The organism is Bacillus sp. RB3 (assembly GCF_030164735.1).
Classification (GTDB): Bacteria; Bacillota; Bacilli; order Bacillales; family Bacillaceae_G; genus Bacillus_A; species Bacillus_A cereus.
Map to the genome: position 1 here is coordinate 57672 of NZ_JASNGE010000012.1, position 57671 is coordinate 115342.

The following is a 57671-nucleotide window of genomic DNA, read 5'->3' on the forward strand; positions in this document are numbered from 1 at the left end:
ATGTATATGAATGAGCCGAATTTATTATATGAGGCGTTAAAAAACGGTGCTGAGAAGGCACGCGCTATTGCAAAGGTAAATTTAGCGGAAATTAAAAAACGGATTGGATTTGAGAGGGAACGTTAAGCGTTCCCTTATTTTTTTTGATAATCTGTAATAATCCTCTCAATAACAGGGGGAAGATTATTAGGTAATTCATTAAGTGAAAAGAAGCGTAGTTCTTTTGATTCACTTTGATCGCATACAAGTTCACCATGAAATTCTCGGCAAATATAAACAACGAGTACACCGTGTACTTGATCGCCGTTTGGATAGATTTGAAAGAAGTCTGGCCCTGAGTATGTACGGAATAGTTCTGGATTTTTAATAATAAGTCCAGTTTCTTCAAACACTTCTCGTTTTAAAGCATCTTCTAACGTTTCGTTATATTCTAAGGCACCGCCAATAATGCCCCAGCGGTTAAAATCTGTACGGAGTTGCAGCAATACTTCATCTTTTTCATTTAATATAATGGCGTGTGATCCTATTAGAATAAGTGGATGATTTCCTACTAGATTTCTCATATCTTCAATATAACCCATGTCATTGCTCCTTGTATTTAATAATAGTTAGGAAGTTCTTTTAACATTCTTTCTGTTTTACGTGCTGTAAAGGCTAAGTTATGGTCATCTTTCGTTCTGAAAAATAATGTGCGTAAAAAGGTTTTAATATTGGCACATAAAATACAATACTCATTAAGCGAAAGGCGTTTTCTAATTTGAGGAAGCCTTTTTATTTTTTTATGAATAATAGAAATTAAATCGTTCTGAGGAAAATCATGATACAGCATTGCTAGTAATGGAGTAACAATGCGTTCATCTTCGTTATTATGAAAAAGGTCAGATGGAATAAAGATTTTATTTAATAAACAATGAATTAATTCTTCGTACCATTCAAAAGTTGTATACGTATTATGAACAATTTCAGTAAAGGCATCAGATACATGAGCAAGACAATGAGCCCATCCTTTATTTTCGATATAGCCCCGAAAATCCGTTTCTAAGTTTGTGTATGTAATGAGTTTATTTTTTATTTCTTCGATATCCTCCTCTGTACAAAAGTAGTGCGAATTAGCGAATTGGAGTATTAACGCAATTAACGAAACAGTGTAAGAACGTGTGAAAACCCCATCTGTATGTGGGGAGTAAATGTCACAATATAAATACTCATCACTTAAACAAGTTTGCAGAAGTAATTTCAGCTGATCGTCCATAAGGAATTCATGATGAATGAAATGCGCAAAACATTTATATATAAGTTGGTAACGAACGTAGCTATCAGTCGTTCCGATATACTGAAGCATGTTCAAAGTTAACTCATTTACGTCTATATGCTGTAGTTGCGTATAGTCATTTTGTTGTATAAGCTCTAACTGTTGTTGCAATGCTGTAATATCCACTGGAGAACCTCCTCCGCACTTTAAAGATGCGATCTTTTCTAGTATTCTATATATTCAAGGACAATCCTGCTCATGCAAGGAGAACGATTAGAAATTCGAGTATGATATAGATGAGGGAAGAATATGACGACGATAGAACAGTTAGAAAAACATTTTAAAATAAGAAGAAGTGCTTCTTCTATTATGATAAAAGAAAATAATGCAGAGATTTTTACAGAAGAGCAATTAGAGGAAATGATGCAATATTGCGTTGCTGAAGCTAAAAAAGGTGAATTAGAAAAACTACATTTTGAAATCTCTTCAAAAAGTCCAAATTATGATGTGTATAAAAAATGTTTTGAAACGTATTCATTTGAATATGTTACGGAAAACATGATTGTATTTAAAGATATATATGAAGTAGAAGATGTAGAAAGTGAAATGGATTTTAAGCTTATTGAAGAAGTTGGAGAAGAGGCTTTTTATTCACTGTGGAATGAAGCGACGGGAGAACCAGTCGCTCATGATCAATTTGTGCATATGATGCTACAAGAAATTGGTGAGCAATGGAAAGAACATTGCTTAACAGCGAGTGTCGATGAAGAGCCGATAGGAATTGTAATCCCGCATATTGAAAGAGGTACGTTAGAAGAAGGGAAACTTATGTACTTCGCAGTTACTCCAAATATGCGTAATAAGGGATATGAAGCGGCATTATTTGCAGGTGCGATGTTTGTCTTAAAGGAAATAGGTGCATCTTATTATATTGGTGAGACAAATATACAAAATGAATGGATGAAGGATGTTTTTGAAAAGAATGGATGTCAGTTGCTAAGTTGTACTGAGCGGTATGTAAGGAAGTTTTAGGATATAATCTGGGACACATTTAGTGAGAACCCTTGTACAAATTTTGAACAAGTAAAAGAACTTTTCGCCTGTTTGTAAGATAAAAAGAAAAATGAGAACGACAAAGTAGATATTTGTATAATACAATAGAGTGAGATTCGATTATATGAGAAAGCGTTGGTGAAAGAATGGGACAGCAAAGAAATTGGTTACAAGCAACTGTAGAAAGAAATAAAGATAATACGTTACAAATAAAGTGGGAAAATAATATAGAAGAAGTTCGTATTTATTGGAGTACTTCACCAGATCATATTGAAGAAAATGGAGAATTACTTGCAACAGTAAATGGGGAATTATCATATACAATTGAAAACCCCAGTGAAAATGAACGGCCATATTTTAGATTAGTAGGAAGTAATGGACAAGCAGTAACAGTAGCCGAGCGTAGATTGCCATTACAAGGTGCGTTTAACTTCCGTGATATGGGAGGATATGAAACGACTGAAGGCCGTAAAGTAAAATGGGGCAAATTATACCGCTCTGAAGAATTAGCAGGGCTAACTGAATGGGATATTGCCTATTTACAAAAGTCTGGTTTAAAGTTAATTTGCGATTACCGTACAGACTTTGAAGTGAAGCATAAGCCGAATCCAGAAATTACGGGTGCTCGTCAAGTGTGCTTACCAGTTATGCAAGACTTAGCGAAAGACTTAAATATAAATGAGTTTTTCCAAGTTGGTGACCTTTCTATGTTAGGAAAACCAGGTGAGTATCTTGTGAAAATGAATCAAGATTTCGTAAGTGGTAACGAGGCATTCGTGAGCTTCTTAAACTTAGCGCAAAACCCGGAAAACTTACCGTTAGTAAACCACTGTACAGCTGGAAAAGATCGTACTGGATTTGGTTCAGCATTATTACTACTTTTACTAGGTGTACCAGAAAAAACAGTAATGGAAGACTACTTACTAAGTAACGGATTCCGTGAAAAGCTAAATGAAAAAATGATGGCCTTTTTAGGTGCGAAATTACAAAACGATGAGAGCAGAGCGATATTAGGTGCAATGTTTGAAGCACGTGCTGAATACTTGCAAGCTGCGATTGGTGAAATTCAAAAGCAATACGGATCAGTTGAAGCATACGCTGAAAAAGCTCTTGGCTTTACGAAAGAGTCGTTAGAGGAAATGAAAGAGTTATTGCTAGAAGATTAATAATGAGAAGGAGGCTGAGCGGATTAGCCTCCTTTTACTATTGTTGCTATAATTTTGTTAATGAGGATGTTGTGCACAGAGGAGAAAATGGATGAAAAGAACTTAAGAATCGGGGGATAAAATGATTCATACACGTGTAAAAGCAGAGGGGTTAAGAGAGAAGCTGGCAACAATACTAAGTCAAGAGTATAAGGAACTAGCTATTCAAGATTTAAAGGTGATTGGAACGGGAGTGCAAAATATTGTTTTTCAAGGAGATTCAGAAAAGGGGTCTTTGGCATTTCGAGTACCGTGGGAAAGAGAAGTGGAAAATATAAATGAAGACTTATTTAACAGTCGGATTTCGTTGCAAAAGGAAGCGGAGCTGTCTAAGTATTGTCATTCAAAAGGTATTCCAGTACCAAGGATACACGGATTGCATCTTTCAACCGAACTTGATTTTTTAATTTCGGATTGTGTGTATGCTGATCATATGCCAATTTCCGCATGCAAAATAGGGGAGTTAGTGAGCAATCTTCATAGTATGCCAATTGATGGTTTGTATTACAAACAAAATATTAGAGAGCCCATTAGTAAGTATATAGCAGAACGAATTGTGAAACGGATAGAAGGGTTTAATACAATCACGAACTGCAAAATTAATCTTCCGGATACAAAAACAATTGAATATATTCTTAGTACAGCAGATCATGTAAAATGTTTATTACATATGGACATTCGACCAGCCAATTTAATCGGGTATAATGGAGAAGTTAAAGCAATAGTTGATTGGGATAATGCTTTAATTGGTCATCCATTGCTGGAGCTTATGAGAATAGCTGAAACAAATGAGGTTAGTTGGGATGAATTTAAAGATGGATATAAGAATGATAGTATCTTTAATGTTACTCCTCATATTGTTAGTTTATTTTATAGACTAGATACAGCAGTCATGCTAGCAAATTTATTTATAGCACATTTGAAAATAAAAGATAAAGGTGTATTCTATAAAGAGCGGGTTAAAGCGCTTCATCACGACATATATAAAAACTTATAAGCAATGAGAACGAAGCTTTTAAAATAGGAATTGAGGAGAACATCATGAAATACAAATTTATATTATTCGACGTAGACGATACATTATTAGATTTCCCTGAAACGGAAAGACACGCATTACATAATGCGTTTGTACAGTTTGGCATGCCTACAGGGTATAATGATCATCTTGCAAGTTATAAAGAGATTAGTAATGGATTATGGAGAGATTTAGAAAATAAAATGATTACGCTAAGTGAATTAGCCGTGGAGCGATTTAGACAATTATTTGCACTTCATAATATAGCCGTAGATGCGCAGCAATTTAGTGATGTATACCTTGAAAATTTAGGGAAGGAAGTACATCTTATAGAAGGCGTAGTACAATTATGTGAAAATCTTCAAGATTGCAAGTTAGGTATTATTACGAATGGATATACGAAGGTGCAACAATCAAGAATCGGAAATTCGCCTTTATGTAATTTCTTTGATCACATTATTATTTCTGAAGAAGTTGGTCATCAAAAACCAGCGCGTGAGATTTTTGATTATGCATTTGAGAAATTTGGAATTACGGATAAATCAAGTGTACTAATGGTCGGAGATTCGCTAACTTCTGATATGAAAGGCGGAGAAGACTTCGGCATTGATACGTGTTGGTATAATCCGAGTTTGAAAGAGAATAAGACGAGTGTTAATCCGACTTATGAAGTGGAGAGTCTGCTACAAATTTTAGAAATTGTAGAAGTGGCTGAAGAAAAGGTAGCTTCATTTTAATTGTGCTGATATTTGTCGAAAAATCGCTCATATAAATTCAAATACTAAGATATAGAACAAAAAATAGCGCTACTATACAAGATCATTCACGTGTTATAATGCGTGAATTAAATATGCGTATATAAATAGTCTCTCAGAGTGATGCGATGTCATGTATGATTAGTGTAACAACTAGAGGTGAATAAAGGATGTTAACGTTTTTATTTGAGTTAGATAAGAGTATCCCGCAGAAGGATGAGCCACGGTATGATGCTTATTCAAAGGGCTTTATCGAAGGAGATGTAACGATTTGCGCGAGTGACAGCGTATTTTTTCAAAAATCATGTATGAAGGTTGCAGAGCTGGGCATTTATTTAGGTCAGTGGATGGAACAAGTTCAACATGGGCAGAACGTGCCTATGAAATATGAAACGGCTGACCGTGAAGAGGTAATTCTTGGTTTCTTCTATGAAGAGGATCATAATCAATGGAATGTTTTTTCCAGCTGGCAAGAATTTGAACTTCAAGAGCGTATAGCTACTACAACATTAATAGAGAGTGTTCAACGCTATTTGTATGAGCTAAATAAAGAACTGCGCATGATAGAATATCCTGTGACGTTTGATCAGTACTTAAGAGGAGAGCGAATGATGCAGCTCTCTTACAAACGACCGTGTGATAGCAAAGCAGATACGACACCGATAGAAGTTTATAATGGAAGTGAGCAAGTAGGCGTAGTAAGGGGCTATTATAAAAATACGCTGATGAGAGTGCTGGATTTTATTCCGAAAATTGGTAGTAATATTATTTATGAAATAAAGGATAGTAAGGACAATATTCGCGTCATTGCAAAGGATATAAGTAGGCAGCGCCAAAGAAGGATTTTAGTAACGTACAAAGATAATAATGATGTAGAGCATGAAATACTTGTATGTGATGGAAAGTTATTGGATGCAAATTTCTTATTTACCTTTACATATAGGGCAGAAGAATATGTTGTTCATAAAACTTCATTTGGAATGGGAAAGTTATTACGAAAGGGCTATGTAATTGCAGATTGGAATATTCGTCTTGAGGAAGATATGTATTACATTGAGATGAATGTATATGATGAAGATTACATGCAGGATCAATACTTACTATTAGGCGTATTTCATGCGGTTTTATATGGATAATCAATGAGAAATACCGTCATTCTTCTTGGAAAGAATGACGGTATTCTTTTATTCTCGTTACGAACGCCATGGTGCATCTTCCATTTCATCAATTGGTTTATCGAAAAAGAACATAGAAAAGCCGAATGTAAGAATGAGTGTGCCGAAAATAAGAGCGATATCAATCTCTTGTAGCGTAGGGTTTGGAAATAACATTTCAATAAACATAATGATTGTGGTAGTTAGTAACGTAACGATAAATGCATTGCGACACGATTTATTGACAATTTGTTCAAACAGTTCATCGTGTTGAACTGTTCTATACGATGTGAAAAAGGAGAAGAAACAGAACATAGTAAACAATCCTTTTTCATAAAAAAATCCGAAGAAACCGAGAAATCCTAAATATTTTATCCAAGTTGTTTTCATGATAGGTCCTCCTTATGTTGTTAGAAATAAGTCACGTTATGTTATAAATATATCGCAATTGGATAGGAATGGTAATAATAGTTTTCCAGTTTGCTTCATAATAATAGTAAAAAGAGGAAATATGCTGCGAAATAAAGAGGATAATATTGTAAAATGGTTGTAAGGAGGGGGAGGAAGAAATGCTAACTTGGATCATGATCGTTGTATTACTTGTAGTGATTACTGTCATTGCGACGGTGTTAATTGGGCGGAATGGTGATGCAAATTATAGCAAAGCGACAAAGGGGAATATTAAACGATTAACAATGATTTATATTATACTAGCTGTCGTTTTAGTTGTTGGATTAGGGGTGTATATTTATTTTAAAGGTTAAATAAACTGAAAAATGTAAAAATCTTAAAATAGAAGTATGCTATAATATCAATATAGTTATTTGGTAATTAAGGAAAGGATTGGATGGAATGATTGAAATTACGAATGTGTCAAAAAGTTATAATGGGTCTACTTATGCAGTAAAAGATTTAAGTTTATCTGTACCTAGCGGCGAAATCTTTGGATTTTTAGGACCAAATGGTGCGGGTAAATCCACGACAATTAAGATGATTACTGGCATTCACGGGGTGGACAAAGGGACTATTACGATTAATGGAAAAAATATTATGGAAGAGCCGATGGAAGCAAAGAAGACGTTTGGTTATGTGCCGGATAGCCCAGATATGTTTTTACGTTTAAAAGGAATTGAATATTTAAACTTTATGGCTGATATGTATGAAGTGCCGAAAGAAGTAAGACAAGAACGAATAGAGTCTTTAGCGAAGAAGTTTGATCTTTATAATGCATTATCTGATCAAATTCAAAGTTATTCGCACGGTATGAGACAAAAAATCGTTATTATTGGTGTGCTCGTGCATGAACCAGATGTATGGATTTTAGATGAACCGTTAACAGGGCTTGATCCGAAATCTGCATATATTTTAAAACAAATGATGAGAGAACATGCGGATAAAGGAAAGATTGTATTTTTCTCTACACACGTATTAGAAGTAGCGGAAAAAATATGTGACCGGGTTGCTATTATTAATAAGGGGAATTTGCAGTTTAAAGGAAATTTAGATGAAATGAGAGATCATTTTAAATCCAATGAATCACTTGAAAAAATGTTCTTGGAGATGACGGGCAATGAGTAAAATTTGGACGTTAACGAAGGTACTATTAAAGTTAAATTACGCAGATTTTATAGCAGATAAGAAGAAGCGATGGGCGTATTTATTTTCATTTGCAGCTATTTTATTTGTTGGATTTTTAATATTTGGTTCGATGACGCACGGAATGTATGAAGGTCTGAAACAATTAGGGCAAGGGCCGGGAATGATTATTGCAATGGGACTTGCGATTGCGAGTATATGGGTATTTTTAATGAGTATAACGAACATTTTAACTGTATTTTACTACAGCAATGATATTGAAATGTTTCTGCCGTTACCATTAAAACCAGCGCAAATTATTTCGGCAAAATTTTTAACGGTATTAATTACACAATACGTAATGAGTTCATTCATTTTATTACCAATCTTCATTACGTACGGTTTAAAAAGTGGCGCATTTATTACATATTACATATATATGATTTTTATTTACTTACTCTTCCCAATCGTGCCGTTAGTATTAGCTTCGTTACTGATGACAATTATTATGAGGTATACAAATATAGCGAAAAATAAAGATCGAGGAAATATATTTATTGGAATCGTAAGTATATTATTTATTGTAGGAATTAACGTATTTATGCAGTGGAGAAATAAAAGTGCGTTTTCTGGAGATGGGGCTGCGGAATACCTTGTAAATAATCAATCTTCTCTTTTAGTACAAATGACAAATTATTTTCCAACTACATATTTTGGAGCAGTGGCATTAGTAGAAAATGCAAATTGGAAGGGACCTTTATATGTAATAATCTTTGCAGTTATTTCATTTGTCTTCTTTGTGTTGTTTTATTACATAGCAGAGCGTACATATTTAAAAGGGGTTATTGGACTTTCAACGAGTACAGCAAAGAAACAAGTTATTTCGGCGAAAGGTTTACAGAAATCAACAGTACAAAGTTCGCATTTAAAAGCGTATGTGAAAAAAGAATTTAAAACGTTATTCCGTACACCACAATTTTTCTTAAATTGCATTGTACAAACTTTCGTTATGCCAATTATGTTGTTCTTTATTTTATTTGTGCAAGATGGAAATTTAAAGTTTATTACAGAGTATATTAACAATCCAGAGACAACAGGATTTGCAATTGGTGTTGGCCTTTGTGCATCGTTATTTTTAATGGGTAGTAACGTCATTGCAACAACGTCATTTTCGCGAGATGGAAGCTCTTGGTTTGTAAATCGTTATTTACCAGTAAAGGCTTCGGATATCTTTTTTGCGAAAGCAATCACTGCTTGGTTAATTAATGTGATCATTTTAGCAGTATTCGGTATTACGATGGCAGTTGTAGCTGGGATTTCTCCAGTCTTTATGATACTGTGGTTTTTACTAAGTGCGAACGGGTTGTTATTAATTAATTTAATCGGAACACGCTGGGACGCACAAACTGCAGATATTCATTGGGATACAGAGCAGAAATTATTTAAAAGTCGATATACAACTTTGTGGAATTTTTTAGCTAATATTTTAATAGCTTTAATTATTGTGGGGGGAGTAAGTGTATTATACTTCTTCCTTCATGTCGGACTGTGGGTAATGTTTATCGTTTTATTTGTAATGTTTACGATTGTAAATTATATCTTTATTAAAATGTTAAAATTAGGTGCTGAACGTATACTGTCAAATATTCAATAAGAAGATAGATCCTCTGTATTCATGCAGGGGATCTGTGTATAGATGGAGGAGAAAAAGGTGAAGAAAATAGCAATTGTAACAGGGGCAACTCGTCTGAATGGAATTGGTGCAGCTGTATGCAAGGTGCTTGCTCAAAAGGGGATAGACATTTTTTTCACGTACTGGCCAAAGTATGATAAAGCGATGCCATGGGGAATGAGTGATCAAGAACCCTTTTTGCTGAAAAAGGAAATTGAAAGTTACGATGTTCGATGTGAAATGGCAGAAATCAATTTATCGCAGTCTTATTCGCCAAATCGTTTGTTTTATATGGTATCAGAACGGTTAGGTGATCCATCTATTCTAGTTAATAATGCAGTGTATTCTACTCATACGAGAATTGAGGAATTAGATGTAGAGCAGTTGGATAAACATTATACAGTTAATGTTCGGGCTACTATGTTATTAAGTTCATTGTTTATAAAACATTATTCACTTAAAACGAGCGGGAGTATTATTAATCTTACTTCAGGACAGTCAGTAGGTCCAATGCCAGATGAATTAGCATATGCAGCAACGAAAGGGGCAATTGAAGCATTTACAAAGTCAGTGGCACCAGTAGCGATGGAGAAGGGGATTACTGTTAATGCTGTTGATCCAGGACCAACAAATACAGGGTGGATTACAGAGGAATTAAAACATTATTTAGTATGGAAATTCCCGCAAGGTAGAGTTGGAGAAACGATGGATGCTGCGCGCTTAATTTCTTTTTTAGTAAGTGAAGAAGCGAAATGGGTTACTGGGCAAGTCATTCACTCGAATGGTGGTTATTCATAAAAATATTATGTTAACAAATGCTGAGAAACAAAAAACGAAAGAAAATTTTATTTTTTTGTATAAATAAAATGTCAAGAAAGATAAAAATTTGATAGAAGAGTATATCGTCATATGAAGATAGTGATTCTTAATGTGACAATATACTCTTTTTCTTTTACTTGCGAGCAGAAAAATGAAGTAGAAGAAACTCGAATATTAAAATGAGTTTATCAGTTTTTGTCCGTATTATTATGAAGATTACTGTCGGAAAGATGGTGATTCATGTGAAAAGGGATTTTTTAAGGGGAAATCGAATCGTAAAGGGGAGGATAAATTATGTAAAACATAGGGGGATTTATATGAAAATGAAAAAGGTCGCTATCGCATCAATTACAATTGGTACAATGCTTACTATGGCAGCTTGTAGTCCTTCAGCAGATAAAGAAACGGAAAAGAAAGAGCAAGTAACTGCGCAAAAGGATGGAGAAGCAAAAACTACAAGTGCAGATGAAGCTTCAAAAACAACGAAAGATACTGAAAAAGAAACAAATACTTCTTCAAATGAAAAAACAGATAAGGATGCAAAAAATACGAAAGAATCATCAGGAACAGAAAGTAACGGCAAAACGTCAACTCAAAACGAAAATGTAAAAACAAAAGAAAAAGAAACGACAGGAAAAACGAATGATCAAACGACTAGCGGGAAAACAGCAGATCAAAGCACAAGTACAAGCACAAACAATAACGGAAAGGCAACGAAAGATCCGAAGAAAAGTGTTGCTGTGAAAACGAATGTTAAAGAAGTTGTAGCATTAATTGATAGCTTGGACAAGCAGTTAGCTGCTAATCCGAAATTGGAAACAGTGAATAAGCTTGGCAAACAAATTAACGAAAAGTGGGATGTGATTGAAAAAGAGCTAGAAGCATCACATCCGACGGATTCTAAAACAATCGGTCAAAGTATGTATCCGTTAATTGTAGGGGCGGAGAAGGAAAAGATTGATGTTAATAAAATGAAATCATTAACGACGAAAACGAAAAAAGATTTAAATCAGTTATTGACGAAACTTTCATAGTTTCAAAAGCCTACTCGTGTGAGTAGGCCTTTTTTAGGTTGTTGTAATGTGCACAGTATAACTTATTTATTTTCATTTTCAATTACGATGCGAAAGGAACTGAATGCTTGTTGACTGACATAATCTTCTTCGCTAACTTTATAAGGAAATGGAAAAGCGACGAGTTGAAAATTACTTTCTTGATCCACTGAAGGCAATGTGAAATTAAAGATTTGTCTTGTTTCAGGTGCAACCTTAGTATAAACGACTTTTCTATTGTTAAATATTTCAACTTGTTTCCAATCTTTAAAAGCCACGATTGCGTAAGTCATTTCATCATTTGTTTCATTACCGTTTGATAAAATTAATTGCTTGCCTTCCTTTTCAAAGAAGACAGTTTGTAAGTTCTCTTCACGGTTCGTAACAAATACTGGTTCGTAAAGACCATCTTTTAAAATAGCATCTGGATCTATAAGGGGGAGTTTTATTTTTTCGTTTTCTTTCTGAAGAGGATGCATTGAATATCGCATACTTAGAATATCTTCTAAAATAGCTGCTTTATTTAAGTTACTATCTTTTAATTTGTATTCAGGTTTTTTTATTATTAAAAAGGTTAATTCACTTGCATTAGGAGAAGTGTGTAAAGAGATTTTCGTAGTCATTGAACTGTTTGGTTTCATATCAAAAAAATAGTGTGATATTTCATTAGTAGTATCTTCTATTTTAAAAGGTTTTTGTTCGTAATCTTCTAGAACAATTAATCCATATTTTCGGTTTTCATTAATAGTATGTACGAATGATAATGTTACATTAATTTTATTATCCTCACTAGTAATTGTACTGCCATTGTTAATATGTTGGCCTTGATTATCCTTCAATCCGTAAGAAATAGTATTGGTTTGTTGCTCGCGTTTATTTTCTATGGAAGGTGGATGAGGTTGTATGATTGAAGTATTGAACAAAATATAAATTGTAAGTAATGAAATAAGTAAAACACCGCTAATAATATATATTTGTTTCATAAATAGCACCTCAATATATGTAAAATATTAGAGAAAAAAGATATGCAAGATGCATATCTTTTTTCTCTTTCTTACCAGAAAGCTTTTGTTTCGTGATTCACATCATTATAACCACTTAATTTATAGGTATGATTACCGATAGCGTAATCATCTCCATAATAAATGCTTGTGTTGGTCGCTGTAGCACTTACAAAGGATGATTTTTTTGCACTATTACTTTTCGTATTTACTAATGAGCCATCGCCATTGAAAGTTCTTGCTTTTGCATAAACATAGTCTTCGGTCGTAGTTGATTTCGATTTAGCAACTGCATATGGGTTACCAAAAAAGGGAGTATATACGCTAATGTTAGAGTAATTCTTAGGTGCAGCTGCAATAGTCAAACTAGGAACACTAGATGTTTTTGTTGATTGAATTGTATCAAAGTCAACTAAAACGGGCTGCTTGTCTACAGTATCGATCTCTGAAGCACTTGCGTTATTAGTAAAACCAAAACCTAAAACCGCTAACCCTAAAGTTGTCACCGATAAAGATTTTTTCATATTCACTAATTTTCCCACCTTTTTAAATTTTTGAGTTCGAACTCAATTCATACAATATATGAAAATTTCGAAACTCTCAATGGTTTATCCCATACTTAACTTTTCTTTTACTTTCGATTCAACATGTCTTCATTTGCAAAAAAGCGAATATATCTTCTAATGCTTAGCCAGCAAGGGATACAGGTTTAATTTTATGAAATTCATGTAAATTTAAATCTATTCATGTCAGAATCTCTGTTATTTTTAAGTTCATATGGGAAACTTATTAAAAAAAGGATGGTGACAAAAATGACAATCGATCGAATTTGTACAATTGGACCCGCAAGTAATAATAAAGAAACGTTAGCGCAGTTAATAAAGAATGGTATGAAAATTGTTCGACTGAATTTATCGCATGGCACGCATGAAAGTCATAAAGACATCATTCGTTTAGTGAAATCATTAGATGACTCTATTAAATTTTTGGGTGATGTACAAGGACCTAAAATAAGATTAGGTGAAGTGAAGGGAGGGCAAATTACACTTCAGGCAGGAGATTCTTTTATTTTACATACACAACCAGTTACAGGGAGTAATACAGAAGCGAGTGTTGATTATGAAGGAATACCGAATGATGTGAAAGTAGGCAGTAGAATTTTAATTAATGATGGAGAAGTTGAATTAATTGTTGAAAAGATAAGTACGGACAAAATAGAAACGAAGGTAAAAACAGGTGGCAATATCTCATCTCATAAAGGAGTTAATTTACCAGATGCGGCTGTTCGTTTACCAGCTATTACAGAGAAAGATAAAAAAGATATTCAGTTTCTTTTAGAGGAGAATGTTGATTTTATCGCGTGTTCTTTCGTAAGAAAACCTAGTCATATAAAAGAAATACGAGATTTTATACAACAGTATAAAGAAACGTCACCTAATGTAATTGCAAAAATAGAAACGATGGAAGCAATCGAGAATTTTCAGGATATATGTAAAGAAGCAGATGGAATTATGATTGCAAGGGGCGATTTAGGAGTAGAGTTACCGTATCAATGCATTCCGCTTTTACAGAAAATGATGATTCAGGAATGTAATCGAACGAATACATATGTCATTACAGCAACACAAATGCTTCAATCTATGGTAGATCATTCTATTCCAACAAGGGCTGAGGTGACTGATGTGTTTCAAGCTGTACTGGACGGGACGAATGCAGTTATGCTTTCAGCTGAAAGTGCATCAGGAGAACATCCAATCGAAAGTGTGAGAACATTACGTCTCGTTTCAGAATTTGCGGAGCATGTTAAAAAAGATGGACCTTTTGCGATGAAAGATGTACTGCAATTACTGCGTGAGTCTCTGGATGAGTAATAAAAAGAGGGCGGATATGCATCCGCCCTCGTGTTTTTCATTCATACTATTCTTGCTCTTGCTCATCCAAAATCTTTTCAAACGCAGCAGATACTTTATCAAACTCTTCATCATTTTCAATGTATGAAAACTCATTATCTTCTTCTACTTTTAAAAAGAAAATATCAATGTCTTCCTCAGTTTCTGTTTGGATATCTTCAACAAAGGCAACTGCAATATATTCTGCGCCTTCGACATCGATCGCTCCAAGTACTTCTACTTCTTGCTCTTCGTTATTCTCATCACTAAGAGTAAACACTTCGCCAACTTCAATATCAGACATATTCATTCTCCTCCTGTTCGACTCTAAAAAATAGAGTGCTCAAACTGCATACATACTAATATATCTTTCCATGAAAAACCAAATTCATACATAAGAAAAACGACTAATAGTTCTTTAGTATAAGTATCCAGCTATTAGGAGCATTATTTGTGTGTGCTACATTACTTAATCCATTCAACAATTGTATCCATAGTCTGTCTTGTTTTATCACGTTTTGGATCTTCTTTACGGTAACCAAAGGCAACCATAACAGATACTTCAAAGTTATCGCCCTGTATAATGCCTTCTTGACGAAGTAAAGAGTCTATTTTCTCTTTATCGAATCCTTCTATTGGACAAGAATCAATACCGATTTGAGCTGCGCTCGTCATCATATTACCTAAAGCAATATAAGTTTGTTTAGATGTCCAATCAAATACAGCACGATCGGATTGTAATAAGTTAAAATCTGATTCCTGGAACTTTTTGAAAAATTCATATCTAATTTTTTGAGTGTCTTCAGGCAATCCAATAATATCGTTCATCATATATTTAATATACTCCGCATCATAATGCATATCTTTAATGTTTCTTGAAAGAACAATAACAAAATGACTAGCTGTTGCAAGTTGCCCACCAGCGCCCCATGAATACGGTTGTAGTTTTTCTCTTAATTCTTTATTTTGTACGACAATAAATTTCCAAGGTTCATATCCAAAAGAAGAAGGAGATAATCTGCCTGTTTCTAAAATGAATTTAAAATCCTCTTCTGAAATTTTGTGCATAGGATCGAACTCTTTACATGCATGTCTGAAATGAAAAGCCTCCATAATTTTCTCTTTTGTAATTTCGTTTGTATTTGTCATAAAAGTTCCTCTTTTCGTTAATTTATTTTGTAAGTAAATTATATTTTTAAAGTAACATAGATACAAGTACGCACATTTATGTGTTATAGTATCAAAAAAGATACTATTGTTAAGGGAAGGGATTTATTATGGATTGTTCAAATGAAAAAAATATAAATTACCCATTTTTAAATAAATATTCTTGTCCAGTTGAAGCTATGGTTGAGGTGATTGGTGGAAAATGGAAAGGTGTTATTTTGTATCATTTATTAGATGGGAAAAAGAGGTTTAATGAATTAAAAAGATTAAAACCTAATATCACACAAAGAATGTTAACACTGCAGCTTAGAGAACTTGAAGCAGATGGCATCATACATCGTGAAGTATACCGTGAAGTGCCACCTAAAGTAGAATATTCGTTAACCGAGCTTGGTGAATCACTTCGTCCAATGATTCTATTAATGATGGAATGGGCAACTCATAATATGGAGAAAGTTTTGGAGAGTAGGAATGCACAAAATAAAAGTTAATAGATAAAAGTGGTATAGTAGAGAAGGATATGAATTTTTCTTAAATTGGTAGTGAAATTAGAAAACCATATATTATTAAAATAGGTAATTGGATGTTAAAGTTTTGTAAGATTAAATTGAGTATAATTATTTTATGTAAACTAATTGCCCGGTTATCTATCAAATGAAAAATCTATGTATCGTTGATATAGTGTAAATTATGATAGATATATTCGGAAAATCGTTAATATAATTTCACTTATGAAGGTGTTGTTCATTAAGGGAAAAGGGCTGTCATGCGCGGACAGCCCTTTTTTGTTTACCTGATTTACATTTTGAGAATACTTCACAGTCATAACGTAGTAAAATATTTATTCAATGTATTATTTTTCAAAGAAGTAAGCGGAACCTTCATCTCACTACCTTCCTTCATATTCCGCAACACAACAGTGTTTGTACTAAGTTCTTCTTCACCAACAATAAGCACATAAGGGATATTCTCTTTATTGGCATAATTAAGGGCACGTTTTAATTTGCGTCCTGCTAGTTCGAGTTCGATTTTTAAGGAAGTGGTAGAACGTAATTGCTGGGCAATTTGTAAGCATTGTAATTCTGTCCCAAGCGGGATGATAAATAGATCCGCTGTAGATGAGATTGTTTCTTTCTGCGATAGTGCTGTATAAATAACGTCTAAACCGAATGAAATACCGACTGTTGGATAGTTCATATTATCACCACGGAATGCTCCAATAATGTTATCGTAACGGCCGCCGCTACCGATGCTGGATGTAATCGATCCATCTTTTAAAAAGATTTCATATACGGTGCCAGTATACATTGTGAGTCCTCTTGCTAAAAACGGATTGAATATCGTATTTTCATTTATTCCGAGAGCGATTAAATATTGCTGTAATTGTTGCAATTCGTTTACGCCATCGGCAACGAGTTGGTTATTGAAAGCTTCTTTAAAGTCAACAATTGTAAGCTTTAGACAAGATAATACAGTATTACATATTGTATCAGCCATTTCTTCAGAAATTCCGCGCTCTAATACATCTTTTCGTACACCATCAATCCCAATCTTTTCGATTTTGTCTAATGATAAAATGACGTCATTTGTTAATTCAGTAGGGATGTTAATGGCCTGAAGAATACCATTTAACAATTTTCGGTTATTATATTGGATTGATATCTCTAAGTTTAATGTTCGGAACAGCTCAAACGCCATGCTCATGAGTTCCGCTTCAGCCATGACTGATTCTACACCGACAATATCAACGTCGCATTGTATAAATTCACGAAATCTTCCTTGTTTAATTGGCCCATCTCGAAATACTTTCCCAATTTCATAACGTTTAAAAGGGAGGCGGGGGTTCGGGTTCATTGCCACAACTTTTGCGAATGGAATAGTTAAATCGTATCGTAAGGCAATATCACGTTTTCCTTGATCTTGAAGTGTATATATTTCTTTTAATATTTCATCACCACCGCCGTACTTGTAAGACATAAGCTCATACATATTTAACGTCGGCGTTTCTAAAGGTTTGCATCCGTATCGTTCAAACGTATCTTCACAAGCTCTTTTAATTTTATTTCGCAGCACTTGCTCCCCTGGTAAATAGTCTTTCGTTCCTTTTACATTTCTCATTTCCATCATAATCACTCCTTTTTAAATTAAAAAAAGCTATGCAGGTATAAAAATACCCACATAGCTTTATGAACGCTTCGTGGGTCAACAGGAAAAGCCCTGTACCCACGAAGAAAAATTTTTCTTCGGATACACGGCGTTACGTATGATGATGAAGTTGGAAAGAAGTATTAACATTTCGCATGACAAATCTCTCCTTAACGTAAGTTTTCTCAAATTATATCAGGTGATTTTTGAATTATCAATATTTTTAGTTTTGAAAAATACGTGAAGTTATGTAGGAGAAATGGAAAAGGGTGTATAATAAAACTTAATAATATGAAATAACCTTTTAAGGAGAACGTTATGAAAAAAGATAAAACAAATGCGATGCGAATATTAGATAAAGAAAAAATTGAATATTCGATGATGTCATATGATCCAGACGATGGAAAAATTGATGGCGTATCAGTAGCTGAGAAAATTGGACGAGAAGTGAGAGAAGTATATAAAACGTTAATTGCTCAAGGGAATAGTAAAAATTATCATGTGTTTATCATTCCGGTAGATGAGGAACTAAATTTAAAAGCTGCCGCAAAAGCAGTAAGTGAAAAGAAAATTGAAATGATTCCCGTTAAAGATATTACGAAAGTGTCAGGATATATTCGCGGTGGGTGTTCGCCAGTCGGAATGAAAAAGCTATTTTCTACATGTATTGATGAAAGTGCCCAATCACTTAATACGATCATTGTAAGTGGAGGGAAAATCGGTATACAAATTGAGCTTAAAGTAGATGACTTGGCGAAAGTGACGAGAGCGCAGTTTGGTGAAGTAACGAAATAATGATACATAGGAAAAGAAGTTCTAGTTTTATCCCGCTATTCGCCGGGAAGTAAGACCCTCACCTCAAAATTCAGCGGAAGCAAAGAAATTAGATGGGGATCAACTGCCCGTAAAAGCCCGATTGGTGAGGGCTGATTAAAGTTTCACTTTATTGAATTTAGACAATAATTTATAGGATAGTTAGTCCATTATGGGGCTGATTATCCTTTTTTATTTACAGACTAGATAAAGATTGGATATTCAGTTTAATGTAGGCGTGTAATATGAATCATTTGTTTGGCTTTAGGAGGAGGTAAAGCCTCGATGTAAGAACTTGAAATAAACAAGCAGAGTTTTATTCTTAAAGATAGACGAAGAACTGGAGAGTGTTTTAATGAGGAGTCAAGAAATATCCATAAGAAAGCACAAATTGGGGGATGCCAGTATTTTTGAAAAAACACGCTAATAGTATGCAAGATTTTATACAGTTTTTTGGCTAATCCAGTAACAAACAAGAGCACTAAAACCGCGTTAGGATAGGAATGTATAAAATATGTATAGATTCATAGAACTAAAAAAGGGTTCACTTGTGAGAGCAGGGTTGTCCTTTTTCCTCGCTAACGATAATGATGGGTTATGTTAACCTCATATGTATAGAATATACAGTTAACTAAAAATGAAAAGTTTACAATTAAAAATGAACAATAAAAAACAGTAATGTAAAATGAACTGCACCCCAATTGTTAGACACCGTCTAACAATTGGAGGTGCAGTTTTTTATGACTAAATTTAATTCAGAACAGAAAATAAATGCTGTAATACGTTATCAAAATGGAAATGAAAGTATATGGGATATTGCGAAATCATTTGGTGCGAATTATGAAGTCGTTCGGATGTGGGTAAAGCAATTTGAATCTCACGGAATACATGCATTTAAAAAAGGCTATACATCCTATTCCATGGAGTATAAACTAGACGTACTTAATTATATGAATGGGAATGGGACGTCTATCCATGACTAAAAAAAATCCAAAATCAATCCAAAATCAAACACCAGCTGAAGGATCAGTTGAGGAGCTACAAGCTGAGTTAGAGCGTTTACGTATGGAGAATGCTTATTTAAAAAAGTTGAATGCCTTAGTTCAAAACAAAGAAAAATCACCAAACAAGACAAATCACAAGTAGTCTATGAACTGAGGAACGATTTTTCGGTGAAAGCACTTCTGAAATTAGCAGAGATCCCACGCAGCACGTACTATTACTGGGTAAAAAACTTCAATCGCTCAGATAAAGATAGAGAATTAAAAAACTTAATTCAAACGATTTATGACGAGCACGAAGGTCGCTATGGATACCGTCGTATTCGTGATGAATTGACGAATCAAGGACACAAAGTCAACCATAAAAAAGTTCAACGAATCATGAAAGAGCTAGGTTTGAAGAGCCTAGTTCGTATGAAAAAATATCGCTCTTATAAAGGGAAAGTAGGTAAGATTGCGCCAAATATTTTAGACCGTAACTTTATAGCTGAAAAGCCTAACGAAAAGTGGGTTACAGACATAACAGAATTTAAATTATTCGGCGAGAAGCTCTATCTATCACCGATGTTAGATTTATTTAATGGGGAGATTATTGCTTATACAATCGGTTCAAAACCAACCTATTCACTTGTTTCGAAAATGTTAGAGAAGTCCTTTCAACGATTAACAAAAGAAGATGAACTCTTGATTCACTCGGATCAAGGTTGGCAGTATCAAATGAAGAAGTATCGTCATGCCCTACAAGAACATAAAATTACTCAAAGTATGTCTCGCAAAGGGAACTGTTACGATAATGCGGTTATTGAAAGTTTCTTTGGTATTATGAAATCTAAATTTCTTTATCTCAAAGATTTTGAGAGTATAGAACACTTTAAACAAGAATTTGAAAAATATATCGATTATTATAATCACAAACGAATTAAAGCAAAATTAAAGGGCGTGAGTCCAGTACAATACCGAATTCACGCCCTAACAGCCGCTTAATGAAATAATGTGTCTAACTTTATGGGGTCAGTTCAAAATCACTACTGTTTTTTATTGTTTCTTATAAGTGAATCATTTGTACTCCTGTCTATATAATTTAAACGAATAAATAGCTCCAATAAAGAATACAAAAGCTTCAAATAATATAAAGATTTGACGGAAATTCTCAATATCTTTACCAACTAAAGAAATAAATATAGCATTCATTAGAATTTGAGTAGTAAACATACGAGAAGTAATTTTTAAATAAATAGTATTTGTTCTTTCAACAGGTTTACCAATTTTTTTGTAAATAATAATAAGTGCAATTACTGAACCCAAAAATAGAAGTGCTGTAAGTCCTACAACGATATTAAAATTGGCTGTACTTTCTAACATCCATTTATTTAATAGATCAATCATTATTATCTTCCTTTCCTACATAAGAGAATATTTTGTTCTTCTTTTTCACTATAATAAAAAAAGGAAAAAGAAAACATCGAACTTTCTTACAAACATTCGTGTATTCTTACAGTTTTGTCATTTTGTAAATGTATTCATCGCCCTGTTTTTCACTATTTTCTTTGGAAAACATAGTGAATTACGAGAAAGGGCGCTACAAAATCAACTTCCGAGAACAAAAATTATGTAAATAAGCTGTTCACTGGATTCTCGTAGAAAACTGTGGTGAGATAAAATTTTTGATTTTGTAGCACTTTAAAATCTTAGCTAGAGGGCTATTTATCGGTATCCCACAATAAAAAGGCAGGAACATATCAAATATGCTCCTGCCTTTGATTTTATTAAGTTTAATATCTATGACCTAAATATAATAGAATTTGGAGCTTCTTTTTATTTTAAGTAAATTGGGTAATTAGACTATAACATTAATGTTTATCGTTGAATATCATAATAATATAATGGAGGTGATGTTATATGGCTCTTACTACAGGACCAATTGAAAACGTAGGAAATCAACCTGCTAATGCAAATAGAGTTAGGGTGAAAATCCTTAACCGTACTGCGGGCCCACTTACTGGAGTAGCTAGAGTTTTTAGACTTGACGGTTCATTAGTATTAATTGAACAGGTAAACTTCAATGTGAATTCTAATGCTTCTACTTTTGTAACTCTAAGTTTAGTTCATCCTGCTTTTGGACAAGCATTTGAATATGAAGTTCAAATTGTTCCTAATCAACCTGGTGGACTATATAGTGTTTATGGACTAACAGCTGACAGTGTTATCATTACTGCACAACGTATTGTGAACTCAGAATTGACACAGTTTCTTTAATTAAAATAGATTGGTGCCTACATGGTATCCAATCTATTTTTGTACGTATTATTCAGAGAAAGAAAGGTTTTACACAAAAATAAAGACAGTTATGGAAAAGGGAAAAGTCGAGCTATCATCTTGATTTTTATTATTTCTGTCTTAGACTGTATCTGTTTTGTTGCACGGTTTTCTTTGAATGCATTTTATTCAAACTATTTTTTTAAGTATTTATCAAATATGCATTATTGCATAAATAAATTAAAATTTATAAGTTAATATTAAACTACTTTTTAGTTGTAAAGAATATGTTAATAATCTTTATAAGAGAAGGATATTCCTTGTAAAAAGTGAAATTGTTTGGAATGTGAATAAATAAAAAGTTTAGAAGTGATACAGACTGGATAGAGTCTTGTATTAAATAAACAGAAAAGGGGTATGGGTTTCTAAAAGGTTTTGGGGGTTAGAAAGCACTTTTTAGTTAATAGCTTTAAATTATATTTTAAAGGGGAATGGGTATATGAAATTTCGAAATACAAAGATTGCTATGGTTACACTATCTTCATTTTTTATTTTAGGTTCTGCATCTCTATCATTCACAGATACTATACACGGTGAAGTGGTTCCTGCATCAGCACAGGAGATTATTGTAAAAAATTATGACGATACATATTATAATAACGCAATAGGAAAAACGGGGTTAGAATTAAAGAAGGAACTGCATAATATTATTGATAATCATACAAAGTTATCATACAGTGCGGTTTGGGAAGCGTTAAGAGATACTGATGAGGATCCAAATAATAAAAATAATGTGATACTCTTATATACTGGTCGTTCGCAAGGGAAACTTACGAATGGATCAGGAGTAAATAACTGGAACCGAGAGCATGTTTGGGCAAAATCTCACGGTGACTTTGGAACGACTGCAGGACCTGGAACAGATCTACATCATTTAAGAGCGACGGATGTATCTGTAAATAGTTCACGTGGAAATCTAGATTTTGATAATGGTGGTGTGAATCATTCTGAGGCGACAGAATGTAAATATGATAGTGATTCTTGGGAACCTCGTGATAGTGTAAAAGGAGATATTGCTAGAATGCTGTTTTATATGGCTGTTCGTTACGAGGGAGACAACGGCGAAATAGATTTAGAACTAAATGAAAAAGTGAATAACAATAAAGATCCATACATGGGGAAACTATCTGTCTTATTAAAATGGAATGAACAAGACCCGGTCGATGATTTAGAGCGAAAGCGTAATGAAGTGATTTTTACAAAATATCAACATAACCGCAATCCTTTTATTGATCATCCAGAATGGGTAAATAAAATCTGGAACTAAGATTTTTAAAGGTATTATATTTTGATAAAAGGGATTGATCATTATGATTAATCCCTTCTTATATTTTTACTAGAATAAATGATTTTTATAGGACTAGTGAGGGAAATAGAATAGATATTTATATGGAACGATAGTACTTATTTATCTAGTTAAGTATTTAGTAAGGTCCCCACTCAATATTCACCCCAACAATAAGAAAAACAAGTCCAATGATAAACCAAATGAGTGCAAGTGGAGCCATGAAACGAATCCATTTTCCATATGAAATGCCGCTCGCTGCGAGAACGCCCATTAAAACACCGGAAGTTGGATTAAGGCAGTTTACTACACCCTCGCCGAGCATAACAGCCTGTACTGTAACTTGGCGTGTAATGTGCATGAAATCAGCTAATGGAGCTAATATCGGAATAAAAATAACCGATTCTCCTGTTCCGGATGAAATAAGGAAATGTAATGCGGCACTACTTACGTACATACCGATAACACCAAATACAGGGCTTTGTCCTTCAAGAGACTGTGCGAGCTGGTTAACGATAGTATCAAGTAATTTGCCTTGTTCTAAAATGACTGAAATACAGCGAGCCATTCCGACAATTAAAGCACCATAGATAAGGTTTTGGCAGCCATTTAGAAAAGTAGAAGCGATATCGTTTGCTTTCATGCCACCTATTATTCCGGCTGTAATTGCTATGAAAATAAAAGTAGCAGTCATTTCTGCGTCCGTCCAATGTAGACGAAAAGCGCCTATTAAAAATGCAATTAATGATAAAGCTGAAACGAGTAAAATTAATTTATGACGTATCGTCCAAGGAACTTCTTTTTTCTCTGCTTCCTTTTCGCTTGAAAGAGCGTTACTTGGAAACCAGTTGTCGCCAAGAATGCTTCCTTTATTCAATTTTTTCAAGCGCTTTACATACCAATTAATATAAAGGATAGTGGCAAGTAAAAAAGATATATAGATAGCTGTGCGTAAACCAATTCCCGAAAACATCGGAAGTTCTGCGATCTTTTGTGAAATGCCTAAAGGTGAGGGGGATAAAATAGTAGCGTTAAAACCAGCATAAGTGCCTAAATAAATAATTGCTACACCGACGATAGCGTCCCATTTTAATGTGCGTGCAACGATGATACCGATGGGGATAAAACCGATAACTGAATTAACGATAATGCCAGTCGTTCCAAGAATAGAAAAAAGTGCGGCAACGATACAAATGAAAAGTAATTGCTGATTACGAAATTTGTTAATAACATGATAGATTAAACCGTCAAGAGCACCTGTTTTTTCAAGAATTGCAATGGCTCCACCTGTAAATAAAATTAAAAAGATGATCGGAGCAGCAAGTGTCATTCCTTTTTCAATAGCGGTAAAAAAAGAAACAAATCCTACAGGTGATTGCGGAACAGAATGATAGCTACCTGGTATTGTCGTTGTAACGGTCCCGTTTGTAACTCTTTTAAATTCTCCAGCAGGAACGAAATACGTAGCAATGGCGCAAAGTAAGGCAATAAAAAATAGTAGTACGTACGCATCAGGCATTTTAAACTTTTGTTTACTAGGTTGTTTTTTTGCCTCAGTTTGTATTTGCATAAAATTCCCCCTTCTTCACTTTATTAATTTTAATATTCTGAATTCAATCTGTGAAATAGATTATAATAAAGGTAGCTTCTTAAGGCAATAGTTTTTGTATCCTTTTCCCGTACATACAAATTATTGCAATATTAGACAGGGAAACGATAATAAGCCAAGAATATGTTATGTAGAAAGAAAAAGGGAAAGAGGGAACAAGATGTGGAAAACTACAGATCTATGTGATGAGTTTGAAAAGGAATTACAAATATGTCGCCAGTCTTTTCGGTCTTTTGGGAAGAAAGAACAATTCCACGGGAAAATTGCAACTGTAAAAGTGAAAGATGATAATGTACTAGTGAAGGAAGGATTGCAAACATTACCAGAAGGAACAGTATTAGTTGTTGATGGCGGAGCGTCTACTAATTGTGCGTTACTTGGTGATAATTTGGCAGCTATTGCGGAAGAAAGAAAGCTAGCAGGAATTATTGTGAATGGGTATGTTCGTGATTCTAGTGAACTAAAGAATATTAATATTGGTATTTTAGCGTTAGGAACGATGCCAAATAGAAGTGTGAAAGAAGGAAAAGGAGAACGAAATATTTCATTGCATTTTGGACAAGTGGATTGGAATCCAAATGAATATGTTTATGCGGATGAAGATGGCGTCATTATTAGTGAAAAGAGTTTACATAGTTAAGAGTTAATAAGTTATTATTCTTAGAAAATAAATCCGATAAAGCATGGACAAAATTCTTTGTCAATAGTAAAATAATACAGAAATTTAAAATTTACAGAATGTATAGGTTTATCGTTTTACGATAACTTAAATGGAAGTAAGTTGTGCCAAGAAAAGTGAATGTTATCACAATGATACGTTCATAAACAAAATTATTTTTCCTATACAAATATAGCCGCGAATAATGCGGGTAGGAGGTGTTGTACATTTTTGTTCGACACTTACAAAAAGAGAGTGTCAATCGCACGCCCTTGAAGGGCCTTTTTTTGTGTAAATGGTAGTAAGGGAGGAAATTTTGGGATGGCAATGTTGAAAAAGTGGCTGCTTACGTCGTTAATGGCAGTGACACTTGTATTTGTTTCTTTTGCGAATACAGTACATATTACGTTTGCTGAAGAAAATACAGCAAAACTTGCAATTATTGGGGAATCACAAAAAGGCATTATGTTATGTCCGAAAGAAGAGCAAATTAAAGATGGGGAAACAGCTTTAAGTTTGCTGCAAAAGGTCATGGGGGACAAGGTAGAATCTGAAACGATGTCGTTTGGAACATATGTAAAAGGAATCGATGGTTTAATGGCCGGGGATACAAGTGCTTGGCTGTATGATGTAAATGATAAGTCTGCAGAAGTCGGAGCAGATAGTTATAAATTAAAATCTGGAGATGTTGTTGTCTTTCGCTTTGTTTCAGACTGGAGCAATATAAGCCAGGAAACATTGAAAGAAACGTTAGATAAGTTCGGGACGTGTAAAACAGAAGAACCTAACGGTGGCAAAACAGAAGAACCAGAAGGTGAAAATGGTAAACCGACAGTCGATCCAAAACCGGAAGATGAAAATGGTAAACCGACAGTCGATCCAAAACCGGAAGGTGAAAATGGTAAACCGACAGTTGATCCAAAACCAGAAGGTCAAGATGATAAAAAAACAGAACAACCACAGCAAGAGAACATTCAAGTTCCAAGTGCACAATTAAACGAAGCCATTTCTAAAACATCAGATAAGATGTTACAAGATGGAATTGAAAGTGACTGGGTAGCTGTAGCGCTTTCTCGTTCTGGAAAGAATGTGCCAATTGAGGCAAAATTAAATTATGTTAAGTCAGTAACTGAAAAAGTAGAAAAGCGTATTAACCGTTTTTCAGCGACAGATTTAGCTAGAACAATTATTATGATGAATGCAATGAGTGCAGACCCTAAAAATGTAGGTGGACATAATTTAGTTCAAAAATTGTATGAGTCAGATAAAGTGAATTCTGTTACAGGTTATGCATTTGCTTTACTTGCATTTGATACGAAGAAGTATGAGATTCCAGTTGAATCAAAATGGAACAGAGTTGCTCTAGTGGAAGCACTGTTAAATAATCAGCATACAGACGGTGGATGGACTTATAATAGTTCAGGTAGTAAAGATAGTGCTAGTAGCGTTGATGTAACAGGTATGGTTTTATCAGCATTAGCTCCTTATCAAGAGCGATCAGATGTGAAACCAGCTATACAAAAAGCTGTTGCGTATTTATATAACGAACAGCTGCAAAATGGCGGTTTTTCAGCTGATGGACAAGAAAATTCAAATAGTACTGCGCAAGCAATTATTGGATTATCGCTTGTTAAAGATGTAGATAAAAATCGTCTTCATAAGGCAATGCAAAACCTATTATCATATCAACTTTCAAATGGTGAATTTAAATGGTTACCAAGTGATCAAAATGGTAACGGAATGGCTACAGAACAGGCTCTTTTAGCATTACTTCAATTTAAGGAAATGGGAAAATCTATTTATGATTGGTCTAATGTAGACGCTGGTAATGTAATTAAGCCAAAACCGATTGAAGAGCCAGAAAAGGTCGTTGAACAAGAAAATAATGTAGTAGAAAAAGAAGTTATTGAAGAACCGAAAGAACAAAAACAAGTACAACAAGAAACAAAAGATGAAAATCTAAAAGTAGTTGTAGATAACGAACCGGTTAAGAATAAAAAAATCGGAAACGATAACAGTCTACCAAAAACAGGAGCATCTTCTCATAGTGCAGCAACAGAAGTAGGTATGGGTGTATTATGTATTGCTTCTGCATATGTATTATGGAGACGTAAAGCAGCTTAACAAAAAATTAGGAGCAATTATTTGCTCCTAATTTTCGTATGAAAGGTGAGAGATAGGATGAGTAAGGTGAAATGGTTCATTTCTTTACTGCTTTCGCTCGGGCTACTTGCCGGATGTGAAGAGGCAGCTGTAAAGCCTGAGAAGAAGGTAGAACCGAAGCAAGAAGAGGTAGCAAAACAAGAAGAACAAAAAGATGAAGCGAAGCCGGAAGAAAAAACAGAAGAAAAGCAAGCTGAATCAGAACAAAAGCAACAAGAAGAACAGAAAGAGAAACAAGAACAAAAAGTAGAAGAGAAGCCGAAAGAGGAAAAGCCGCAGGCACAACCAGAGGTAAAGAAAGAAGAGAAACAACAGGAACAACCGAAAGAACAGCCGGCTGTAAATAAGCAACCAGAGCAGCAACAAGCACAAGAAGAGAAACAACAACCGAAAGCACCAGAAGTAAAAGAAGAAGCAAAGGTTGTAAATCAGCCGAAAGAAACACCGAAGCAGGAGCAAAAAGTTGATCCGAATAAAGCGGAGAAAACGATACCGACTCCGGCAGTACCAAAACCTGAACCACCAAAAACAGATCCAGTACCAGTACCGAAACCACAAGCAAAACAAGTAACAATCTCGGTAAAAGGAAATAACGGATATATAATGGGTGCGAAAAAGATGGATGTACAAGAAGGCGATACAGTGTATAAAGTATTGCAACGTACAGGATTAGATGTTGATGCAAGCGGATCTAGAGATAGTATTTATGTAAAAGGTATTAATGATTTATATGAAAAAGATATTGCGGATACTAGTGGATGGAAATATCGTGTGAACGGTGCTTTTCCAAACCATAGTGCTGGTGTAGCTACGGTAAAACCAGGCGATACAATTGAGTGGGTATACGTATTACAATAAGAAAGGCATTCGGTAAAGGGCTATGAAAATAAGTTTTTCTTCTTTACATCCTTTTGTGAATTTTTTCTATTATATCGGGGTGATGATACTATGTATGATGTGTCTTCATCCTCTTTTTTTAATTGGAGCAATAGTATTAATTATTATGTTAAATGTGATGCAAGGAAATAGCGAAAAGATAAGAAAGATGCTACCGAGCATAATTGTTTTCTTTTTTATGGTAATTTTATTTAATTCGTTATTAACGCATAGAGGTCGAACTACGTTATTTTGGTTAGGTGATAGCCGTATTAAGCTTGAGGCGATTATGTTTGGAATAGTAATGGGGTTATTACTAGTTGCAGTTATGTTTACGTTTGCGTCATACAATGATATTATTTCCAGTCATAAATTTTTATATTTGTTTTCAAGAATTTCACCGAAAGTTGCATTGTTAACGATGATTACAGTGAGATTTGTTCCTTTGTTTATAAGGCGATTAAAGAAAATCACACTCGTCCAAAAAACGAAAGGTGTGCAGGTAGATTCAGGTTCGATAATAGAACGCGTCAAAAATGGTATGCAATTACTGCAAGTATTATTAATTTGTTCATTAGAAGATGCACTGCAAACGGCAGATTCTATGCAAGCTCGTGGATTTGGTGTAACGAAGCGTACGACGTATATTCGCTATAGAATGGAAAGGCGTGATTGGTATACGCTCAATTATTTAATCATTCTATTTATAGCTGCTATTGTATGTAGTAATTATGGCGGAGGGAAATTGATTATTTATCCGAAAGTCGAATCTATTTTATTCCAGCAATACGATGGAATGATGTTTGTATTATTTACACTGTTTATTAGTTTACCAATTATGATGGAAGGAAGGGAATGGATATGGTGGCGCATGCAGAAATAAACAATTTATCATTTGTATATGCTGATGAAAACGAATACGCGTTACAGCATATTTCTCTTTCTGTTCAAAAAGGTGAGTTTATTGCACTTGCTGGAGGATCGGGATCTGGGAAGACGACGTTATTAAAACATTTTAAAAAGGAGTTACTTCCAATTGGTACGCGTTCTGGAGAGATATTTTATGAGGGTGTTTTAATAGAGGAAGTAGCTGATTTGTTATCTGCCCAAGAAATTGGGATGGTATTTCAAAACCCAGAAAACCAGATCGTTATGGATACAGTGATTCAAGAATTAGCATTTTCTTTAGAAAATATCGGATTACCATCACATATTATTCAAAAAAGAATAGCAGAGCTTATTAGCTTTTTAGGATTTCAAGATTTATTGCATCAATCTGTTCACACGTTATCTGGTGGGCAAAAGCAACTTGTTAATTTAGCTGCGGTATTAGTTATGCAGCCGAAATTGCTATTATTAGATGAACCGACAGCGCAGTTAGATCCAATCGCTGCAAAAGAGTTTTTAGGATTATTAAAACGGATTAATGAAGAACTTGGAATTACGATTATTTTAAGTGAACATCGTTTAGATGAAGTTATCCCGCTTGCAACACGCGTTGTTTGTATGGATAATGGCCGTATTATGTATGATGGTAGTCCTAAAATTGTTATTACGGATATGTGGGGAGTAGAAACATTCCGTCCATTTATTCCGCAAATTCCAAGGCTATTTTTAGAGTGGAATGTGAGAGATATTCCGTTTACAGTGCGAGAGGCGCAAATGAAAATGAATGATTTTGCAGCGATATCATATGTAAATGAGCCAATAGCAGAAAGTGAAAAGCAAGAGGTAATTTTAAGCGCAGAGCATATTTCGTTCCAATATGAAAAAAATAGTCCTCTTATTTTACGTGATTTATCAGTTTCGATTGAAAAAGGAAAATGGGTAGCACTCGTTGGGAAGAATGGTACAGGTAAGTCTACACTGTTAACGATTTTAGCAGGATTACAAAAAGCGAGAAGAGGGAAAGTAAAGTGGAACGGAAAAGTAATACATAAAATTGATTCGAAAGAACGTTTTAAAAGTATTGGGTATGTATCGCAGCATCCGTATTACCATTTTACATTTGATACAGTATGGGACGAGGTTTATGAACGTGCGCGTGAATTATATGGAGAACAAGGAAAAGAAATAGCAGAAGATACGCTAAAACAGTTTTGGTTGTACTCACTTAAAGAACGCCATCCGCACGATTGTAGCGGGGGAGAGCAACAACTTCTTGCATTATGTACAACGTTATTATCAAAGCCAACGCTATTATTACTGGATGAACCGACAAAGGGGTTAGATCCATGGAAGAAAGAAAGAGTAGGAGAACTATTTAGGAAGCTACAAAAAGAAGGAACAACAATTGTAATGGCGACGCATGACATTGAATTTGCAGCGAAATACGTTGATCAATGTATGATGTTATTTGACGGAACAGTCATTATGAATGATGCACCGAAAGAATTTTTTAGCGGGAACTTCTTTTATACAACATCTATTAATCGATTCATTCGAAAAGAATTGCCATATGCATTAACGTGGGAGGATGTGTACGAAGCTTGTCCAAACGATATGTTGCATTCATAATATGTATCTTTGCAGTAATAATCGGCACATTACTTCTTACGACACTTGTCATGGACGGTTATTACATGTTAAGTAGTTTGTTTATATTAGCGGTTATTATGTTACCTTTCTATATCCGTTTTGAAAGAAAGGCGTTTGTTTCACGTGAAATTGTTCTCGTTGCTGTATTAGCGGCAATTGCAGCAGTAAGCCGGGTGCCATTTTCTATTTTACCAAGTGTACAACCAACTTCTTTTGTCATTATCGTTTCTGCAATTGTATTTGGTAGTGAAACTGGTTTTATGATTGGTGCTACAGCAGCAATCGTATCTAATATTTTTTTAGGACAAGGTCCATGGACACCGTGGCAAATGTTTTCGTGGGGCATGATTGGTTTTATAGCAGGTTTACTTCGTAATACATTTTTTATGAAAAAGCTATGGGGAAGACTTCTTTACGGAGTAATTGTTGGCTTTTTATTTGGCTGGATTATGAATTTCTGGGGTCTTCTCGGTTTTATACGAGAAGCAACATGGGAAACTGTCATTTCGTATTATATCGCAAGTTTTTACTTTGATTTGAGCCATGCGATTTCGAATGTTATTTTCTTATTACTATTTAGTACTTCATGGATTACGATTCTTACAAGATTTAAAAAGAAATACGGTATATTAGATGAGCATAACGTGACATAGAAAAGCATACTCATATAAGGTAGGGTCGCGACTTACATATTCGTTTGCCTCTTTCATGCTTCTTACATATTGTAAGGAGCATTTTTTTGTCAAAAAATCGATTTAATATACATCCGTTATTATATAAAATTATTTGTATAATGGTAGGTGAGAACTTTTTTCAAAAGGGAGGTGTATAGTTAATGAAGTTAGTTATTCCGAAGCAACATGGTGCATGGGCTATGCTTGTTATTCCTTTTTTATTAAGTGTCATACTTGGGAAACCTACTATTTATCATATTCCATTGTTTTTAGCGTGGTTTTTTATCTATTTAGCCACGTATCCATTTCTTACGTACATAAAGCAAAGACGAAAAAAAGAGTTTTTACAAGCTGTCATTGTTTATTTCAGTATTGCGTTCCTATTTGGGATGATTTCTTTATTATATGAGTGGCGAATTCTTTTATTCGTAATAGTAATGATTCCATTATTTATAGTGAATATGTATTACGCTCGTCAAAAAAATGAAAGAGCACTATTAAATGATATTTGTGCGATTATTGTGTTTTGTATCGGTGGATTAATTAGTTATTACTTTTCAATGAAGCAAATCGATCATACAGCTATATTCATTGCACTTATTTCATTTTTATACTTTTTAGGTAGTACGTTCTATGTGAAAACGATGATTCGTGAAAAAAATAATCCGAAGTATCGTCTTATATCTTGGGGATATCATATCGTATTAACGATAATCATATTTGTGATTAATCCGTGGTGTTCTCTTATTTTTATACCAAGTTTCATTCGAGCGATTATGTTATATGGCAAAAAAATTTCTATTATAAAAGTAGGAATTTTAGAAATTGCTAATTCTGTATATTTTTTAATTATAACGGCAATAATTATGAAGTATGCCATTTGAAAAAACTTCCCATCAATTGATGGGAAGTTTTTAATCTTTTTCTAAAATGTGAACGGTGTACTCGCAACGTTGAATAGCTTGTTCAACAGCATAAAGTGATTGTTCAATACGAGCGCGATTAAAATCTTTTTCAACTGTTTCGAGCGCTTCTTCTAAACAATTTTTAGCTTCTTGTAATGATTGAAAAGAATCTTGTACATATCCGCGAGCATTTTGATGCATTTCATAATCCTCCTTGCGTGTTCGTATATGGGTAGTATGAACAGTAAGGAAGAAAATATAATTTGTTATATTTATTTGACAATTAAAGTGGAATTACGTATAGTAAGAATTAAGTGAATATTTTCTTATCCAGAGAGGTGGAGGGACTGGCCCGATGAAACCCAGCAACCGCGATGCAGGTGCTAATTCCAGCAGAACATATTTGTTCTGGGAGATAAGACGAAGATATATACGTAACTTCTTCTTATCGGAGAGGTTTTTTTATTGCAAAAAAACCGATTACGAAAATTTATATTAAGAAGAAAGGGGTTGCGCATTACTGTGACACTCGAAAAATACGTAAAACTGCGTAGTACAGTTTATGAATATATGATAGAGCAAGATAAGCCGATATCATTGTTAGATATTCAAGAACATATCGTTTCGCATCATGAAGGAAAATTCACGAAAAAGATGTTGCATCAATTTTATTTATCAAGATTATTAGACGAACTAAAACTGGATGGGAAAATTACATTAGCTGATGAATATCTCTATGCTGAAAAAGGGGTATTGTATAAGGCGAGAAAAGGGAGCTAAGCTCTCTTTTTTTCTTAAAATAACGGAGTATGTAGAGTAAAAGACTGCTAAAGCAGCCTGATACAGGGAATGGTGTTGAGTGTGTAGTGTCAAAAATTGAATGTGCCTGAAAGAGGCAATTCATATCGGCTACAAATGAAAAGAGACACCTTCGCCGAATAGGTGTCAGTCGTTTTGTCATATAGACTTGCTATTTGACAGTTATTAGAATAACATACAGGATTTTTGAAGTCAAAAGGGAATTAAAGGAAGGGGTACAATTATGTACGCTTACTTATTAAAAGATATAACGAAATGGATCCCAAAGTACATTGTAGATAAGGGATATGAATATTATGAAGATGGACATGTAGAAGATGTTGAAATACATGATAAAAAAGTGTTTGCTTTCGTTACTGGAAATGCAGGAAATTATGAAGTAGTTATCGATCTCGAAGATTTTTCAGAAAGTAGCTGCGAATGTCCATATGAAAATCTTTGTAAGCATATGGCGGCAGTTGTTTATGATATTCAAGGTGCTGGTGAGAGTGCAGTTAAAGAGAAACTGAAAGATTTAGAAAAAGAAGAATTACTTATATTATTGAATCGATTATTGCAAAGTTCGAAAAACGTACAAATTGTAGAGAAGATGTTAAAGAAGGGGAAACTTTAACGTATAGAGGGAGTTGTTATGTAGTGAACGTACTAATTGTATACGCTCATCCTAATCCTTCAAGTTTTAACGCGGCGATTTTAAATCATGTGCAAAAAGGACTACCGGAAACAAATCATTCAGTTACGCTGCTTGATTTATACAAAGAACAATTTGATCCAGTCCTCGTATTTAATGAAGAGAAGAAAAGACGTGATTTAGTAAATGAAGAAGAAACAGCTCGGTACAGAACGTTAGTAGAAGAAGTAGATACACTTTTATTCATCTATCCAATATGGTGGTGGGGGATGCCAGCAATTTTAAAAGGATTTATCGATCGTATTTTCGTAGCTGGATTTGCTTATAAATATGAAGGGGCTCTGCCGAAAGGATTATTGCAAGGGAAAAAAGCATGGGTTATTAATAAGTTAGACTCGCCCCTATGGTACGTCGCATTGTTATATCGATCAGCAGATTGGATTATGATGAAGAGAGGTGTTTTACGTTTTTGTGGCATTCGCAATATAAAACGGTCAGTGTTTCAATCTGTGAAAAAGAGTAAAGTATCAAAGCGTGAAAAATGGTTATTACAAATAGAAGAAAAGGCTCGTACATTATGAATGAAGTCGACCGTATTATAAACTGTGTTCAGTATGATGGCGAACTTTTTCGGAAGTATGTTACGCGTTTACTTCAATTGAAAAAATGTAGCGAAACATTTCAGCAAATTCAAATAGAGTTAAGAAATGATTATTTAATAAGAGGAATTTGTGAAAGAGAAGTAGATGAGGTAGTACGGGGAAGTAAAGAATATGAAACATATTTTCTTCCTAAAGCGTTACAGTGGAATTTTTTGAGTGAACATCCACACTTGATCGGAAAAATTTGCGAAGATTTTTTTGCATTTGAGTCATTACATCTTACGGAGATAGAGTGGGAGAAGATTATAAATTGCATGGGAAATAAGTGATTTATTATGTAAAAAAGCTAGTATAAAACTAGCTTTTCGTTTAAATAAATAAGAAGCATAGACTAATGATAAAACCCGCATATAGTAAGTTCACAACACAAAATCCCATAATGTCACGAGCACCTAAACCAGCTATCGCTAATGCTGGTAATGCCCAGAAAGGTTGAATTAAATTCGTCCAAGCATCGCCCCATGCAATTGCCATTGCTGTTTTTGCAGCAGGTACACCAAGTTCAGCGCCAGCTGGAATCATAATTGGTGCTTGCACAGCCCATTGACCGCCGCCAGATGGAACGAAAATGTTAACAATGCCAGCACTTAAAAATGTAAAGAGCGGAAAAGTCGTTTCATTTGAAATGCTAATAAAGAAATTAGAAATAGCTCCTCCAAGTGAAAGTCCTTCACTATTTGCTCCAATCATCATGCCCATAATTCCTGCGTAAAACGGAAATTGAAGTAAAATGCCAGAAGCACTTTTCGTAGAGTCTGAAAAAGCGCGAATATACTGAATCGGAGTACGGTGGAAAATAAGACCTGCAATTAATAACATAAAAATCACGATATCGAGAGTAAGGTTAAAACCTTTCGTATAAAAGTAATTGAAAATATAAATGAGACCTAACAATCCAACGCAAAGTGTAATAATAATGCTATTTTCCATCTTTTCAGCGAATGTATTTTTTTCTACTTCTTGAGCAGCGGCTTCTTCATGGAACACGCTAGGATCTACAGTTATCGTATGTTTTTCATCTGGATGCATCGCCTTATTAATGAGAGGCATCGTAATGAGAAAAATAATAACTGGAACGAGAGCGTATGGTGAGAATAACGTTTCTGTTATTGGAATCGCCTCTTTAATACTTCCAGCAGTCGTTTTAATTAACGTTTCACCGCCTGTTGCTAACGTAAGAGGGATAGAGGCAGAAAGACCCGCATGCCAAATGAGAAATCCAGAGTAAGAAGAGGCGATTGCTAGTCTATAATCTAATCCGTCCAGCTGCCTTGCCACTTCTTTTGCGTATAAAACAGATACAACAATTCCAAAGCCCCAGTTTATGTATGCACCAAGTAAACTTACAATTGAAATGGCAATAATGCCTTGTCCATTCGTTTTTGGTAGTCTGGCAGCTTTCGTTAATCCCTTTTTAATAAGAGGAGCATTTGCTAAAGCAGATCCAGTCACGAGTACAAGTGCCATTTGCATAGAAAAGGCGAGGAGTCCCCAAATTCCATTACCCCAGTGATTAATCATTTCTACAGGGGTTTGGTGAGTCGCAAACATACCAAAGAAGATAACGAAAACAGTTAGTAAACATGATAAAATAAACGGTTCTGGCAAGAAGCGTTGCACTAAGGCGACGCAACCATTTGTAAAGGAACGAAACAAAATAGATCACCCTCCTTATGTATATGTAGTACAATTATTCGAGGTTGTTTGGGAGATAACCTTTAAATATATAGAAAATTCTGAAATTTACAATGATTGTCCTTATATATAAAAATGTTATTTCATTTGCATCGAAGTATAATGCAACCACCGGTTTCAAACATTTGCTACTCTTAGGTTACATCATTCTACTTCTCTATTCTTATGAATTTTTATAATCTATAGTAAAAATAAAATTATAGGAGTTGAAAATCATGGAATTTTATAAAAAGCTAAAAGAAGAACGTTTAAAGCATAACTTATCACAAGAAGAACTAGCTCTTAAATTAAACATAAGCAGACAATCAATTTCTAAATGGGAGCTTGAAAAAGGCTATCCGAATATTGAAACACTTATTACATTAAGTGATTTATTCAATATTAGCATTGACGAATTAATTAAAGGAGATGATTTCTTGAAAGATAAAATCATCAAAGAAGGGAAAAGGGGGGAATTAAAAATGACAGATCAATTCAAATGGTTATATGTAATGAGTTCGATTTTGGTAGTATTTTGGCTTTTTGTACTTCCTTGGTCCAATCCATCAGGTCTAATATTAAGTATAATTAATCTCATAGCTGTTACTTATTTTGTAATTGTCGTTAACTATATCAAAAATAATAAGAAAAATTTTTTTAATTAAACTTTAAAATTAAAGCCGACAGCCAGTCAGAGTATGAATATTATCCAATTGCTGTCGGCTTTAGTTAATTCAGATTTAATTTAAATTTTGGATACTCGAATTGTTGAAGTAATGGTAGTATCTCCATGCCTATCAAGTTAAAATCTTATACCAACCCCAGAACGGAATTTTTGTACAATTTTTTTGTTGTTTAGCAATCAGTCCAGATTGTTGAATAAAATGTGTTGAAATCAAATAAATAAGCCATTTAGGAGGTGGAATTGCTAATGAAACAACAAGAACAAGTTATCTTTCGTGAGGTTCAGCGGCCACAACAAATTTGGATATGGATACTCATATTAGGGATCGCCATACTGATGTGGTATGGATTTATTCAACAAATTATCTTTGATATTCCGTTTGGAGATAAACCAGCTCCTAATGGTGCATTAATTGTCTTGTGGTTAGTTTTTGGAATTGCTTCTCCTATATTAATGCTTGGGGTATTGAAGCTAATTATTGAGGTTCGTGGAAAAGGTCTTTATGTTCGTTTTGTACCTTTTCATTTTCAATATAGGGAGTATCTCCTCAAAGATATACGTAACTATGAAAGTATTACTTACAGTCCGTTAAAAAGATTTGGAGGATGGGGAATTCGTTTTAATTTTAAGGGTGAAAAAGTCTATAACATGAATGGAAAGAAAGGCATAGAGTTAAAGTTGATATATAATTCAGTTGTAATAGGTACTCAAAAACCGGACGAACTAAAAAAAGCATTGGACTCGGCAAAACAGCATAATGAAAATTAAACTGTAGCAAATGAGCGCTTTAATGGAGGAGAGGTCACAAAAATAATCAAACTCTTTTATGATGGAAACATTCATTACGTGATTAGTAAATTCAAACACAATAGCCAATGTGTTACTAACGATTATTTGGATTTTATTGACACTCTTCGTAACTTTTTATTGGATTGCTAATAAAAAGTTTAATTATGAATAACTATGATGAGGATAGTAGATTTACGAATGCTTTTAAACCTGGAATAATATAATGGATTCAAATAAAACACCGAAATAAGAAAAAGCTTCCACTACTGTGGAAGCTTTTCTAAATAATGTGCAATATCAATATACATATTTGAATAAACCGAATGTATTTCATTACTTGGCGTTGCGTTAGAAGAGAAATGAACGATTACCATATTTGCTTTCGGATCGATGTAAAGTGTTTGTCCGTAACTACCTAACACTTCAAAAGCACCTTGTTCATTGTGCGGAATCCACCATTGATTATGATAAGAAATGGAAGCTCCAGGGCCAATTGCAAGTTCACCTTCTTGGACATTTTTTATATCTTCAGTAATAGAAGAAGGGAGAATTTGTTTTCCATTATATTCCCCGTTGTTTAATAGTAATTGCCCGAATCTCGCCATATCTCTAGCAGTTGCATTTAATCCAGCACTAGCTTGTTCTACTTTTGTTTCATCTGTAACGTAATACGCGTTTTCTTCCATACCAATTTGAGACCAAATTCGTTCGCTTACATTTTCAGCTAGTGATTTACCAGTAATAGTTCTAATAATCCAAGCGAGCGTTTCTGTTGATCCGTTATTGTAAGAAAAGGAAGAACCAGGCGGTGCAGTTTCTTCGGCTTCCCGTAACATATCATAAATTTTCATCGGACCGTCGTAATTTTTGCCGCGGGGTAAAATATTGCTAGCTAAATATAATTGTGCATCTTGATTTTCTAGCCCAGGTTGCTCATATCCATGGGTCGGGTATTCTGCTGACACTTGCATGTCCATTAATTGCTGAAGTGTGGCATTACCGAACGGTGTGTTTTTTAATTCTTTTATGTAAGTGTCAGCTGTTTTTTCTAAGTCAATACGTTTTTCTTCAGCGAGAGATTGTATAATTGCCCCGGTAAAGACTTTTGCTAATGATGCCATACCATGAGGTTCATTCTGTTTATACCCATTGAAATATCGTTCATAAACAAGTTGTCCATTATGTAAAACGACAAAAGCATCTGTTTTGTTATCGTCTAAAAGTTTTTTTAGAGGAGTTGTATTTCCGAATCTACGCTCTACAGCAAAATCATCTAAGTTTTGCAATGCGGAAGGGAAGTGAGCAATTTGGTCAGGGTTGTTTTTTACGTTATTAACTAAAGTGAATTCTTTCATATGGGTATACGACCAACGTAAGTAAGGGTCATTTAACCAGTTTTCTTTTGTCACATTATGTTTTGTTGGGGTCGTTTTATTTTGTTTGAAGTAAGTAAACCCAAGCCCTGTAATTACAAATATGAATGTTAGTATAAGTAAGAGTAGGGGAGATTTTTTTAGTTTCATATATGGCCCTCCTTTTTATTTCTACTATAAGTATACGCTCGTCTTGAAAGAAATACAAAATAAGGAAAGTAAACGGGGAAGTTTACTTTCCTTATTAACGTTAAGCGGAAATTTTTCCGTCTGTAGGTTGTTTCTTGAATTTTTGTTTTCGTCCGTGTAATCCATAATATAAAAGTAAAGTGAACGCAACGATAATAGCTGCGATAAAATACATATTATGATAACTGGATTTCGCTGCGACAATACCTAAAATGAAAGAACCAAAACCAATACCACTATCAAAGAATGAGAAATACGTAGCTGTCGCAGAACCACGTCTATGGTTTGGAGCGGCAGAAATCGCAATCGTTTGGAAACTCGGAATTAATGTTCCGTAACCTAAACCGATTAGCATACCTGCGCCAAGGAACCAAAATGAAGTTTGTGCTTGGCTTAATATGAACATTCCGATTGTGAAAATAATGATAGCAGGGTAAACAAGTACATTTTCACCGAAGCGATCAAAAATCTTTCCTGTAAATGGACGAGAAATGACAACAACAAGTGCGTATAAAATAAAGAAGTAACTTGCAATTTCACTTAAACCGAGTTCTTTCGCATAAATAGGAATAAAGGATAAAATACCACTATAAGAAAAGGCTAAAACAAATCCTGTAAGTGCAATCGGAATAGAAGATGGTTCGATTAAGTCTTTCCATTTCATTTTTTCACGTTTTTGTTTGCTAACAGGTGCTTCGTGCGGAATATCTACAAGTAGTCCTAATAAAAATGCAAGTAATGAAAATACGGAACAAACGATAAATAATACAGTAAACGAAAAATGAGAAATAATTGTTAAACCTAAAAAAGGACCAATTACCATCGGCAGACTCATAAATACGCCGAAATATGCAAGCGCTTCGCCTCGTCGATGAGCTGGCGCAACATCAGTTACGATCGTACCAGTAGCTGTCGTTGCCATCCCGAACCCAATACCGTGCAAGAAGCGAAGGGCAAGTAATAAGAATAAACTTTGCGCACCGAAATACATAACAGTAGCGGTTAAAAATAATGAAAGTGAAATAAATAATATTTTCTTTCTTCCTAAATCATCGAGCCATTTTCCTGTGAATGGTCTACATAAAACAGAAGAAATAAGAAACACAGTTGCAACTAAACCAATTTCCTCAGGTTTTCCTTTTAGGCCGTCTATTACATAGACAGGCAGAGTAGTCATAAGCATGTAAAATGTTAAGAAGAGAAATAGACTACTAAAACAAGTTCCGAGGAAATCCTTCGTCCAAAGTTTCTCACTTTGCATCGTCATCCCTCCAATTTAATCTAAATTTTTAATAATTTGTTGTAACACTTGAAATGCTTGATGTAAATCATCTTCGTTAATACCTTCTAGCGTTTTTTCTTCGAAAGTATCAACTTCTTCTTGCCATATTGGAATCATCTTTATCGCTGTTTCGGATAAAGAAATGAGCTTCTCACGGCGATCTTTACCTTCTGTACGAATAATCCATCCCATCGTTTCCATACGTGTTAACGTACGAGTCATCGTTGGTGATTCAACATTTAAATACTGGCACAATTCTGTTTGCGTACAAGAACCAGTTTGATTAATGCGGAAAATAACAGCCCATTGCGCACTAAATAACCCTGTTGGAGATACACGTTCATTAAATTTCTTCGTAAACTTTCGAGAAGTCTGGCTGACGATGTGAAAAAAATGTTGTTTTTCGTCCATGTATTTTGATCCTTTCAAATTAGTTACCTAGCTAACTATATACTTTTTTATAATAATTGTCTAGTAATAGACATGTTGATTTATGTAAAAAATTCTTATAGGTTTTATGTTGCGAACGTATATTCTACGTGCTATTCTTTAATTAAGTAAAGAATTTTCTTTCTATTAAATAGAATGGGGGAACTTGTGATGATTAAGCCTGCAACAATGGAGTTTGTTTCACTATCGAACGGAGAAACGATTGCATATCAGGAAGTTGGAAGGCGAAATACAGATATTCTTGTACTCATTCACGGGAACATGACATCGTCACAACATTGGGATTTAGTCATTGAAAAGTTGCAAAATCAATACCATATTTACGCTCTTGATTTAAGAGGGTTTGGACAATCAACGTATAATCAGTCGATAGATTCATTACAAGACTTTGCAGACGATGTAAAATTATTTATCGACGAGTTAAAGCTAGAGAAATTCTCCTTAATGGGCTGGTCAATGGGCGGTGGCGTTGCGATGCAATTTACAGCGAATCACCCAAATTTTGTAGAAAAGTTAATTTTAGTAGAATCAGTAGGAATGAAAGGTTACCCAATCTTTAAAAAAGATACGAATGGGCAGCCAATTGTATCAAGTTTAGTAAAGACGAAAGAAGAAATTGCGCAAGATCCAGTACAAATTGCTCCAGTATTAGACGCGATAAAAAATATGAACAAACTATATTACCGTACAGTATGGAATTTATTAATATATACACATAATCAACCTGAACCGGACCGTTATGAAAAGTATTTAGATGATATGTTAACGCAACGTAATTTCGTAGATGTGAATTATGCGCTCATTACATTTAATATTTCAGATGAACATAATGGGGTTGTAGAGGGAAGTAAACAAATTCATCGTATTAAAGCGCCAACACTCGTCATACAAGGCGATAGAGATTATGTCGTTCCGCAAGTAGTCGGTGAGGAATTAGCGAAACATTTGCCAAATGCAGAGTTGAAGGTATTAGAAGATTGCGGACACTCGCCGTTTATTGATTGTTTAGATGTATTTATAAAACATGTAGAGAATTGGTTAGAACAGAAATAATCCCCGAAATGAGCAGTATTGCATATACTATAACATTTGTATGTTAAAGGGGAGATTATCAATGCATCAACCATTTTTCATCGCTTATTCGCCATATAATCATTACGCATATACAAAAATGATGATAAAACCGCTGTATATGCAAGTTTCGCCAGCTGTAGTTCCTTTACAAATGCAATATCCGCAGCCACCAATCGCTAACGCACAGCAATACTTATATGAAACTGCTTTTTATAAACATCCATACTTTAAGCAATTTCATAACAATGTGAAAGCACAAGTTTGGGAAGGATAAGGTAACAAGCTAAAAGATTCATTCTTTTAGCTTGTTTTTTATTGCGAATATTCGTACACGCATTTGCAGAAACAGTTTATAATGAAAAGTGGAAGCGTGAGAAGGAGAGGGAAAGGGATGTCAATGCGTTTTACTTTTTGGATTATGGTTGGGATTGTAGCAATCTCGGGTTTATCACAAGGAATGCTCTTACCTGCCATTGCAATGATTTTTGAACAAGAAGGGGTTAGTTCAAGTATTAATGGTATTCATGCGACGGCATTGTACATTGGGATATTAGTCATTTCGCCGTTTCTTGAAAAACCGATGCAAAGGTTTGGAATGAAGCCGATTATTGTTATAGGTGGGTTTCTCGTTATTATTTCATTATTCTTTTTTACACAAACATTTTCGTTTTGGGTATGGTTTATCCTTAGATTTCTAGTTGGAGTCGGAGATCATATGCTTCATGTCGGAACACAAACGTGGATCACGACAACATCAGACCCAAGTAAAATAGGGAGACAAGTATCGATATACGGTGTATTCTTCGGAATTGGTTTTGCCGTTGGCCCGTATTTAGCAAGCACTGTGCAGTACGGTCTTGCAACGCCATTTATTATATCTACTATACTTTGTCTAATAGGTTGGCTTTTACTACTTCCAACAAAAAATGCATTCCCAGCGCAAGATGAAAGAGAAGCGAAGAGTGAATCATCATTTTCTCGTTATAAACAAGTTGTTGGATTAGGATGGATTGCACTGCTAGGACCACTTGCATATGGCGTACTTGAAGCAATGCTAAACAGTAACTTACCAGTATACGCACTTCGTAAAGGGTGGTCTGTTTCAGATGTATCCTTCTTATTACCAGCATTTGCAGTTGGGGGTATTATTACACAAATTCCGCTCGGTATATTGAGTGATAAATACGGAAGGGACCGTATATTAACGTGGACGTTTAGCATAAGTACGGGCATTTTTCTACTTGCCGCCGTATTTGATCAATATTACTGGATCGTCTTTGCCTGCATGCTTTTAGCGGGTATGGTTATTGGATCGTGCTTCTCTTTAGGGCTTGGATTTATGACTGATTTATTACCGAGACATTTACTACCGGCAGGTAATATATTATCCGGAATCGCTTTTAGTTTAGGAAGTATTATGGGACCTGTATTAGGCGGCGTATTTATAGAAAAAATACAGTATACAAGCTTTTTTATTGCGGTTATGATTATAATGGGAATTCTCGCAATGTTATATATGGTCTACATGAAAAATCAATTTGCATCAAGAAAAATAGAAAGTAGGTTAGGGCATGACAAAACAACCTAATAAAAAGAAATTTGAAGTACTTGAAAATGAAACAATTACAGACTGCTTAGCACGTATGGAACAAGAAGGCTACGCTCCGTCTCGTCGTATAGAAGAGCCAATCTTTCATGAAGTAAAAAAAGACGGCAAAACAGTAGTTGAACCGTGCGGTAGGAAGATTGTTTTTGAAGGGAAATTGAAGTAATCCAATAACAAATTCTCTTTATAGTATAGAGCCATCCAATAGTTGGGTGGCTTGTTTTTTTATTAATCAATGCAGGAATTGAATAGAATGAATCTCTCGTTCATTTCTCCTAATGGGCTTCTTTATATGGGACAAAAGATTGCTACTTTTTTCGTATATTGGTAAAATAAGTTCTTGGGTCTTACTTATTGTTATCGGTATAATGTTTGTCGCTTGAATGAAAGAAATTAGTTACAAAAATTTCGCACTATGTAAAGGGGTACAGCAACGATCCCTTTTTTTGGAGGCACCTTAAACATAAAGCGAGAGAAGAAGCTATATGAACGATTCTCCTATCTTGTTTAAATATTAAACGAGTTACTGCAATTGGAACAGGGATATCAAACTAGTCGATATCCTGGTGGATCATCTTTTTCTAGTAATCTATCACTTCTGATGGAATCGATAGATTGCTAGAAAGCGGAAAACAATTATTAGTATATTCCGAAGCAGGTGTAACAGAGTGTCCTTCCATAATTAAGGGTAAAACCAAAATACGTTGTTTTAAAGAATGATTTTTTAGAACTGGTTATAAGGAATAAAACAGAAAAGAGGATCACATGTTAGATACTTTACAGAGAAGTAAAAAGTTTTTTTTAGTATGTCTTATTTTTTTAGTGCTTTTAACCGCTTGTGGTAATACAGATGTTAAGACATCTAAAGCTTCATTACCACCGGCTGAATCCAATATAGATACATCATTAAAAGCACCAAATTGGGTAGAGAAAAGTCCTATCCAACAGTCTCCTAATTTTACGGAAGATAAAAAAGTACAATCGGTTGTGAATTTAATAGCAACGGGTGATAATTTATATCATGATGCAGTAATTAAAGATGGCAAACAAAAAGACGGTTCATATGATTATAATTATATTTATGAAAATATCAAAAAAGCTGTTAAATCAAGTGATCTTGCTATAGTGAACCAGGAGACTCCGATTGCCGGAAATAATTTGAAAGTACAGGGATATCCGACTTTCAATACACCTGAAGAAGTAGGCCAATCTTTAGTGGACACTGGATTCAATATAGTGACTCAAGCGACAAATCACGCTATGGATATGGGTATTAAAGGTGTTGCGAATACAAGAGAATACTGGAAGAAATATCCGGATGTTATCCCGTTAGGTATTAATGAGAGTCAAAACGAGCGTAATGAAATAAAAACGATTACAAAAAATGGTATTCGTTTTGCGTTACTAAATTATACATATGGTACGAATGGAATTAAAATTCCAGCTGATAAGTCTTGGGCTTTAAATTTAATTGATAAAAAAGCGATACAAAATGATGTGGAAAAGGCAAAGAGTAGCTCTGATATGGTGATTGTTATGGTGCATTGGGGAGTAGAATATACCTCAACACCTTCAAAGCAACAAAAAGAAGTTGCTCAATATTTAACAGATTTAGGTGTAGATGTAGTAATTGGAAATCATCCACATGTAATTCAACCAATTGAGTGGAAACAAAATAAAGATGGACATGAAACGCTAATCTATTATTCTCTTGGAAATCTTATTTCTGCGCAAGAAAAATTAGAAACATTAGTTGGAGGATTATCTTATGTACAATTTGTTAAGTATGAAGATAAAACTTTTGGTATACGACAAGCGGCAATCGTACCGACAGTAACCGACTATGCTGATGGTAAGAAACAATTTAAAATTCAATTTTTAAAAGATTATTCGGATGAAAATTCTAAAAAACATGGAATTAAAAAATTTGTCGGCCCCGTTTCTTTGAAGGATTTCAAGGAGATTCCTAGAGACGTGTTGGGAAATTGGTATAAAGACTAATAAACAAAAAGGGAATGAGATACAATTAAAAAATTTATAATTTTAGCATTGGTATTAGCAATGGGATGGAGTCTTGCTGCTTGTAGTGGAAAGCAAACATCTCAGGCAACTACTAATAATAACGATAAAAATAAAAATGAAATACATGCGAAGAAAAAAGATGTTTTACCTATCTCTGATGTTAATGATTGGAGAATTATCCTTGTAAATAGAGAGCATATGTTATCAAAGGAACTAGGAATTGAATTAACAAGTATCACCCAAAATGCGAAGCCAAATATGAAAATAGATAGTAGAATTGCAACTTCCTATCAGGATATGGTAGCAGCTGCAAAAAAAGAGGGAATCAATCTTTATTTAAGATCAGGTTATCGAGCTATAAAATTACAACAAACTTATTATGATGCTTCAGTTAAAAGCTATAAATCTCAAGGCTTGTCGGATAAAGAGGCTAGTGCTAAGGCATTGGAATATCTTCAGTATCCTGGTGCAAGTGAACATCATACTGGATTAGCGTTAGACATTATTTCAGTTGAATGGCAGAATACTGTAGAAGATTTAAATGCAAAATTTGAAACTACTGATGCATTCAAATGGTTAGATAAGAATGCTGCAGAATATGGATTTACTCTCCGCTATCCAAAAGAGAAAGAGAATATTACTGGCATTAAGTATGAGCCATGGCACTATCGTTATGTAGGAAAAGAAGTTGCCGTTTATCTAAAAGAAAAAGGGTTAACTTTAGAAGAATATAACGAAAAAATTAAGTCTGGTAAGTAAAAATATGCTTTAATTTTATTAAATATTATGCACTGCTACAAGAAAAGGTGAATCTAAGGATGTGTTAACCTTCCACCTAGTATTGTAAAAACTGAGTATGATAATTTGAGCACGTACGAACCAGTTATCGTGTAAAAAGATGTATGTATTAAGAAATAAAAGTTAAGGATCTGATATTCATATCAGATCCTTTTTCTATTGTTCTTTTAAGAGCGACTGAGCCAAAATATTGGAATGAATATAGAAACAAAACAGCCCAAGAAATAGTATAACGAATCAGGGAGCCTACTCGTACGCTTCATTGGGATTATCCAGAAATAGTTGTTGATGAAATAAGAAAGAACTGGTCTTACTCTCAAGCAAGGATTTAATACGAATGAATTGGATAAAAGGTAGTAATAAATACATAGTCATATTGATTAAAGTTTCACTTTATTGAAGAAAAATGCGAAAGCCATTCATAAAATATGGAAATGTTAAAATCCCTTTGATAAAATAGCAATATGTAAAAATAATTATTTGTTAATTCTTAATGTAATGAATATTCATGTTTAAATATACGAATTTAACTACATAGTTATTGTGCTAAAGGGGGAGAAAGATGTTAGATGAATTGTACAATGCTTTTTTAAATGCGTCTGGTTTTACAGAAAGTGCGAGGAAACGAGATCGGTATGATGATTTACATGATTATTTAAAAGATAAAGAAAGAGAGTTAAAGCAATTCATTCAAGAGGCTGAATCAGCGAAGAGAGAGTATGAGAGTAAAAGTAATGGCTTAGAAGCTAATAAAATTCCGGCAGTTGAATTTGAACAAAAACGTCATGAAAAGGATGAAGAATTACATACATTAGTATCCTATTTTAAAAGTGCATTAAGCGATGTTGGATCTGCAAAAAGTACAGCTTATGCAAAGTATTTGGAATATAAAGCGAAAGCAGAATCAGAGAAAGCGTCAGCATACGCTGCAGCGACCAAGGCTTTTGAAGAAAAGAAAAAGGAATTTGAAAAACTTATCCATTAAGCATACAAAGAATGGAGGGAACCAACATGAGTGGTAAAGAGGTTGAAATTATAGGAAGTAACACTGCAAGTGCCATTTCTTACGCACAAAACATTGAAAATGGTATGAAGGATTCTTTAAACCAAGCGAAAGACTTAAAAGCATATGTCACAGGTGCGAAATGGAATGGAAAAACGAGAGATGCATTTTTAAGTTATCTTGATTTGATCATTCAATATAATTCAGAAATGGTAGAGGCATTTGAAGGACATACGAAAGCTTTGAAAGAGTTAGATAAAAGCATTCAAACGTACGGAGATAAATCGGAAGTAAGGGCGATAAAACAACTGTGATGGAGAAACGAGGGATAAAAGAATGGGGAAAGAAATGAGTTTTGCACCTGCTGAATTATATGTTCTCGCAGGTGCAGCTGGGGTTACCGATATATTTGGATTGCCAAACCGTGACGCAATTATTTTACTTGATGCAGAATGTGTCACGAAAGCAACTACGAGTTTAAAAGAAAAAGGCCTACTTACAAGTGAAAATGGAATTACCCCTGCAGCTTTTCAAATAATTGAACTATTAAAGGAATATGAAAATTGTCATGAATACACGAGAATGAATAATGTATTAATTGGCTTTTTAAAAGAGGATAAAGACCGAGTGGCTGTATTAACAGAAATAGAACCAAATAAAAAATACGAGATCCACTACATACCAAAGCCGGACGTATATTTTTCATTATTAACACGCATTCCTTTCTTATTGAGAGAACCGAGGGAAATAGAAGATACATTTTTCTCAAAGAGAATGACAGAGGCAGAACAAAAAACATTTGAAGAAAAAGATTTATCAAATAAAGACGTTATAGCGATAGAAACGTATACGAGGCCTCGAAGTAATAGAGGAGGAAAATGGGAATGTTTCTTATATTTTACTGAAGGAGAAGATTTCGTTCAAATCGATGTAGATCGTAATCGATATGACTGGGTGAGCCTCTATGCGATTAATAAGAAATTGTATGACGTGTTAAAAATGCCATATAAAAAGTTAATTGACCCGAGACAATTCTCGTTAGGAGGTATTCAATAATGCAAGTATCAATGGGAGATAGTGGTTCTGGTGGTGGAGAAGAAGTATTAGTTAATTTTCAAGAACTACTTGATATAGTAATGAAGTTAGAAAATATATATAAAATCCATGTAGACGTCATTGGAACGAATATTGAGAGTTTATTAAGCTGTGATTTTTATCAAAAAGGTGAAGCGATGAGAGTAATTGAAAAATATCCTGATATATTACACAAAACACTAGAATTGGCTGAACACTATTCTAGGTCAGCGACAGTTGTAGGAAATGTATGTGTAGAAATGCTTGAAAAGGACGAACAATTACGTGAAATATTAAGTAAGTTGTAGAAATCACCATACGGCTGGGGGGATGAAAACGAGATGGATGTGAAATATAGACCTGAACCATGGCAAAACATGGGGGATGGTATGAATCGAATTACAAAAGATGCACTCATAAAATTACGGGAAGCAAATGAATCATTAAAAAGAATTGATGGAAGAATACGAGATTTAGACTCGGATGGTAGTATCCATTTTAATCCTAAAGATCAATCGCAAAAAATCGGGGAATTACTTGATAGTTATACGACATTACAAAAATATTGCGGAGAAGCAGGGCGATTAGTCTCTGAACATATAGATAAACCTTTTTTAGTAGAAATGGATAAATTTGCTCAAAAAATGAGAGATACATCTATTCTCAGTTTTGAAACAAATAACCGAATTGGCTCTACAACAACGACAGTATTACCAGGTGCGCATGCAGGCTACGGAAGTGTACCACAAACAATACAGAAGAAGAAAGATAAAATAACAGTAGAAGATATTTTTAGAGATTCACCTGCATTTGATAACGTACTGAGAGGGGAATACAAAGAACTAAAAAAACAAAATCCAGATGCAAAACTAAATTATGAAGAATATAAGAAAGTAGTCCCATCCACACGAGGATTTGAATACAAATCGATAGAAGATGAACAGAAAAAACTAGAAATGGTGCGAGACATAGGAATAGGCGTAGGAATCATCATCACAACAATCCTTTGTCCACCACTCGGAACCGCTGCGGCAGTTGTATACGGCGCTGTACAAATAAAAAGCGGTATCGACGGAGAAGACTGGGGAACACACCGGAAATTGAGCCAAGAAGAACGAACAGGAAACATCATTTTTGGCGGATTAGATGCAATCCCAGCTGTAGGGCTATTAGGAAAAGGAGTAAAAGCATTCAAAGGCACGAGTGAATTAGCTGATTTAGCAAAATTATTAAAATTCAAAGAAGGAATGCCTGGTTTTAATCCAAATTTGGGTAAAAATGTGGTACAATCGCTTAAGGAAAATAATCTATTAAAAAATTTAAAAATACAAGGCTGGAAAACCGTAGATAAGATTAATGATGCGGACTACTTCATTAAAGGTCTAGTGGCAAAAGGTGTGGACTCCGTAACCCCATTCGCTAAAGGTGTAGAAATCATGCCAGATGGAAGTGTCGTTAGATCTGGAACGAACTATAGCGGAAAATTCCAAGAAGCCCATGATGCCTCAAAGGCGAGTATTCAGAGTAGGATCTCGAATTTGGAGAGTGGTGGGGTTAAGGGTACGGGTGATATTGGAACACCGCCTCGATACGGGGAAAGAAGAATCTCAAAGGAATTATATGATGAATTAAGAGATGGAACGCCTACTGCAAAGCTACGGGAAAAAGTTAATGAGGGCATTGAGGATAAAATAGGAACGCCTGACCCTGCTTTACCTGGTAAGTATATTACAGATAGACTTCAAGCTGATCATATCGTATCAATGAAAAATATAGCAAAGATGGAAAATTTCGATAAATTAACGAAAGAACAACAACTTAAGGTTTTAAACAATGAAGAGAATTTTCTAGGATTAAGTGAAGCAGCCAATAAATCTAAGGGGTCTAAATCTTATTCTGATTGGACAATTTATAAGAAAGAAAAAATTGAAGTTGATCCTAAGTTTAGAGAAGAAATGATAAAGAAGGAAAAAGAATTAGAAATGAAATTACAAAAACAAATTGATGATTTTGTTGAAGGAAATAAAAAGGATATAGATAAATAAAGGAGTTAGAATTATGGAACAAAAACTTGGTTTTTTAAGAAAATATAAAAGAAATGCACAACTTATATCATGCCATGAGATTAATAAACTTGATAGTGGGAAAATACCAAATTCATGGTATGAATTGTTTCAAGAAGAAAACGTAGACAAGAGAGTTGAGAGTATTTTATCGATATGGAAAGAGCAAGTAGGAGTGGAATTAAGAAACACTATTTCTTATTTGTCTAGGCACCTTGAAGAAGTAGAGCTTATGAACACAAATGGTAGATATTCAATTTTATACACTATTAAAACAGATAATGGGGAAATTCTATATTATGAAGGGGGAAATCCCAAAGATGAGTTTAATAATGAAGAATTAGAAAAATCTTGGGATAAGATTCCTTCAACAATACGAAATTTTTATCGAACTGTTCATAATGGTTTCTATTTTTATGCGAGTCAATCTATGGGTTTAGTTCCTTTAGAAAATGTAACTTTTTTTGATGATGATGAATGGGGTATTATTGAGGAGTTAGAAGAACCTTTACAAATTGATTTACAAACTACTTTTGGTTTCTTTAAAAGTGGTATGGGTGGTTATGTTGCAGTAGATTATAAGAATTCTAATAATGATAATGCGACTTTATGGTGGACGAATAAAGAGCCTAGATATAATATGAATTTTTGGGACATTGTTGATGAATGGATAGTAATTGGATTTGAAGTTTAGTTTAAAGGTTCTGTTGCAAAGTTTTTATATAAACAAAAAAATCCTAATTTAGTAGGTAGAGTTTATACAACTTTGAATAGATTCTCTAATTCATTGTACGTCGAAAAAACGAAGTACGAGCTTAGGTGAGATGACATTTTACTGGGTGATGAATATAATCACATGGAAAGTATATTAAACTAAGAACCCGTACAAACTCGTCAATTTTAACTTAGTAGTTGTCATGGCATGTAAAAGGTGTCGTACTGTTAATACAAAACTTACAGATCTTATAAATCTTACAAATTTATGCTACTTAAAAACATATGAAACTTAAAGCACTTGATTGTCTATTTGGGGCAACAAGTGCTTTTTTAATTGAAATGTATACCATAAATTTATAAAAGTTATTTTTATGAATTAAAGCTAACAGAAATTACTAGTATTATATAATTGAAAATACATTAGCAAAAGGTATGGACTCCGTAACCCCATTCGTTAAAGGTGTAGAAATGCTACTACATGGAAGTGTCGCTAGAACTGGAACGAACTATGGCGGGAAATTCCAAGAAGCCCATGATGCCTCAAAGGCGAGTATTCAGAGTAGGATCTCGAATTTGGAGAGTGGTGGGGTTAAGGGTACGGGAGAATCCAGATTAGAATATTTGAGAGGGAAATATGGCGAATTAACTTCTGAACAGCTCCATGCTAATATTAATGAAAGGGCTGGTATTGCATTTCCGCAAAGGTCCACTAGGAGTCAACTTAAAAATGGAGGTTATATTGTTGAAGATGTTGACTTGTATAAAAAAATGAGTCCAAATAAGAATCGTGCTCTAGGTTTTCGGAATACCAAAAATGATGGATTGGTACAAGCGCATCATGCAATACAAGATGAATGGGCTAAGATATGGGCTAAAACAAGCGGTAATAATTATAGCAGTCGACAAGCACCATCAATATTACTCAAATCTACCTCTGGTGAACCACATGCTATAATATCCGCTCTTCAAAGAGCTAGAAGAAGGAATGAAGGTTTTAGTACGGATATAATATACGAATTTAATATTAGCTATAAAGAAATGATTGAAGTGGGTGTAGATTTAAAAGTAGCAAAAAAAGTAATGCGAGAAGCATATAGATATTTTGATGGATTAGGAGGATTTAAATGATAAATGTTCAAAAATTGTCGACTTATGAATTATATTCTCCAGTTGATGAAAATGAAATTAAAAAAATTGAAGAGGAAATGGGATTAATACTCCCTAATGCTTATAAACAATTACTAAAGCATACAAATGGTTTTGTGTCCGATAATGGAGTCGTTATATTTGGAGTGGATATAATAGATGAAATGAATAAAACATATGAAGTCCATGAATATGCAAAGGGTTATGTTGCTGTAGGAAGTAATGGTGGAGGCAAAATACTGTTAATGACTGCAAATGAAAACGCAACAGAGTTAGTACAAGTTGATTCGGGGATTATGGATCCGAATTATGCAACCACAGTAAGTGAGAATTTAATACAGTGGATAAATGACGGAGCGATAGATATTGACTGTGTGGACGAAGAACAGGAAGTGTTTAAGGAAAAACTGTGTAATCTTATATTGGTAAGTCCACCAGTAGGAGGGGCTATGGATTTAAAGAAAATACAAGAGGTATTTATCATCAAAAAGGGATTGTTTGACTTATTAAAAGGATCAAAACAATTACCATTCGTGTTAATGAAAGACATACCTGTTGAGTTGGCTTTAAAAAACATAGAACTGTTAGGCGAATTAGGGGATATATTGAAAATATCTAGTACTGATTAACTGATTTTAGGGCTTAAAATAGAGGGTATTTGAATTAAGAACCGTTTAATACAATTATTAATTCAAAATAATATTGTTGAAAAATTGCTATTGGTTCCGTGTGTGTCTTATATAATCAATAAATTAAACTCTTAGAAAATATTATTTGAATTTAGAGTGCTTGATTGCCGACTAAAGGCAACGAGTGCTTTTTTATTAGATAGACATGGATCATCAAGTACCTGGTAAAATGCAGTTAGTAGTGTCTAAAACGCATAAAGTTAACCATTTAGGTGGAAATGCATTATGGGGGGATGGAATCAGATGAGTAAGGTACAATGGAGATCACCAGATGAACCTATTATACGAGAAGATGTAAAGAATGTTGAACAGGAATTGAACATTAATTTTCCTTTAGATTATATAGAATGTGTGATGAATAATAATGGAGCGCATGTTAGTCCAGAGGTGTTTGAAGTTGAAGGGAAAAGAAAGGTTTTTGGAACGTTATTAAGTTACGATATGGAAGATGATGAAAATATTATGGAAGTATTTGATGATTACAAGGATACACTACCAGCAGAATTAGTTCCTTTTGCTTTTGACCCAGCGGGAAATTTAATATGTTTTGACTATAAAAATGACAAAAATAACCCTGTTGTGGTATTTTGGGAACATGAAAATGCTGGTGAAAAAGAAATGTTGCTACGAGAAGAAGGATTAACAGAAGAACAAGTGGAAGAACGTGCAAGAGAGAATGTATTTTACATTGCAGATACATTTACTGATTTTTTAAATAAATTACATGATTAAAAAAATAAAGTTTATGTGAAGTGGATAGAAAAAATAATAGGGTGTTTGAAAATTGATACTCCATGATGGTTGTACCATCATGGAGTACTGTGTGCAATGATAGAATAGAAAACGAAGTACGAGCTTAGGCGAGATGACATTTTACTGTGTGATGAATATAAACGCATGGAATGTATATTAAATTAACGAACTCGTACAAACTCGTAAGTTTTAACGTAGTAGTTGTCATGACATGTAAAAGGTGTCATACTGTTACTACAAAACTTACCAATTTATGCTACTTAAAAATAGATGAACTTAAAGTACTCGATTGTCGATTAAAGGCAACGAGTGTTTTTTTGCGTTTTAGCGTAGAAATTTAACAGAGCACTATAATTTTATTATGTAAACTTTTTACGTGATTTTTTATACAACTAAAGAGAAGAAAAATGTTCACTATTACTTTCATTTCTGTTATGAAAATTCTACAATAGAAAACAGAACATATATTTGGTATAATCAAAACATACTATATGAAACGATGTACATGAGTTTGAGATTTATGAAAAAAGGTAAGCAATACATAATAATAAATACGCTATAGGATTCAGTTCATATTATACAAATCAATCGTTAGAAAGGAACAGATGTAATGAATCAAATTTCATTTGAAGATTTATTTGAAGAAGAAAAAGAAAAGGTGGAGGTAGCTGAGGTATGTAAGGTACCAGCCCCTTTATCACCATTACAAAAAGATATTTTAGAATTAATTGATTCTGAAGAAATAAGTGCGCTTGAGCTATGTGAACGATTAATACGATCTGGTAAAATACCCGATGAAAGATTCACTACGAATAAGCCTAAAGCATATGGACAAGTATGTTTACTATTAGAAGGTTTTGTTACAGAAGGAAAACTTATTTTTATCAAAGATGATGAGAAAAGAGATAGGGTATATAAATTGAAAGAAGAAGTTTGAGATGTATAGTGGGAGATGAATGATTGGTTCCCTTTAACTTGCAGCTCCGTTAGTCTAGTAATGTCCACTAAAAAGGTGTCAATCTCTCCTAGATTGACACCTTCATACTTTTAACATCTTACATACTTACGCTTAAAACCAAGTCTTCCTCTATCAAGTTCTTTCTGAATACTCTCTGTAGCATTTAGCAAACTGCTTTTTTTATTATCACGTTTGACTTCAACTATACCAACTTCTTTTGCAATCTCGACTGCTTTTTCATGTAGTGGTACATATGATATTGCCACGGTGTTTAGGAAATTATTCATAGCGGATTTTGTTCGTTCTGGAGAATGATGAATTGTATCTTTCACCATTTCAAGCATATCGGAAATTTTACTTTCGGAAAATTCATTGTCTTTGCGATTTCCTAAAAGCCAACAGTAGCAACTCCAGCCTGCAGACATTTTAAGCTCGTCCCCACTTGCAATCCATTTATCAGCAACATCTTGTGCAATATTTGACTCCGATAAAGTTACTGCCACTACATAATCAGATAGCATATAAAAATATGCCCCGTCTATCCAGCGATCAAAATCAGACTTACTCATAGCTTTTGGATCGGCAATAATACCTGCAAAGTACATAGCATCGTAGTTACCTGTGGCATAAAGCTCTTCAGCTAACTCTTGATTTAATTTTATTTTTTTAGCGATTGGTTTCATAGCACCTGTAGCTACTCCGAATACTGGCTCATGCGCACCGTTAGATATGTATATTTTTTTCGTTCGTTCCTTACCTAGAGATTCAAGTTCTTGCATAACTGTTTTAAAATCCATAGTTGTGCAACTTCCTTTCTTCATGTGAAAGCCTTTTTAAGCCTTTCGTATTTCATGTGTTAATACTAATTGTATTCAAGGGGTATGTCTACTTTCTAAAAGTATCGAAACCGGTTAGTAATTTTGAAGGTTTTGATTTTGTGACTGCTACAAGCTATCTATAATGGTAAGAAGGTCACTGTAAGGTAAGTAAGAATGAAAAGTATGTATAGTTTTTCCAGTGAATATTTGGTATGATGGTGAATGGGAAAAATATACAAGTTGTTAGTGGTTCATAAAAGGGGGATTGAATTGAAAAGAACACCTGAATTCGTATTAGGTTTAATTGGTGGCATTTTGGGAATTATTATTTCCATAATATTAATAGTTGTAGCGTTTAATATTATGGAAGGTGTTGATTACGAACTTTTAGCTTATTACTCTATTATTTTAACGGTTCAAATAGGATTGTTCATTTTATCGTGTTTAGTAAACAAGGTTAATAATAAAGTTTATGGAGTTTGTATGATTGTGATTCCTATAGTTATGTTATTTATGTCATTATTCTTTTTACTTATTCCGACAATTTTACAAATTATATCTGGTTCATTTGCATTTAGGACATTAAAGTTAGAATCGAATGTAAGCTAAATATAATTATTAACGTCTGAATATTCGGTTTTTTAAACATTTTCGTTTGCAGTTCAAATTAACATAAAGTACAAAGTTGTACGCTTTAGGAGGAGAAATAGATGATTATTTGGTCTGGTTGGGGTTTTTTAGTCGCAATTATTGTAATTATTAATACTCTTTTGGGTAAGGCTATCTTTGGATCTATAACGGGGGACGCTACATATTTTCAAGACCATAGTTGGCCAATGGCGGTAATGTTTATTATATCAGGGGTTATGTCTTGGTATTTAGGTAAATATATTAATAAGCCAGATGGGAAAGTTTATATAGATGCCGAAACTGGTGAAAAAGTTATGTTTAACAAAAAGCACTCATTATTTTTTATAAAAATGGAATATTGGGGACCGATTCTAGGAGTTATTGCGATTGTAACTTTAATTACAAGATAAAAAAAGAGGATGGGTATAGCAAGAGTAATCTATTCAAGTAGAAGGAGAAATCAGTCATGAATGCAAAGAAACTACTAGGGGTAGCAGTTCCGGTCATGTTGTTATTTGGTTGTGGAGTTTCTGAGAAAACGAACACTTCTAAACAGGAGAAAACGGAAGAGTCTAAAGTAAAAGAATCGAAGTCTAATAGTAAGAAAGAAAAAGTTTCAAAGGAAGACTATCCTAATAAAGTGTATAAATTAGGAGTAGAGTTTGATAAGTTGTTTGCGGAGCATAACAATATTACAAGAGAGGTTTTTGACGGTAAGAAAAAGAAATCAGATATAGTAGATAGTGTGAAAGAATTAAATAAAGTGTTAGATAAATTTGAGTCAATAGATCCCCCTACAGAGTATGTAAACCAACAAAAAGATTTTGAAAAAGCAACTAGTTATTTTAGAGAGTCTTTTTCTTTAATAAATGAAGTATTCACCAGAAAAGAAAAAAGAGAAAAAGGTGATAAGACTGATAAAGAGTTAATAGAGAAATCTGAAAAGCTAGTGAAAGAAGGAGATATTTACTGGCTTAAGGCATTCAAAGATCTTGAAGGGGATATTAAAATCGGTGACGGTACAGTATCAATGAAAGATTTGAAAGAGTTAGATAAGAAAGCTGGAATTAATACAGATAACGTTATGAAGAATGTGAAGGATGGTACGGAATTAATCGGTAATTGGGGATTCCAAGGAACAGACGGTTTCAATATGTCACTCATTTTAAAAGGT

The 57671-nt window shown here is 34.2% G+C and carries 64 protein-coding genes, 2 pseudogenes and 1 riboswitch (2 of these 67 cut by a window edge); of the genes and pseudogenes, 50 read left to right on the plus strand and 16 right to left on the minus strand.

The window, feature by feature from the left end:
- A protein-coding gene (locus QO049_RS16795; RefSeq protein ID WP_284489342.1) for a tryptophan--tRNA ligase crosses the window boundary here: on the plus strand, window positions 1-126 show its final stretch. Its footprint begins 873 nt before the window's first position; only the last 126 of its 999 coding nucleotides appear in the window; the start codon falls outside the window, past its left edge; its stop codon occupies window positions 124-126.
- Between the two features lie 8 nt (window positions 127-134).
- On the opposite strand, the gene QO049_RS16800 is transcribed toward QO049_RS16795, so the two are convergent.
- Together QO049_RS16800 and QO049_RS16805 are read right to left on the minus strand one after the other, a co-directional pair.
- On the minus strand, window positions 135-581 hold the full coding sequence (locus QO049_RS16800; protein WP_098281504.1) for an NUDIX hydrolase: 447 nt from the start codon (window positions 579-581) through the stop codon (window positions 135-137).
- A gap of 17 nt (window positions 582-598) precedes the next feature.
- Complete coding sequence (locus QO049_RS16805) at window positions 599-1438, minus strand: DUF2785 domain-containing protein (protein WP_000355451.1); 840 nt, start codon at window positions 1436-1438, stop codon at window positions 599-601.
- Between the two features lie 123 nt (window positions 1439-1561).
- Here QO049_RS16805 and QO049_RS16810 point away from each other — a divergent pair, with 123 nt between their 5' ends.
- The 5 genes from QO049_RS16810 to QO049_RS16830 all read left to right on the plus strand — a co-directional run bounded on the left by QO049_RS16810 (window position 1562) and on the right by QO049_RS16830 (window position 6416).
- A complete protein-coding gene (locus QO049_RS16810) occupies window positions 1562-2284 on the plus strand; it encodes a GNAT family N-acetyltransferase (RefSeq protein WP_284489343.1) in 723 nt (240 codons plus the stop codon).
- 167 nt (window positions 2285-2451) lie between these two features.
- Entirely contained in the window at window positions 2452-3471 is a 1020-nt protein-coding gene (locus QO049_RS16815; protein WP_000531496.1) for a tyrosine-protein phosphatase, read from the plus strand.
- 121 nt (window positions 3472-3592) lie between these two features.
- Window positions 3593-4507 carry a phosphotransferase family protein gene (locus QO049_RS16820; protein ID WP_000582026.1) on the plus strand — a complete coding sequence of 305 codons (915 nt, stop codon included), beginning with the start codon at window positions 3593-3595 and terminating at the stop codon, window positions 4505-4507.
- A gap of 44 nt (window positions 4508-4551) precedes the next feature.
- A complete protein-coding gene (locus QO049_RS16825; RefSeq protein WP_284489344.1) occupies window positions 4552-5262 on the plus strand; it encodes a YjjG family noncanonical pyrimidine nucleotidase in 711 nt (236 codons plus the stop codon).
- Window positions 5263-5450: 188 nt separating this feature from the next.
- Entirely contained in the window at window positions 5451-6416 is a 966-nt protein-coding gene (locus QO049_RS16830; RefSeq protein ID WP_284489345.1) for a tubby C-terminal domain-like protein, read from the plus strand.
- 57 nt (window positions 6417-6473) lie between these two features.
- Here QO049_RS16830 and QO049_RS16835 read toward each other — a convergent pair whose 3' ends face one another.
- Window positions 6474-6824 carry a DUF3796 domain-containing protein gene (locus QO049_RS16835; RefSeq protein ID WP_000859202.1) on the minus strand — a complete coding sequence of 117 codons (351 nt, stop codon included), beginning with the start codon at window positions 6822-6824 and terminating at the stop codon, window positions 6474-6476.
- 179 nt (window positions 6825-7003) lie between these two features.
- Between QO049_RS16835 and QO049_RS16840 the strand changes: the two genes are divergently transcribed.
- From QO049_RS16840 to QO049_RS16860, 5 genes are all read left to right on the plus strand, one after another.
- Complete coding sequence (locus QO049_RS16840) at window positions 7004-7198, plus strand: hypothetical protein (protein WP_000958863.1); 195 nt, start codon at window positions 7004-7006, stop codon at window positions 7196-7198.
- 88 nt (window positions 7199-7286) lie between these two features.
- The gene (locus QO049_RS16845) at window positions 7287-8012 is read left to right on the plus strand and encodes an ABC transporter ATP-binding protein (protein WP_086423504.1); all 726 of its coding nucleotides are present in this window, start codon (window positions 7287-7289) and stop codon (window positions 8010-8012) included.
- Complete coding sequence (locus tag QO049_RS16850; RefSeq protein WP_284489346.1) at window positions 8005-9663, plus strand: putative ABC transporter permease subunit; 1659 nt, start codon at window positions 8005-8007, stop codon at window positions 9661-9663. Before QO049_RS16845 ends, QO049_RS16850 begins: the two co-directional genes overlap by 8 nt.
- 57 nt (window positions 9664-9720) lie before the next feature.
- The gene (locus QO049_RS16855) at window positions 9721-10479 is read left to right on the plus strand and encodes an SDR family oxidoreductase (protein WP_087965052.1); all 759 of its coding nucleotides are present in this window, start codon (window positions 9721-9723) and stop codon (window positions 10477-10479) included.
- A gap of 338 nt (window positions 10480-10817) precedes the next feature.
- Entirely contained in the window at window positions 10818-11534 is a 717-nt protein-coding gene (locus QO049_RS16860; protein WP_000782538.1) for a hypothetical protein, read from the plus strand.
- 62 nt (window positions 11535-11596) lie between these two features.
- Here the strand turns inward: QO049_RS16860 and QO049_RS16865 are convergent, their stop codons facing one another.
- Together QO049_RS16865 and QO049_RS16870 are read right to left on the minus strand one after the other, a co-directional pair.
- Window positions 11597-12535, minus strand: a complete 939-nt coding sequence (locus QO049_RS16865) for a hypothetical protein (RefSeq protein WP_097814547.1) — start codon at window positions 12533-12535, stop codon at window positions 11597-11599.
- Between the two features lie 71 nt (window positions 12536-12606).
- The gene (locus QO049_RS16870; protein WP_284489347.1) at window positions 12607-13083 is read right to left on the minus strand and encodes a XoxI protein; all 477 of its coding nucleotides are present in this window, start codon (window positions 13081-13083) and stop codon (window positions 12607-12609) included.
- Between the two features lie 282 nt (window positions 13084-13365).
- Between QO049_RS16870 and QO049_RS16875 the strand changes: the two genes are divergently transcribed.
- Window positions 13366-14424, plus strand: coding sequence for a pyruvate kinase (locus QO049_RS16875; protein WP_000151088.1), 1059 nt, complete (start codon window positions 13366-13368; stop codon window positions 14422-14424).
- A 46-nt stretch (window positions 14425-14470) separates the two neighbouring features.
- On the opposite strand, the gene QO049_RS16880 is transcribed toward QO049_RS16875, so the two are convergent.
- Together QO049_RS16880 and QO049_RS16885 are read right to left on the minus strand one after the other, a co-directional pair.
- A complete protein-coding gene (locus QO049_RS16880) occupies window positions 14471-14752 on the minus strand; it encodes a DUF1292 domain-containing protein (RefSeq protein ID WP_284489348.1) in 282 nt (93 codons plus the stop codon).
- Between the two features lie 155 nt (window positions 14753-14907).
- Window positions 14908-15591, minus strand: coding sequence for an NAD(P)H-dependent oxidoreductase (locus tag QO049_RS16885; RefSeq protein WP_284489349.1), 684 nt, complete (start codon window positions 15589-15591; stop codon window positions 14908-14910).
- Window positions 15592-15719: 128 nt separating this feature from the next.
- Between QO049_RS16885 and QO049_RS16890 the strand changes: the two genes are divergently transcribed.
- Entirely contained in the window at window positions 15720-16100 is a 381-nt protein-coding gene (locus QO049_RS16890) for a winged helix-turn-helix transcriptional regulator (protein WP_000340644.1), read from the plus strand.
- Window positions 16101-16431: 331 nt separating this feature from the next.
- Here the strand turns inward: QO049_RS16890 and QO049_RS16895 are convergent, their stop codons facing one another.
- A complete protein-coding gene (locus tag QO049_RS16895; protein ID WP_349816874.1) occupies window positions 16432-17736 on the minus strand; it encodes a histidine--tRNA ligase in 1305 nt (434 codons plus the stop codon).
- A gap of 336 nt (window positions 17737-18072) precedes the next feature.
- Here QO049_RS16895 and ybaK point away from each other — a divergent pair, with 336 nt between their 5' ends.
- Window positions 18073-18549 carry a Cys-tRNA(Pro) deacylase gene (gene ybaK / locus QO049_RS16900; RefSeq protein ID WP_084064101.1) on the plus strand — a complete coding sequence of 159 codons (477 nt, stop codon included), beginning with the start codon at window positions 18073-18075 and terminating at the stop codon, window positions 18547-18549.
- A 758-nt stretch (window positions 18550-19307) separates the two neighbouring features.
- Window positions 19308-20552, plus strand: a pseudogene (locus tag QO049_RS16905) (IS3 family transposase).
- A 72-nt stretch (window positions 20553-20624) separates the two neighbouring features.
- On the opposite strand, the gene QO049_RS16910 reads toward QO049_RS16905, so the two are convergent.
- Window positions 20625-20954 carry a hypothetical protein gene (locus QO049_RS16910; protein WP_000566272.1) on the minus strand — a complete coding sequence of 110 codons (330 nt, stop codon included), beginning with the start codon at window positions 20952-20954 and terminating at the stop codon, window positions 20625-20627.
- Between the two features lie 513 nt (window positions 20955-21467).
- Here QO049_RS16910 and QO049_RS16915 point away from each other — a divergent pair.
- Entirely contained in the window at window positions 21468-21824 is a 357-nt protein-coding gene (locus tag QO049_RS16915; RefSeq protein ID WP_001229426.1) for a hypothetical protein, read from the plus strand.
- A gap of 499 nt (window positions 21825-22323) precedes the next feature.
- Window positions 22324-23151, plus strand: a complete 828-nt coding sequence (locus tag QO049_RS16920; protein WP_000672193.1) for an endonuclease I family protein — start codon at window positions 22324-22326, stop codon at window positions 23149-23151.
- A 157-nt stretch (window positions 23152-23308) separates the two neighbouring features.
- Here the strand turns inward: QO049_RS16920 and QO049_RS16925 are convergent, their stop codons facing one another.
- A complete protein-coding gene (locus QO049_RS16925) occupies window positions 23309-24739 on the minus strand; it encodes a YfcC family protein (RefSeq protein ID WP_001166970.1) in 1431 nt (476 codons plus the stop codon).
- Window positions 24740-24938: 199 nt separating this feature from the next.
- Between QO049_RS16925 and rraA the strand changes: the two genes are divergently transcribed.
- The 7 genes from rraA to QO049_RS16960 all read left to right on the plus strand — a co-directional run bounded on the left by rraA (window position 24939) and on the right by QO049_RS16960 (window position 32571).
- Window positions 24939-25418 carry a ribonuclease E activity regulator RraA gene (gene rraA, locus QO049_RS16930; RefSeq protein WP_000266038.1) on the plus strand — a complete coding sequence of 160 codons (480 nt, stop codon included), beginning with the start codon at window positions 24939-24941 and terminating at the stop codon, window positions 25416-25418.
- Window positions 25419-25757: 339 nt separating this feature from the next.
- Window positions 25758-27560, plus strand: a complete 1803-nt coding sequence (locus tag QO049_RS16935) for a DUF4430 domain-containing protein (protein ID WP_284489351.1) — start codon at window positions 25758-25760, stop codon at window positions 27558-27560.
- Window positions 27561-27617: 57 nt separating this feature from the next.
- Complete coding sequence (locus QO049_RS16940; protein WP_284489352.1) at window positions 27618-28457, plus strand: DUF4430 domain-containing protein; 840 nt, start codon at window positions 27618-27620, stop codon at window positions 28455-28457.
- Window positions 28458-28479: 22 nt separating this feature from the next.
- The gene (locus QO049_RS16945) at window positions 28480-29358 is read left to right on the plus strand and encodes an energy-coupling factor transporter transmembrane component T (RefSeq protein ID WP_098382119.1); all 879 of its coding nucleotides are present in this window, start codon (window positions 28480-28482) and stop codon (window positions 29356-29358) included.
- A complete protein-coding gene (locus QO049_RS16950; RefSeq protein WP_284489353.1) occupies window positions 29331-30992 on the plus strand; it encodes an ABC transporter ATP-binding protein in 1662 nt (553 codons plus the stop codon). Before QO049_RS16945 ends, QO049_RS16950 begins: the two co-directional genes overlap by 28 nt.
- Window positions 30965-31666, plus strand: a complete 702-nt coding sequence (locus QO049_RS16955) for an ECF transporter S component (protein ID WP_000044907.1) — start codon at window positions 30965-30967, stop codon at window positions 31664-31666. Before QO049_RS16950 ends, QO049_RS16955 begins: the two co-directional genes overlap by 28 nt.
- A 182-nt stretch (window positions 31667-31848) precedes the next feature.
- The gene (locus QO049_RS16960; protein ID WP_284489354.1) at window positions 31849-32571 is read left to right on the plus strand and encodes a YwiC-like family protein; all 723 of its coding nucleotides are present in this window, start codon (window positions 31849-31851) and stop codon (window positions 32569-32571) included.
- 30 nt (window positions 32572-32601) lie between these two features.
- Here the strand turns inward: QO049_RS16960 and QO049_RS16965 are convergent, their stop codons facing one another.
- Entirely contained in the window at window positions 32602-32793 is a 192-nt protein-coding gene (locus QO049_RS16965; protein WP_000554032.1) for a hypothetical protein, read from the minus strand.
- Window positions 32794-32915: 122 nt separating this feature from the next.
- Window positions 32916-33014: riboswitch (SAM riboswitch) on the plus strand.
- A gap of 100 nt (window positions 33015-33114) precedes the next feature.
- On the opposite strand from QO049_RS16965, the gene QO049_RS16970 reads away from it, so the two are divergent.
- The 4 genes from QO049_RS16970 (at window position 33115) to QO049_RS16985 (ending at window position 34973) form a co-directional block, all read left to right on the plus strand.
- Complete coding sequence (locus tag QO049_RS16970) at window positions 33115-33372, plus strand: hypothetical protein (RefSeq protein WP_000171476.1); 258 nt, start codon at window positions 33115-33117, stop codon at window positions 33370-33372.
- Window positions 33373-33634: 262 nt separating this feature from the next.
- Window positions 33635-34024, plus strand: coding sequence for an SWIM zinc finger family protein (locus QO049_RS16975; RefSeq protein ID WP_088067362.1), 390 nt, complete (start codon window positions 33635-33637; stop codon window positions 34022-34024).
- Between the two features lie 23 nt (window positions 34025-34047).
- The gene (locus tag QO049_RS16980) at window positions 34048-34623 is read left to right on the plus strand and encodes an NAD(P)H-dependent oxidoreductase (RefSeq protein WP_097999257.1); all 576 of its coding nucleotides are present in this window, start codon (window positions 34048-34050) and stop codon (window positions 34621-34623) included.
- Window positions 34620-34973 (plus strand): group-specific protein, encoded by a 354-nt coding sequence (locus tag QO049_RS16985; protein ID WP_141530606.1) that lies wholly within the window; start codon window positions 34620-34622, stop codon window positions 34971-34973. Before QO049_RS16980 ends, QO049_RS16985 begins: the two co-directional genes overlap by 4 nt.
- 40 nt (window positions 34974-35013) lie before the next feature.
- Here the strand turns inward: QO049_RS16985 and QO049_RS16990 are convergent, their stop codons facing one another.
- Complete coding sequence (locus tag QO049_RS16990) at window positions 35014-36360, minus strand: short-chain fatty acid transporter (protein ID WP_000490009.1); 1347 nt, start codon at window positions 36358-36360, stop codon at window positions 35014-35016.
- A gap of 254 nt (window positions 36361-36614) precedes the next feature.
- On the opposite strand from QO049_RS16990, the gene QO049_RS16995 reads away from it, so the two are divergent.
- Both QO049_RS16995 and QO049_RS17000 read left to right on the plus strand, forming a co-directional pair.
- Window positions 36615-37043, plus strand: coding sequence for a helix-turn-helix domain-containing protein (locus QO049_RS16995; protein ID WP_053512606.1), 429 nt, complete (start codon window positions 36615-36617; stop codon window positions 37041-37043).
- A gap of 266 nt (window positions 37044-37309) precedes the next feature.
- Complete coding sequence (locus QO049_RS17000; protein ID WP_053512605.1) at window positions 37310-37831, plus strand: DUF6141 family protein; 522 nt, start codon at window positions 37310-37312, stop codon at window positions 37829-37831.
- 284 nt (window positions 37832-38115) lie between these two features.
- Here the strand turns inward: QO049_RS17000 and QO049_RS17005 are convergent, their stop codons facing one another.
- The 3 genes from QO049_RS17005 to QO049_RS17015 form a co-directional block, all read right to left on the minus strand.
- A complete protein-coding gene (locus QO049_RS17005; protein ID WP_246960556.1) occupies window positions 38116-39375 on the minus strand; it encodes a serine hydrolase domain-containing protein in 1260 nt (419 codons plus the stop codon).
- A gap of 100 nt (window positions 39376-39475) precedes the next feature.
- Entirely contained in the window at window positions 39476-40675 is a 1200-nt protein-coding gene (locus tag QO049_RS17010) for an MFS transporter (RefSeq protein ID WP_284489355.1), read from the minus strand.
- A 15-nt stretch (window positions 40676-40690) separates the two neighbouring features.
- Window positions 40691-41107 (minus strand): MarR family winged helix-turn-helix transcriptional regulator, encoded by a 417-nt coding sequence (locus QO049_RS17015; RefSeq protein ID WP_000343675.1) that lies wholly within the window; start codon window positions 41105-41107, stop codon window positions 40691-40693.
- A 189-nt stretch (window positions 41108-41296) separates the two neighbouring features.
- Between QO049_RS17015 and phaZ the strand changes: the two genes are divergently transcribed.
- The 17 genes and pseudogenes from phaZ (at window position 41297) to QO049_RS17100 (ending at window position 55028) form a co-directional block, all read left to right on the plus strand.
- Window positions 41297-42199, plus strand: a complete 903-nt coding sequence (gene phaZ / locus QO049_RS17020; RefSeq protein WP_098541082.1) for an intracellular short-chain-length polyhydroxyalkanoate depolymerase — start codon at window positions 41297-41299, stop codon at window positions 42197-42199.
- A 61-nt stretch (window positions 42200-42260) separates the two neighbouring features.
- Window positions 42261-42494, plus strand: coding sequence for a hypothetical protein (locus QO049_RS17025; protein ID WP_000554159.1), 234 nt, complete (start codon window positions 42261-42263; stop codon window positions 42492-42494).
- A 117-nt stretch (window positions 42495-42611) separates the two neighbouring features.
- Complete coding sequence (locus tag QO049_RS17030) at window positions 42612-43808, plus strand: MFS transporter (protein WP_000062796.1); 1197 nt, start codon at window positions 42612-42614, stop codon at window positions 43806-43808.
- Window positions 43792-43992 (plus strand): NETI motif-containing protein, encoded by a 201-nt coding sequence (locus tag QO049_RS17035; RefSeq protein ID WP_134188364.1) that lies wholly within the window; start codon window positions 43792-43794, stop codon window positions 43990-43992. Before QO049_RS17030 ends, QO049_RS17035 begins: the two co-directional genes overlap by 17 nt.
- Before the next feature lie 599 nt (window positions 43993-44591).
- Window positions 44592-45827, plus strand: coding sequence for a CapA family protein (locus QO049_RS17040; protein WP_048568386.1), 1236 nt, complete (start codon window positions 44592-44594; stop codon window positions 45825-45827).
- A 48-nt stretch (window positions 45828-45875) separates the two neighbouring features.
- On the plus strand, window positions 45876-46607 hold the full coding sequence (locus QO049_RS17045; RefSeq protein ID WP_000241987.1) for a M15 family metallopeptidase: 732 nt from the start codon (window positions 45876-45878) through the stop codon (window positions 46605-46607).
- 601 nt (window positions 46608-47208) lie between these two features.
- Window positions 47209-47631, plus strand: coding sequence for a hypothetical protein (locus QO049_RS17050; RefSeq protein WP_000883470.1), 423 nt, complete (start codon window positions 47209-47211; stop codon window positions 47629-47631).
- Between the two features lie 26 nt (window positions 47632-47657).
- Window positions 47658-47963 (plus strand): WXG100 family type VII secretion target, encoded by a 306-nt coding sequence (locus tag QO049_RS17055; protein WP_000014535.1) that lies wholly within the window; start codon window positions 47658-47660, stop codon window positions 47961-47963.
- A gap of 22 nt (window positions 47964-47985) precedes the next feature.
- Window positions 47986-48705: a DUF5081 family protein gene (locus QO049_RS17060; protein WP_074789758.1), complete on the plus strand. Its 720-nt coding sequence runs from the start codon at window positions 47986-47988 to the stop codon at window positions 48703-48705.
- The gene (locus QO049_RS17065) at window positions 48705-49031 is read left to right on the plus strand and encodes a hypothetical protein (RefSeq protein ID WP_001198201.1); all 327 of its coding nucleotides are present in this window, start codon (window positions 48705-48707) and stop codon (window positions 49029-49031) included. Before QO049_RS17060 ends, QO049_RS17065 begins: the two co-directional genes overlap by 1 nt.
- Window positions 49032-49064: 33 nt before the next feature.
- The gene (locus tag QO049_RS17070) at window positions 49065-50768 is read left to right on the plus strand and encodes a hypothetical protein (RefSeq protein WP_284489356.1); all 1704 of its coding nucleotides are present in this window, start codon (window positions 49065-49067) and stop codon (window positions 50766-50768) included.
- A 13-nt stretch (window positions 50769-50781) separates the two neighbouring features.
- Window positions 50782-51480 (plus strand): SMI1/KNR4 family protein, encoded by a 699-nt coding sequence (locus tag QO049_RS17075; protein WP_000435838.1) that lies wholly within the window; start codon window positions 50782-50784, stop codon window positions 51478-51480.
- Window positions 51481-51935: 455 nt separating this feature from the next.
- On the plus strand, window positions 51936-52631 hold the full coding sequence (locus QO049_RS17080; RefSeq protein ID WP_278003228.1) for a hypothetical protein: 696 nt from the start codon (window positions 51936-51938) through the stop codon (window positions 52629-52631).
- Window positions 52628-53278, plus strand: coding sequence for an SMI1/KNR4 family protein (locus QO049_RS17085; RefSeq protein ID WP_000611386.1), 651 nt, complete (start codon window positions 52628-52630; stop codon window positions 53276-53278). The genes QO049_RS17080 and QO049_RS17085 overlap by 4 nt, the downstream gene beginning before the upstream one ends.
- 211 nt (window positions 53279-53489) lie before the next feature.
- A pseudogene (locus QO049_RS17090) lies at window positions 53490-53585 on the plus strand (HNH endonuclease); the annotation flags it as partial.
- A complete protein-coding gene (locus QO049_RS17095; protein WP_042883736.1) occupies window positions 53582-54070 on the plus strand; it encodes an SMI1/KNR4 family protein in 489 nt (162 codons plus the stop codon). The pseudogene QO049_RS17090 and the gene QO049_RS17095, both read left to right, overlap by 4 nt.
- Window positions 54071-54701: 631 nt before the next feature.
- Window positions 54702-55028, plus strand: coding sequence for a DUF3895 domain-containing protein (locus tag QO049_RS17100; RefSeq protein WP_001071909.1), 327 nt, complete (start codon window positions 54702-54704; stop codon window positions 55026-55028).
- A gap of 110 nt (window positions 55029-55138) precedes the next feature.
- Here QO049_RS17100 and QO049_RS17105 read toward each other — a convergent pair whose 3' ends face one another.
- Complete coding sequence (locus QO049_RS17105) at window positions 55139-55846, minus strand: DNA alkylation repair protein (RefSeq protein WP_084064122.1); 708 nt, start codon at window positions 55844-55846, stop codon at window positions 55139-55141.
- Between the two features lie 291 nt (window positions 55847-56137).
- On the opposite strand from QO049_RS17105, the gene QO049_RS17110 reads away from it, so the two are divergent.
- From QO049_RS17110 to QO049_RS17120, 3 genes are all read left to right on the plus strand, one after another.
- Complete coding sequence (locus tag QO049_RS17110; protein ID WP_000831724.1) at window positions 56138-56476, plus strand: DUF4064 domain-containing protein; 339 nt, start codon at window positions 56138-56140, stop codon at window positions 56474-56476.
- A 101-nt stretch (window positions 56477-56577) separates the two neighbouring features.
- Entirely contained in the window at window positions 56578-56907 is a 330-nt protein-coding gene (locus QO049_RS17115) for a hypothetical protein (RefSeq protein WP_000587853.1), read from the plus strand.
- 56 nt (window positions 56908-56963) lie between these two features.
- A protein-coding gene (locus QO049_RS17120; protein ID WP_284489357.1) for a DUF3994 domain-containing protein crosses the window boundary here: on the plus strand, window positions 56964-57671 show its 5' portion. Its footprint extends 249 nt past the window's final position; the window shows 708 of its 957 coding nt (coding positions 1-708); it begins with the start codon at window positions 56964-56966; its stop codon lies off the right edge, out of view.

Excerpts from the sequence above, each read along its gene's own strand:
- QO049_RS16800 (WP_098281504.1), bottom strand. The coding sequence starts at position 581 with ATGGGTTATATTGAAGATATGAGAAATCTAGTAGGAAATCATCCACTT.
- QO049_RS16810 (WP_284489343.1), top strand. The coding sequence starts at position 1,562 with ATGACGACGATAGAACAGTTAGAAAAACATTTTAAAATAAGAAGAAGT.
- QO049_RS16815 (WP_000531496.1), top strand. The coding sequence starts at position 2,452 with ATGGGACAGCAAAGAAATTGGTTACAAGCAACTGTAGAAAGAAATAAA.
- QO049_RS16820 (WP_000582026.1), top strand. The coding sequence starts at position 3,593 with ATGATTCATACACGTGTAAAAGCAGAGGGGTTAAGAGAGAAGCTGGCA.
- QO049_RS16825 (WP_284489344.1), top strand. The coding sequence starts at position 4,552 with ATGAAATACAAATTTATATTATTCGACGTAGACGATACATTATTAGAT.
- QO049_RS16830 (WP_284489345.1), top strand. The coding sequence starts at position 5,451 with ATGTTAACGTTTTTATTTGAGTTAGATAAGAGTATCCCGCAGAAGGAT.
- QO049_RS16835 (WP_000859202.1), bottom strand. The coding sequence starts at position 6,824 with ATGAAAACAACTTGGATAAAATATTTAGGATTTCTCGGTTTCTTCGGA.
- QO049_RS16840 (WP_000958863.1), top strand. The coding sequence starts at position 7,004 with ATGCTAACTTGGATCATGATCGTTGTATTACTTGTAGTGATTACTGTC.
- QO049_RS16845 (WP_086423504.1), top strand. The coding sequence starts at position 7,287 with ATGATTGAAATTACGAATGTGTCAAAAAGTTATAATGGGTCTACTTAT.
- QO049_RS16850 (WP_284489346.1), top strand. The coding sequence starts at position 8,005 with ATGAGTAAAATTTGGACGTTAACGAAGGTACTATTAAAGTTAAATTAC.
- QO049_RS16860 (WP_000782538.1), top strand. The coding sequence starts at position 10,818 with ATGAAAATGAAAAAGGTCGCTATCGCATCAATTACAATTGGTACAATG.
- QO049_RS16865 (WP_097814547.1), bottom strand. The coding sequence starts at position 12,535 with ATGAAACAAATATATATTATTAGCGGTGTTTTACTTATTTCATTACTT.
- QO049_RS16875 (WP_000151088.1), top strand. The coding sequence starts at position 13,366 with ATGACAATCGATCGAATTTGTACAATTGGACCCGCAAGTAATAATAAA.
- QO049_RS16880 (WP_284489348.1), bottom strand. The coding sequence starts at position 14,752 with ATGAATATGTCTGATATTGAAGTTGGCGAAGTGTTTACTCTTAGTGAT.
- QO049_RS16885 (WP_284489349.1), bottom strand. The coding sequence starts at position 15,591 with ATGACAAATACAAACGAAATTACAAAAGAGAAAATTATGGAGGCTTTT.
- QO049_RS16890 (WP_000340644.1), top strand. The coding sequence starts at position 15,720 with ATGGATTGTTCAAATGAAAAAAATATAAATTACCCATTTTTAAATAAA.
- QO049_RS16895 (WP_349816874.1), bottom strand. The coding sequence starts at position 17,736 with ATGATGGAAATGAGAAATGTAAAAGGAACGAAAGACTATTTACCAGGG.
- ybaK (WP_084064101.1), top strand. The coding sequence starts at position 18,073 with ATGAAAAAAGATAAAACAAATGCGATGCGAATATTAGATAAAGAAAAA.
- QO049_RS16910 (WP_000566272.1), bottom strand. The coding sequence starts at position 20,954 with ATGATTGATCTATTAAATAAATGGATGTTAGAAAGTACAGCCAATTTT.
- QO049_RS16915 (WP_001229426.1), top strand. The coding sequence starts at position 21,468 with ATGGCTCTTACTACAGGACCAATTGAAAACGTAGGAAATCAACCTGCT.
- QO049_RS16920 (WP_000672193.1), top strand. The coding sequence starts at position 22,324 with ATGAAATTTCGAAATACAAAGATTGCTATGGTTACACTATCTTCATTT.
- QO049_RS16925 (WP_001166970.1), bottom strand. The coding sequence starts at position 24,739 with ATGCAAATACAAACTGAGGCAAAAAAACAACCTAGTAAACAAAAGTTT.
- rraA (WP_000266038.1), top strand. The coding sequence starts at position 24,939 with ATGTGGAAAACTACAGATCTATGTGATGAGTTTGAAAAGGAATTACAA.
- QO049_RS16935 (WP_284489351.1), top strand. The coding sequence starts at position 25,758 with ATGGCAATGTTGAAAAAGTGGCTGCTTACGTCGTTAATGGCAGTGACA.
- QO049_RS16940 (WP_284489352.1), top strand. The coding sequence starts at position 27,618 with ATGAGTAAGGTGAAATGGTTCATTTCTTTACTGCTTTCGCTCGGGCTA.
- QO049_RS16945 (WP_098382119.1), top strand. The coding sequence starts at position 28,480 with ATGAAAATAAGTTTTTCTTCTTTACATCCTTTTGTGAATTTTTTCTAT.
- QO049_RS16950 (WP_284489353.1), top strand. The coding sequence starts at position 29,331 with ATGGATATGGTGGCGCATGCAGAAATAAACAATTTATCATTTGTATAT.
- QO049_RS16960 (WP_284489354.1), top strand. The coding sequence starts at position 31,849 with ATGAAGTTAGTTATTCCGAAGCAACATGGTGCATGGGCTATGCTTGTT.
- QO049_RS16965 (WP_000554032.1), bottom strand. The coding sequence starts at position 32,793 with ATGCATCAAAATGCTCGCGGATATGTACAAGATTCTTTTCAATCATTA.
- QO049_RS16975 (WP_088067362.1), top strand. The coding sequence starts at position 33,635 with ATGTACGCTTACTTATTAAAAGATATAACGAAATGGATCCCAAAGTAC.
- QO049_RS16985 (WP_141530606.1), top strand. The coding sequence starts at position 34,620 with ATGAATGAAGTCGACCGTATTATAAACTGTGTTCAGTATGATGGCGAA.
- QO049_RS16995 (WP_053512606.1), top strand. The coding sequence starts at position 36,615 with ATGGAATTTTATAAAAAGCTAAAAGAAGAACGTTTAAAGCATAACTTA.
- QO049_RS17000 (WP_053512605.1), top strand. The coding sequence starts at position 37,310 with ATGAAACAACAAGAACAAGTTATCTTTCGTGAGGTTCAGCGGCCACAA.
- QO049_RS17005 (WP_246960556.1), bottom strand. The coding sequence starts at position 39,375 with ATGAAACTAAAAAAATCTCCCCTACTCTTACTTATACTAACATTCATA.
- QO049_RS17010 (WP_284489355.1), bottom strand. The coding sequence starts at position 40,675 with ATGCAAAGTGAGAAACTTTGGACGAAGGATTTCCTCGGAACTTGTTTT.
- QO049_RS17015 (WP_000343675.1), bottom strand. The coding sequence starts at position 41,107 with ATGGACGAAAAACAACATTTTTTTCACATCGTCAGCCAGACTTCTCGA.
- phaZ (WP_098541082.1), top strand. The coding sequence starts at position 41,297 with ATGATTAAGCCTGCAACAATGGAGTTTGTTTCACTATCGAACGGAGAA.
- QO049_RS17025 (WP_000554159.1), top strand. The coding sequence starts at position 42,261 with ATGCATCAACCATTTTTCATCGCTTATTCGCCATATAATCATTACGCA.
- QO049_RS17030 (WP_000062796.1), top strand. The coding sequence starts at position 42,612 with ATGTCAATGCGTTTTACTTTTTGGATTATGGTTGGGATTGTAGCAATC.
- QO049_RS17035 (WP_134188364.1), top strand. The coding sequence starts at position 43,792 with ATGACAAAACAACCTAATAAAAAGAAATTTGAAGTACTTGAAAATGAA.
- QO049_RS17040 (WP_048568386.1), top strand. The coding sequence starts at position 44,592 with ATGTTAGATACTTTACAGAGAAGTAAAAAGTTTTTTTTAGTATGTCTT.
- QO049_RS17050 (WP_000883470.1), top strand. The coding sequence starts at position 47,209 with ATGTTAGATGAATTGTACAATGCTTTTTTAAATGCGTCTGGTTTTACA.
- QO049_RS17055 (WP_000014535.1), top strand. The coding sequence starts at position 47,658 with ATGAGTGGTAAAGAGGTTGAAATTATAGGAAGTAACACTGCAAGTGCC.
- QO049_RS17060 (WP_074789758.1), top strand. The coding sequence starts at position 47,986 with ATGGGGAAAGAAATGAGTTTTGCACCTGCTGAATTATATGTTCTCGCA.
- QO049_RS17065 (WP_001198201.1), top strand. The coding sequence starts at position 48,705 with ATGCAAGTATCAATGGGAGATAGTGGTTCTGGTGGTGGAGAAGAAGTA.
- QO049_RS17070 (WP_284489356.1), top strand. The coding sequence starts at position 49,065 with ATGGATGTGAAATATAGACCTGAACCATGGCAAAACATGGGGGATGGT.
- QO049_RS17075 (WP_000435838.1), top strand. The coding sequence starts at position 50,782 with ATGGAACAAAAACTTGGTTTTTTAAGAAAATATAAAAGAAATGCACAA.
- QO049_RS17080 (WP_278003228.1), top strand. The coding sequence starts at position 51,936 with ATGGACTCCGTAACCCCATTCGTTAAAGGTGTAGAAATGCTACTACAT.
- QO049_RS17085 (WP_000611386.1), top strand. The coding sequence starts at position 52,628 with ATGATAAATGTTCAAAAATTGTCGACTTATGAATTATATTCTCCAGTT.
- QO049_RS17095 (WP_042883736.1), top strand. The coding sequence starts at position 53,582 with ATGAGTAAGGTACAATGGAGATCACCAGATGAACCTATTATACGAGAA.
- QO049_RS17100 (WP_001071909.1), top strand. The coding sequence starts at position 54,702 with ATGAATCAAATTTCATTTGAAGATTTATTTGAAGAAGAAAAAGAAAAG.
- QO049_RS17105 (WP_084064122.1), bottom strand. The coding sequence starts at position 55,846 with ATGGATTTTAAAACAGTTATGCAAGAACTTGAATCTCTAGGTAAGGAA.
- QO049_RS17115 (WP_000587853.1), top strand. The coding sequence starts at position 56,578 with ATGATTATTTGGTCTGGTTGGGGTTTTTTAGTCGCAATTATTGTAATT.